Annotated in this window: 40 protein-coding genes, 1 tRNA gene and 1 rRNA gene; 24 read left to right on the forward strand and 18 right to left on the reverse strand. The window is 72.9% G+C overall.

Going from position 1 to position 49,647, the window contains the following annotated elements; genetic code table 11:
* Positions 1–93, forward strand: a 5S ribosomal RNA gene (gene rrf / locus ACFXMG_RS18175); the annotation flags it as partial.
* A gap of 5 nt (positions 94–98) precedes the next feature.
* Positions 99–171, forward strand: a tRNA-Thr gene (locus ACFXMG_RS18180).
* Between the two features lie 107 nt (positions 172–278).
* Here the strand turns inward: ACFXMG_RS18180 and ACFXMG_RS18185 are convergent.
* Positions 279–2,924 carry a SpoIIE family protein phosphatase gene (locus tag ACFXMG_RS18185; protein WP_383826085.1) on the reverse strand — a complete coding sequence of 882 codons (2,646 nt, stop codon included), beginning with the start codon at positions 2,922–2,924 and terminating at the stop codon, positions 279–281.
* A gap of 266 nt (positions 2,925–3,190) precedes the next feature.
* On the opposite strand from ACFXMG_RS18185, the gene ACFXMG_RS18190 reads away from it, so the two are divergent.
* The 10 genes from ACFXMG_RS18190 (at position 3,191) to ACFXMG_RS18235 (ending at position 18,122) form a co-directional block, all read left to right on the forward strand.
* Positions 3,191–8,707, forward strand: coding sequence for a HAMP domain-containing protein (locus tag ACFXMG_RS18190; protein ID WP_383826087.1), 5,517 nt, complete (start codon positions 3,191–3,193; stop codon positions 8,705–8,707).
* 303 nt (positions 8,708–9,010) lie between these two features.
* Complete coding sequence (locus ACFXMG_RS18195) at positions 9,011–9,685, forward strand: response regulator (protein ID WP_319008733.1); 675 nt, start codon at positions 9,011–9,013, stop codon at positions 9,683–9,685.
* A gap of 121 nt (positions 9,686–9,806) precedes the next feature.
* Complete coding sequence (locus ACFXMG_RS18200) at positions 9,807–12,653, forward strand: DNA translocase FtsK (protein ID WP_383826091.1); 2,847 nt, start codon at positions 9,807–9,809, stop codon at positions 12,651–12,653.
* Positions 12,654–12,909: 256 nt separating this feature from the next.
* Positions 12,910–13,731, forward strand: coding sequence for a helix-turn-helix domain-containing protein (locus ACFXMG_RS18205; protein ID WP_383826093.1), 822 nt, complete (start codon positions 12,910–12,912; stop codon positions 13,729–13,731).
* Between the two features lie 94 nt (positions 13,732–13,825).
* Positions 13,826–15,313 (forward strand): 30S ribosomal protein S12 methylthiotransferase RimO, encoded by a 1,488-nt coding sequence (rimO, locus tag ACFXMG_RS18210; RefSeq protein WP_383826096.1) that lies wholly within the window; start codon positions 13,826–13,828, stop codon positions 15,311–15,313.
* Positions 15,310–15,993: a CDP-diacylglycerol--glycerol-3-phosphate 3-phosphatidyltransferase gene (pgsA, locus tag ACFXMG_RS18215; protein WP_383826098.1), complete on the forward strand. Its 684-nt coding sequence runs from the start codon at positions 15,310–15,312 to the stop codon at positions 15,991–15,993. The genes rimO and pgsA overlap by 4 nt, the downstream gene beginning before the upstream one ends.
* Positions 15,990–16,514 (forward strand): CinA family protein, encoded by a 525-nt coding sequence (locus tag ACFXMG_RS18220; RefSeq protein WP_383826101.1) that lies wholly within the window; start codon positions 15,990–15,992, stop codon positions 16,512–16,514. Before pgsA ends, ACFXMG_RS18220 begins: the two co-directional genes overlap by 4 nt.
* Before the next feature lie 109 nt (positions 16,515–16,623).
* Positions 16,624–17,007 carry a helix-turn-helix domain-containing protein gene (locus tag ACFXMG_RS18225; RefSeq protein ID WP_200428463.1) on the forward strand — a complete coding sequence of 128 codons (384 nt, stop codon included), beginning with the start codon at positions 16,624–16,626 and terminating at the stop codon, positions 17,005–17,007.
* 161 nt (positions 17,008–17,168) lie between these two features.
* A complete protein-coding gene (locus ACFXMG_RS18230; protein ID WP_383826105.1) occupies positions 17,169–17,639 on the forward strand; it encodes a Dps family protein in 471 nt (156 codons plus the stop codon).
* A gap of 228 nt (positions 17,640–17,867) precedes the next feature.
* Positions 17,868–18,122, forward strand: coding sequence for a hypothetical protein (locus ACFXMG_RS18235; protein WP_383826107.1), 255 nt, complete (start codon positions 17,868–17,870; stop codon positions 18,120–18,122).
* Here ACFXMG_RS18235 and ACFXMG_RS18240 read toward each other — a convergent pair.
* The 3 genes from ACFXMG_RS18240 to ACFXMG_RS18250 form a co-directional block, all read right to left on the reverse strand.
* The gene (locus ACFXMG_RS18240) at positions 18,070–18,834 is read right to left on the reverse strand and encodes an SDR family NAD(P)-dependent oxidoreductase (RefSeq protein WP_383826110.1); all 765 of its coding nucleotides are present in this window, start codon (positions 18,832–18,834) and stop codon (positions 18,070–18,072) included. The genes ACFXMG_RS18235 and ACFXMG_RS18240 overlap by 53 nt on opposite strands.
* Positions 18,835–18,866: 32 nt before the next feature.
* Positions 18,867–19,685, reverse strand: coding sequence for a DNA-formamidopyrimidine glycosylase family protein (locus ACFXMG_RS18245; RefSeq protein ID WP_383826114.1), 819 nt, complete (start codon positions 19,683–19,685; stop codon positions 18,867–18,869).
* 98 nt (positions 19,686–19,783) lie between these two features.
* Positions 19,784–24,430: a DEAD/DEAH box helicase gene (locus tag ACFXMG_RS18250; protein ID WP_383826117.1), complete on the reverse strand. Its 4,647-nt coding sequence runs from the start codon at positions 24,428–24,430 to the stop codon at positions 19,784–19,786.
* A gap of 178 nt (positions 24,431–24,608) precedes the next feature.
* Between ACFXMG_RS18250 and ACFXMG_RS18255 the strand changes: the two genes are divergently transcribed.
* The 3 genes from ACFXMG_RS18255 to ACFXMG_RS18265 are packed head-to-tail and all read left to right on the forward strand — an operon-like array spanning position 24,609 to position 26,654.
* Positions 24,609–25,469, forward strand: a complete 861-nt coding sequence (locus ACFXMG_RS18255) for an AraC family ligand binding domain-containing protein (protein ID WP_383826119.1) — start codon at positions 24,609–24,611, stop codon at positions 25,467–25,469.
* A gap of 10 nt (positions 25,470–25,479) precedes the next feature.
* Entirely contained in the window at positions 25,480–26,331 is an 852-nt protein-coding gene (locus ACFXMG_RS18260) for an AzlC family ABC transporter permease (RefSeq protein ID WP_383826122.1), read from the forward strand.
* A gap of 5 nt (positions 26,332–26,336) precedes the next feature.
* On the forward strand, positions 26,337–26,654 hold the full coding sequence (locus tag ACFXMG_RS18265) for an AzlD domain-containing protein (protein WP_383826175.1): 318 nt from the start codon (positions 26,337–26,339) through the stop codon (positions 26,652–26,654).
* Positions 26,655–26,747: 93 nt separating this feature from the next.
* On the opposite strand, the gene ACFXMG_RS18270 is transcribed toward ACFXMG_RS18265, so the two are convergent.
* Positions 26,748–27,698: a hypothetical protein gene (locus ACFXMG_RS18270; RefSeq protein ID WP_383826125.1), complete on the reverse strand. Its 951-nt coding sequence runs from the start codon at positions 27,696–27,698 to the stop codon at positions 26,748–26,750.
* 79 nt (positions 27,699–27,777) lie between these two features.
* On the opposite strand from ACFXMG_RS18270, the gene ACFXMG_RS18275 reads away from it, so the two are divergent.
* Both ACFXMG_RS18275 and ACFXMG_RS18280 read left to right on the forward strand, forming a co-directional pair.
* Positions 27,778–27,972, forward strand: coding sequence for a DUF3046 domain-containing protein (locus tag ACFXMG_RS18275; protein WP_383826128.1), 195 nt, complete (start codon positions 27,778–27,780; stop codon positions 27,970–27,972).
* 259 nt (positions 27,973–28,231) lie between these two features.
* Positions 28,232–29,368: an AI-2E family transporter gene (locus ACFXMG_RS18280; RefSeq protein WP_383826178.1), complete on the forward strand. Its 1,137-nt coding sequence runs from the start codon at positions 28,232–28,234 to the stop codon at positions 29,366–29,368.
* Positions 29,369–29,377: 9 nt separating this feature from the next.
* On the opposite strand, the gene ACFXMG_RS18285 is transcribed toward ACFXMG_RS18280, so the two are convergent.
* The 4 genes from ACFXMG_RS18285 to ACFXMG_RS18300 form a co-directional block, all read right to left on the reverse strand.
* Complete coding sequence (locus ACFXMG_RS18285; protein ID WP_383826130.1) at positions 29,378–30,157, reverse strand: cytochrome d ubiquinol oxidase subunit II; 780 nt, start codon at positions 30,155–30,157, stop codon at positions 29,378–29,380.
* 25 nt (positions 30,158–30,182) lie between these two features.
* Positions 30,183–31,469 (reverse strand): cytochrome ubiquinol oxidase subunit I, encoded by a 1,287-nt coding sequence (locus ACFXMG_RS18290; RefSeq protein WP_383826133.1) that lies wholly within the window; start codon positions 31,467–31,469, stop codon positions 30,183–30,185.
* 176 nt (positions 31,470–31,645) lie between these two features.
* On the reverse strand, positions 31,646–32,323 hold the full coding sequence (locus ACFXMG_RS18295; RefSeq protein WP_383826135.1) for a response regulator: 678 nt from the start codon (positions 32,321–32,323) through the stop codon (positions 31,646–31,648).
* Positions 32,320–33,522, reverse strand: coding sequence for a sensor histidine kinase (locus tag ACFXMG_RS18300; protein ID WP_383826138.1), 1,203 nt, complete (start codon positions 33,520–33,522; stop codon positions 32,320–32,322). The genes ACFXMG_RS18295 and ACFXMG_RS18300 overlap by 4 nt, the downstream gene beginning before the upstream one ends.
* 109 nt (positions 33,523–33,631) lie before the next feature.
* Between ACFXMG_RS18300 and ACFXMG_RS18305 the strand changes: the two genes are divergently transcribed.
* The 4 genes from ACFXMG_RS18305 to recX all read left to right on the forward strand — a co-directional run bounded on the left by ACFXMG_RS18305 (position 33,632) and on the right by recX (position 37,108).
* Complete coding sequence (locus tag ACFXMG_RS18305; protein ID WP_383826140.1) at positions 33,632–34,453, forward strand: SGNH/GDSL hydrolase family protein; 822 nt, start codon at positions 33,632–33,634, stop codon at positions 34,451–34,453.
* Between the two features lie 149 nt (positions 34,454–34,602).
* Entirely contained in the window at positions 34,603–35,181 is a 579-nt protein-coding gene (locus ACFXMG_RS18310; protein WP_383826143.1) for a hypothetical protein, read from the forward strand.
* Between the two features lie 219 nt (positions 35,182–35,400).
* Positions 35,401–36,537 carry a recombinase RecA gene (gene recA, locus ACFXMG_RS18315; RefSeq protein ID WP_383826145.1) on the forward strand — a complete coding sequence of 379 codons (1,137 nt, stop codon included), beginning with the start codon at positions 35,401–35,403 and terminating at the stop codon, positions 36,535–36,537.
* 4 nt (positions 36,538–36,541) lie between these two features.
* Positions 36,542–37,108: a recombination regulator RecX gene (recX, locus tag ACFXMG_RS18320; RefSeq protein ID WP_383826148.1), complete on the forward strand. Its 567-nt coding sequence runs from the start codon at positions 36,542–36,544 to the stop codon at positions 37,106–37,108.
* A gap of 70 nt (positions 37,109–37,178) precedes the next feature.
* Here recX and ACFXMG_RS18325 read toward each other — a convergent pair whose 3' ends face one another.
* The 8 genes from ACFXMG_RS18325 to ACFXMG_RS18360 form a co-directional block, all read right to left on the reverse strand.
* Positions 37,179–37,592 (reverse strand): rhodanese-like domain-containing protein, encoded by a 414-nt coding sequence (locus tag ACFXMG_RS18325; RefSeq protein ID WP_383826151.1) that lies wholly within the window; start codon positions 37,590–37,592, stop codon positions 37,179–37,181.
* Entirely contained in the window at positions 37,589–38,122 is a 534-nt protein-coding gene (locus ACFXMG_RS18330) for a cysteine dioxygenase (RefSeq protein ID WP_383826181.1), read from the reverse strand. Before ACFXMG_RS18330 ends, ACFXMG_RS18325 begins: the two co-directional genes overlap by 4 nt.
* A gap of 316 nt (positions 38,123–38,438) precedes the next feature.
* Positions 38,439–38,525 (reverse strand): putative leader peptide, encoded by an 87-nt coding sequence (locus ACFXMG_RS18335; RefSeq protein ID WP_351110210.1) that lies wholly within the window; start codon positions 38,523–38,525, stop codon positions 38,439–38,441.
* 32 nt (positions 38,526–38,557) lie between these two features.
* Complete coding sequence (locus ACFXMG_RS18340) at positions 38,558–40,333, reverse strand: FAD-dependent monooxygenase (protein WP_383826153.1); 1,776 nt, start codon at positions 40,331–40,333, stop codon at positions 38,558–38,560.
* A gap of 364 nt (positions 40,334–40,697) precedes the next feature.
* Positions 40,698–41,588 (reverse strand): amino acid ABC transporter permease, encoded by an 891-nt coding sequence (locus ACFXMG_RS18345; protein ID WP_383826156.1) that lies wholly within the window; start codon positions 41,586–41,588, stop codon positions 40,698–40,700.
* Positions 41,585–42,259, reverse strand: a complete 675-nt coding sequence (locus tag ACFXMG_RS18350) for an amino acid ABC transporter permease (RefSeq protein ID WP_383826158.1) — start codon at positions 42,257–42,259, stop codon at positions 41,585–41,587. The genes ACFXMG_RS18345 and ACFXMG_RS18350 overlap by 4 nt, the downstream gene beginning before the upstream one ends.
* Before the next feature lie 165 nt (positions 42,260–42,424).
* Positions 42,425–43,246 carry a glutamate ABC transporter substrate-binding protein gene (locus ACFXMG_RS18355; RefSeq protein ID WP_383826161.1) on the reverse strand — a complete coding sequence of 274 codons (822 nt, stop codon included), beginning with the start codon at positions 43,244–43,246 and terminating at the stop codon, positions 42,425–42,427.
* Between the two features lie 54 nt (positions 43,247–43,300).
* Positions 43,301–44,086 carry an amino acid ABC transporter ATP-binding protein gene (locus ACFXMG_RS18360; RefSeq protein ID WP_383826163.1) on the reverse strand — a complete coding sequence of 262 codons (786 nt, stop codon included), beginning with the start codon at positions 44,084–44,086 and terminating at the stop codon, positions 43,301–43,303.
* 262 nt (positions 44,087–44,348) lie between these two features.
* Here ACFXMG_RS18360 and ACFXMG_RS18365 point away from each other — a divergent pair, with 262 nt between their 5' ends.
* Positions 44,349–45,071 carry a response regulator transcription factor gene (locus tag ACFXMG_RS18365; protein ID WP_383826184.1) on the forward strand — a complete coding sequence of 241 codons (723 nt, stop codon included), beginning with the start codon at positions 44,349–44,351 and terminating at the stop codon, positions 45,069–45,071.
* Positions 45,072–45,089: 18 nt separating this feature from the next.
* Positions 45,090–46,487 (forward strand): sensor histidine kinase, encoded by a 1,398-nt coding sequence (locus ACFXMG_RS18370; RefSeq protein ID WP_383826166.1) that lies wholly within the window; start codon positions 45,090–45,092, stop codon positions 46,485–46,487.
* A 106-nt stretch (positions 46,488–46,593) separates the two neighbouring features.
* Here ACFXMG_RS18370 and ACFXMG_RS18375 read toward each other — a convergent pair whose 3' ends face one another.
* Entirely contained in the window at positions 46,594–47,592 is a 999-nt protein-coding gene (locus ACFXMG_RS18375; RefSeq protein WP_383826169.1) for a TAXI family TRAP transporter solute-binding subunit, read from the reverse strand.
* Positions 47,593–48,475: 883 nt separating this feature from the next.
* Here ACFXMG_RS18375 and ACFXMG_RS18380 point away from each other — a divergent pair.
* Positions 48,476–49,647: four-carbon acid sugar kinase family protein (locus ACFXMG_RS18380; RefSeq protein ID WP_384901506.1), on the forward strand; the 1,172-nt coding region annotated here is incomplete at its 3' end.

A 49,647-nucleotide genomic window follows, 5' to 3' on the forward strand; every position in this document is an offset into this window, starting at 1 on the left:
ACGCCCGGTTACATTCCGAACCCGGAAGCTAAGCCTTTCAGCGCCGATGGTACTGCAGGGGGGACCCTGTGGGAGAGTAGGACGCCGCCGAACAACCCGCCCTTTTAGCTCAGTCGGTAGAGCGTCTCCATGGTAAGGAGAAGGTCAACGGTTCGATTCCGTTAAAGGGCTCAGAGAAAAGAAGGCCCCCGCCATCTGGCGGGGGCCTTCTTGCGTTTCCGGGATTGAATAGAGGAAAGGGCCGGCGCCTCCCCAGGGAGGCGCCGGCCGTTCTTGTGTCAGCTGGGGTCCGGTTCCCTCAGGCGCATCGTCAGGATGGCCATGTCGTCCGAGGCGGGGGCGTGGGCGAAGCGCTCGACCGCGCGGAGGATGCGGCCGCCGACCGCGCCCGCCGTCAGGCCCGTACACAGCTTGAGGGCGTCCGCGAGGCCGTCGTCGCCCAGCATGCGGGTGCCCTCGCGGCGCTCGGTGACGCCGTCCGTGACACAGAGGAGGACGTCGCCCGGGTCGAGCGTGAAGGTCTCCTCGTGCAGCTCCAGGTCCTCCATCACGCCCAGCAGCGGCTGCGGTTCGGCGGCCGGGGTGACCGTGCCGTCGGGGCGGAGGCGCAGCGGGAGCGGGTGGCCGGCGCAGACCACCTTCAGGAGCGCGGAGCCGTCCGCCTGCGGGTGGAGCTCGCCGTACAGGAGGGTCAGGAAGCGGCTGCGGGCTCCCTCGTCGAGGATGGCCGCGTTCAGGCGCTCCAGGACGGCCGGGCCGCCGAAGCCCTCGCGGGCCAGGAGGCGCAGGGCGTGCCGGGCCAGGCCCGTGACGGCCGCCGCCTCCGGGCCCGTGCCGCAGACGTCGCCGATGGCGAAGCCGTACACGTCCTCCCGGATGGGGAAGACGTCGTAGAAGTCGCCGCCGACCTCGTTGCCCTCGCCGGCCGCGCGGTAGATCACGTCCACCTCGACGCCGGGGATCTTGGGGAGGTCGGGCGGGAGGAGGCTGCGCTGGAGGGACTGGCTGATGGCGTTGCGCTCCGAGTACAGGCGCGCGTTGTCCAGGGCCAGGGCGGCCCGGCGCGAGAGGTCCTCGGCCAGCTCCAGGATCTCCTGGCGGAAGTGGTCCTCGGCCGGGCGGCCCAGGGTCAGCATGCCGATCACGCGGTTGCGGGCGACCAGGGGCAGGACGACCGTCTCGCCGGCGACCGCGCCGGCCGTGGCCAGAGCGGTGTCGATGCCGGAGGAGAGCGGGCTGCCCAGGTTGTCCAGCTCGCGGGCCGAGGCCGCCAGGGCGGCCCGGTGGGCGGCGTCGCCGGGAGCCGTCCAGAGGCGGGCGCCGGGGGACGGTACCGGGTCGGGCGGGGCGATGGAGAGCAGCAGGGCCTTGAGGCCGTCGATGCGGTCCTCGTCCTCGTGGAGCACGAACGAGAGGTACGGGTCCGAGGTCGGGTCGGCGATGGTGTAGACGGCGCACCAGGTGGCCAGGGTCGGGACCGTCATCTGGGCCATGAGGGCCAGGGTCTGGTCGCGGTCGAGGGTGCCGGCCAGCAGGTCGGACGCCTCGACGAGGAAGCTGAGGGAGCCGCGGCGGAGCCGCTCCAGCTCGCCCAGGCGGGCCGACTCGACGGCCAGGGCGATGCGGTCGGCGGCGAACTGGAGGCGGAGGGCCTCCTCGTTCGAATAGCGGTTCGCGGCCTCGGCGGCGACGCCGAGGGAGCCGGTGAGACGGCCCTCGACCTTGAGGGGGACCGTGACGACCGAGCGCATGCCGGTGCCTTCGAGGAGGGGCACGGCGCCGGGGACGGCGGCCAGGTCCTCATGGACCGCGGGCATGCGGGCGGAGCCGTAGCGGCTGGCGCCGGTCTCCACCGGGACGCGGGCGAAGCGCTGGCGGGCCGCCGGGAGGCCCGTCGTCGCCCGCACCTCCAGCTCCGTCTCGTCGTCGGTGGCCAGGAGGAGGAAGGCGGAGTCGCCGTCGAGCATGTCCCGGGCCCGCTCGACCGTCCGCTGGAGCAGGCCGTCCAGGTCGTCGGGGGCGGGGGAGCCGATGAAGACCTCGAAGGGGTCCGTGGCGCGGCTCTCGGAGCCGGGGTCGGCGGCCGGGCGCTGCGGGGTCTGGAGGACCGCGCGCTCCTCCTCGCGTACCAGCAGGCAGACCGTGGAGGGCTCGCCCTCGGCGTCACGGACGCGCAGGTGGGAGGCGTACACGGGGATGACGCGGCCGTCGGCGCAGCGGAGCCCGTAACTGCCCTCCCAGCGGGAGAGGCGGAGGGCCTCGGCGAGGCCGGTGCCGATGCCCGGGGTGTGGGGCCAGGCGGCGAGGTCGCCCAGGGGCTTGCCGGTGACCTGCTCGGGGGCGTACCCGAAGAGCTCCTCCGCGTCCTCGTTCCAGGAGGTGATCGCGTCGCCGCTGTCGATCTGGACGACGGCGACGCGGACGCGGCTGTCGGCGGCCGGGAGGAGGGCGTCGGGGAGGACCGGGCCGGCGGAGCGGGTGCCGACGGGGCGCTGGGGGAGGTCGAGGTGGAACCAGACGTGCTTGCGGGTGGGGGAGTAGTCGACGCCCCAGCGGTCGGCGAGGGCGGCGCACAGGAGCAGGCCGCGGCCGTTCTCCCGGTCCGGGCTCGTGATCGTGCGGCCGCTCTGGACGGGGATCTCGCGCTCCGGGTAGCGGTCGGCGACCTCGACGCGGACGCTGTCCTCGGAGCGGAGGCACAGGACGTCGGCGGAGGTGCCGGCGTGCACGACGGCGTTGGTCACCAGTTCGCTGGTCAGGACGACGGCGTCGTCCACGAGCTCCGGGTGGCCCCAGCCCTGGAGGGTGTCCCGGACGAAGGCCCGGGCGGCGGCGACGGACCGTCCGACGGGCTCGAAACTGGCAGTCGCCCGCGCGGTGATCACAGAACTCCTCGTACGCGTCTCGACGCCCGGCTCTGCCATGCTCGGTCTGTCCCTCCCACTGCCCGGTGGTCGTACGCGCCACACCGCCCCCGCCGGGCGGACCGGGGCGGCTGGACAGCCGGATGCCAGGTTACTTACCTTCGCCGTCCCCGCGGATGCCGGTCTCCGCTGTTTCCGCCCTCCGAGGGTGGGGACGTTGTGCGAAGCTGCCGAACTGTTATCGCCTGGTTCGGTCGCGGTGAAACACTGGGCATGCTTCGGCGGGAGCCGGAGCGGAACGGTCGACCCCTTTCGGGAGGGACACGGTGGAGTCTGGCACGGCGGCGCGACGCGGCGGCGGCAGCGGTACGCGCGCGAGGGGCGGGCGTTCTCGTGGGGGGACGGTGCAGGTGGACGCGGCGGCGCTGGAGCGGCTGCTGTCCGCTCTGGTGTCGATGCGCGACGGGAATCTGCGGAGGCGGCTGACCGTCTCCGGCGACGGGGTGATGGCGGAGATCGCGGCCGTCTTCAACGAGGTCGCGGACCGGCAGATGCACGTGACCGGCGAGCTGTCGCGGGTGCGGCGGGTGGTCGGGCGCGAGGGCAAGCTGTCCGAGCGGCTGGAGGCGGGGGCGACCGAGGGCGCCTGGGCCGCGGCGATCGAGGCGGCGAACGCGCTGGTCGACGATCTGGCGCGGCCGGTGTCCGAGGTGAGCCGGGTGCTGACGGCGGTCGCCGAGGGCGACCTCGAACAGCGGATGGACTTGCGTTCGGAGGGTTCCGACGGGACGGTGCGGCCGCTCCGTGGGGAGTTCCTCAAGGTCGCGCGTACCGTCAACCACCTCGTGGACCAGCTGTCGGTGTTCGCGTCCGAGGTGACGCGGGTGGCCGTCGAGGTGGGTACCGAGGGCATCCTGGGCGGGCAGGCGCACGTACGGGGGGTGTCCGGGTCCTGGAAGGACCTCACGGACTCCGTCAACACGATGGCGAACCAGCTGACGGCGCAGGTGCGGGACATCGCGCTGGTGACGACGGCGGTCGCCAACGGTGATCTGTCGCAGAAGGTCACGGCGAACGTGGCCGGCGAGATGCTGTCGCTGAAGAACACCGTCAACACGATGGTGGACCAGCTGTCGTCGTTCTCGTCCGAGGTGACCCGCGTCGCCCGCGAGGTGGGTACGGAGGGCGAGCTCGGCGGTCAGGCCGAGGTGGCCGGGGTCGCCGGTGTGTGGAAGGACCTGACCGATTCCGTCAACACCATGGCGGGCAACCTGACCAATCAGGTGCGGGGGATCGCGGAGGTGACGACGGCGGTCGCCAACGGCGATCTGTCGCAGAAGGTCACCGTGAGCGCGCGCGGTGAGATCGCCCAACTCGCCGACACCATCAACCAGATGACGGAGACGCTGCGGACCTTCGCCGACGAGGTGACCCGTGTGTCGGGCGAGGTCGGCGCGGAGGGTCTGCTCGGCGGGCAGGCGCAGGTGCCGGGCGCGGCGGGGACCTGGAAGGACCTGACGGACTCGGTCAACACCGTCTTCCGGAACATCACGACGCAGGTGCGGGACATCGCGCAGGTGACGACGGCGGTGGCCAACGGCGATCTGTCGCAGAAGGTCACGGTCGATGTCGCCGGCGAGATGCTGGAGCTGAAGAACACCGTCAACACGATGGTGGACCAGCTGTCCGCCTTCGGTTCCGAGGTGACCCGGGTGGCCCGGGAGGTCGGTGTCGAGGGCCGGCTGGGCGGGCAGGCGCAGGTGCAGGGCGCGGCCGGTACGTGGAAGGACCTCACCGACTCGGTGAACACGGCCTTCCACAACCTCACCGGTCAGGTGCGGGACATCGCGCAGGTGACGACGGCGGTCGCGAACGGTGATCTGTCGCAGAAGGTCACCGTGGATGTGGCCGGCGAGATGCTGGAACTGAAGAACACCGTCAACACCATGGTGTCGCAGCTGTCGTCCTTCGCCGACCAGGTGACGCGGATGGCGCGGGACGTGGGCACCGAGGGCCGTCTCGGCGGTCAGGCGCGGGTGGACGGGGTCTCCGGCCGCTGGCGCGAGCTGACCGACTCGGTGAACTTCATGGCCGGGAACCTCACGTCGCAGGTGCGGCAGATCGCGCAGGTGACGACGGCCGTGGCGCGCGGCGACCTGTCGCAGAAGATCGACGTGGACGCCCGGGGCGAGATCCTGGAGCTGAAGAACACCATCAACACGATGGTCGACCAGCTCTCCGCCTTCGCCGACCAGGTGACCCGGGTGGCCCGCGAGGTGGGTACCGAGGGCCGTCTTGGCGGTCAGGCGCAGGTGCCGGGCGTCGCCGGTGTGTGGCGGGACCTGACCGACTCGGTGAACAGCATGGCCGGGAACCTGACGGCCCAGGTGCGCAACATCGCGCAGGTCGCCACCGCGGTCGCGCGCGGCGACCTGTCGCAGACCATCGACGTGGACGCGCGCGGCGAGATCCTGGAGCTGAAGAACACCCTCAACACGATGGTGGACCAGCTGTCCTCCTTCGCCGAGCAGGTGACGCGGGTCGCCCGCGAGGTGGGTACGGAGGGGATCCTGGGCGGTCAGGCCGAGGTGCAGGGGGTCTCCGGCACCTGGAAGGACCTGACCCAGTCGGTGAACTTCATGGCGAACAACCTGACCTTCCAGGTCCGGAACATCGCCGAGGTCACCACCGCCGTCGCCCGCGGCGACCTGTCGAAGAAGATCACCGTCGACGCCAAGGGCGAGATCCTGGAGCTCGTCACCACCGTCAACACGATGGTGGACCAGCTGTCGAACTTCGCGGACGAGGTGACCCGGGTGGCCCGCGAGGTGGGCACCGAGGGCATCCTCGGCGGCCAGGCGCGGGTGCGCGGGGTCACCGGCATCTGGAAGGACCTGAGCGACAACGTCAACCTGATGGCCAACAACCTGACCAGTCAGGTGCGGAACATCGCGCGCGTCTCCTCGGCGGTCGCCAACGGCGATCTGACGAAGAAGGTCACCGTCGAGGCGCGCGGCGAGGTCGCCGAGCTCGCCGAGACCGTCAACACGATGGTGACGACCCTGTCCTCGTTCGCGGACGAGGTGACCCGGGTGGCCCGTGAGGTGGGTACGGAGGGCATCCTGGGCGGCCAGGCGCGGGTGCCGGGCGGTTCGGGCACCTGGAAGGACCTCACCGACTCGGTGAACAGCATGGCCGACAACCTCACCGGCCAGGTGCGGCAGATCGCCGCGGTCACCACCGCCATCGCCAAGGGCGACCTCACCAAGAAGATCGACATCGAGGCCCGGGGCGAGATCCAGGAGCTGAAGAACACCATCAACACGATGGTCGACCAGCTGTCGAACTTCGCCGAGGAGGTCACCCGCGTCGCCCGCGAGGTGGGCACGGACGGACAGCTCGGCGGCCAGGCGCGGGTCCGGGACGTCGAGGGCACCTGGAGCGACCTCACCCTCTCCGTGAACGAGATGGCGGGGAACCTCACTCGGCAGGTGCGGGCCATCGCGGCCGTCGCCACCGCGGTGACCCGCGGCGACCTCAACGTCAAGATCGACGGTGTGGACGCGGCGGGTGAGATCCAGGCGCTCCAGGAGAACATCAACACGATGATCGCCAACCTGCGCGACACCACCCTCGCCAACGACGAGCAGGACTGGCTCAAGTCCAACCTGGCCCGCATCTCCGGCCTCATGCAGGGCCGCCGGGACCTCGACGACGTCGCCTCGCTCATCATGAGCGAGCTGACGCCGGTCGTCTCCGCCCAGCACGGCGCCTTCTTCGTGGCGACGCCGGTCGGCTCCGCCAACCACGACACCGAACTCGTCGGCGAGGGCGACGGCTCGTACGAGCTGCGCATGCGCGGGAGTTACGGCTACTCCGCCGGCTCCATGCCGACCTCCTTCCGCCCCGGCGAGACGCTGATCGGCACGGCGGCGGAGGAGAAGCGGACCATCCAGGTCAACGTGCCGCCGGGCTACCTCAAGATCTCGTCCGGGCTCGGCGAGGCGTCGCCCGCGCACGTGATCGTGCTGCCCGTCCTCTTCGAGGGGAAGGTCCTCGGCGTCATCGAACTGGCCTCCTTCCAGCCGTTCGCCCAGATCCAGCGGGACTTCCTCAACCAGATCGCCGAACTCATCGCGACCACGGTCAACACCATCAGCGTCAACACCAAGACCGAGGTCCTGCTCCAGCAGTCGCAGGAGCTGACCGAGCAGCTCAGGGAGCGGTCGGCGGAACTGGAGAACCGGCAGAAGGAGCTCCAGAACTCCAACGCCGAACTGGAGGACAAGGCCGAGCTGCTGGCCCGCCAGAACCGCGACATCGAGGTCAAGAACACCGAGATCGAGGAGGCCCGGCAGGTCCTGGAGGAGCGCGCCGAACAGCTCGCCGTCTCCATGCGCTACAAGTCCGAGTTCCTCGCCAACATGTCGCACGAGCTGCGCACCCCGCTCAACTCGCTGCTCATCCTGGCCAAGCTGCTCGCGGACAACGCGGAGACCAACCTCACCCCGAAGCAGGTCGAGTTCGCCGAGACCATCCACGGCGCCGGCTCCGACCTGCTCCAGCTCATCAACGACATCCTCGACCTGTCGAAGGTCGAGGCGGGCAAGATGGACGTCTCCCCGACCCGGATCGCCCTCGTCCAGCTCGTCGACTACGTGGAGGCGACCTTCCGGCCGCTCACCGCGGAGAAGGGCCTGGACTTCTCGGTCCGGGTCTCGCCCGAGCTGCCCGCCACGCTCCACACCGACGAGCAGCGGCTCCTCCAGGTGCTGCGCAACCTGCTGTCCAACGCGGTGAAGTTCACCGACTCCGGCGCGGTCGAGCTGGTGATCCGGCCGGCCGGCGCGGACGTGCCGCAGTCCATCCGGGAGCAGCTCCTGGAGGCCGGTTCGCTGCGCGACGCCGACGCCGACCTGATCGCCTTCTCGGTGACCGACACCGGCATCGGCATCGCGGCGAGCAAGATGCGGGTCATCTTCGAGGCGTTCAAGCAGGCCGACGGGACGACCAGCCGGAAGTACGGCGGTACGGGCCTCGGGCTGTCGATCAGCCGGGAGATCGCGCGCCTGCTCGGCGGCGAGATCTTCGCGGTGAGCGAGCCCGGCCGCGGCTCCACCTTCACGCTTTACCTGTCGCTGAACCCGACCGAGGTGCCGCCGCACGGGTACGGGCAGGGCGAGCCGGACGACCCGCGCCAGGAGGCCGAGGACGGCCGGTCCGGGCACCCGTTCCCGCACTTCCCGCCCGCTCCCGTGCGGAGCGAGGCGCGGTCGGGGGCCGGGGCGCTCTTCCGGCACCGGCGCAAGGCCGGTGCGGCCGCCGAGGCGCCGGAGACGGCCGGAGCGGGCGAGGTCCGGGGCGCGGTGCCCGGGCAGCCGGGCCCGCAGGGGCTGCCGGACGCCTTCGGGGAGATCGCCGGGACGGAGCCGGAGGGCGGCGCGGAGCCGCGCCGTACCTTCTCCTTCGCCGGTGAGAAGGTCCTCATCGTCGACGACGACATCCGCAACGTCTTCGCCCTCACCAGCGTGCTGGAGCAGCACGGGCTCGCGGTGCTGTACGCGGAGAACGGGCGGGAGGGCATCGAGGTCCTGGAGCAGAACGACGACGTGACGGTCGTTCTGATGGACATCATGATGCCGGAGATGGACGGGTACGCGACGACGACCGCGATCCGGCGGATGCCGCAGTTCGCGGGGCTGCCGATCATCGCGCTCACCGCGAAGGCGATGAAGGGGGACCGGGAGAAGGCGATCGAGTCGGGCGCCTCCGACTACGTCACCAAGCCGGTCGACCCCGACTACCTGCTGTCCGTCATGGAGCAGTGGATGCGGGGCGCCTGAGGCCGGAGCCGGCGGGTGCCGGGCCGCCGCGCGGGGCCGGTGCCCGACGGCGTACTGTCGCCGTCGGCGTGTGAGGGCGCGGGATTCGGGGAACCTTCTCGACCCGCGCCCCGTTTCCGCACTGTGCACAGTGACATCACGGTGACAGGGTGTGGCGACGGGTGGGGTGCGGCTACGATGACCGGCACAAGGACGGACGGCGCCAGGAAGCCGTCCTCTGGGGCGGCGCCCGGTGCTTCCCCCGGTTCCGGCAGCGGTTCCGGAAGCCGGGTCGAGCCGTTGCCGGGACGAGGAGGACGGGGCATGGTGCAGAAGGCCAAGATCCTCCTGGTCGATGACCGGCCGGAGAATCTGCTGGCGCTGGAGGCCATTCTCTCCGCGCTCGATCAGACGCTGGTGCGGGCATCGTCCGGGGAGGAAGCGCTCAAGGCGCTGCTGACGGACGACTTCGCGGTCATCCTGCTCGACGTCCAGATGCCCGGCATGGACGGCTTCGAGACCGCCGCGCACATCAAGCGCCGCGAGCGGACCCGGGACATCCCGATCATCTTCCTCACCGCGATCAACCACGGCCCCCACCACACCTTCCGGGGGTACGCGGCGGGCGCGGTCGACTACATCTCGAAGCCGTTCGACCCGTGGGTGCTGCGCGCCAAGGTCTCCGTCTTCGTCGAGCTCTACATGAAGAACTGCAAGCTGCGCGAGCAGGCGGCGCTGCTGCGGCTCCAGTTGGAGGGCGGCGGCGAGGGCGGCCAGGGCAAGGAGGCCGCCGGGCTGCTCGCGGAGCTGTCCGCCCGGCTCGCCGCCGTCGAGGAGCAGGCCGAGGCGCTCTCCAAGCAGCTCGACGACGAGTCCGCCGACGCGGCGGCCGTCGCCACCGCCGCCCATCTGGAGCGCAAGCTCACGGGGCTGCGCAGGGCGCTGGACGCGCTGGAGCCGGGTACCGGCGGCGCGCCCTCGCTTCCCGCGCAGGGCTGACGCCGCGGGGCCGTGATCCGGCAGCCGGGGCGGGTGACCGGTCGTCAGCTTCGTGTCGGGGCAAGGGCGACACGTTCGGGTGAGGCGGACAGCCCGGCCGCTCACCGGTAACCTCGGCATCATGGCTTCACGTACGTCCGGCAAGGGTTCACAGGGCACCGCACCATCGCGCGCCGGCCGGACGACGGGCGCCGCGAAGAAGGCGGCGGCCAAGTCCACGGCGAAGTCCCCGGCCAAGCCGCCCGCGAAGAAGACGGCGGCGAAGAAGGCCGCGCCCGCCAAGCGCGCGCCCGCGAAGAAGACCGCGGCGAAGCGGCCCGCACCCCGGCCCGCGCCTTCCCCGACCGGGGGCGTGTACAAGGTGGCGCGCGGTGCCGCGCACGGCGTCGGCGCGATGTTCCGGGGGATAGGGCGTGGTGCCAAGGGGCTCGACCCCGCCCACCGCAAGGACGGGCTCGCCCTGCTGCTGCTCGCCGGCGCGCTGATCGTCGCCGCCGGTACCTGGTCCCATCTGAACAACCCGGTCGGCGACCTGGTGGAGATGCTGGTCACCGGCGCCTTCGGCCGGCTCGACCTGCTCGTCCCGCTGCTGCTGGGCGCCATCTCCTTCCGGCTCTTCTGCTATCCGGAGCGGCCCGAGGCCAACGGGCGGATCGTGATCGGGCTCTCCGCCCTCGTCATCGGCGTCCTCGGCCAGGTCCACATCGCCTGCGGTTCGCCCGGCCGGGACGCCGGTTCCGAGGCGATGCAGGACGCGGGCGGGCTGATCGGCTGGGCCTCGTCCCAGCCGCTGGTCTTCATGATGGGGGAGGCCCTGGCCGTCCCCCTCCTTGTGCTGCTGACCCTCTTCGGGCTGCTGGTCGTCACGGCCACCCCGGTCAACGCGATCCCGCAGCGGCTGCGGGCCCTCGGCGTCCGGCTCGGCCTCGTCGAGCCCGTGTACGAGGAGACCGCCGAGGAGTACGCGGACCACGAGCCGTACGACGAGGAGTGGCGGGAGGCGCCGCCGCGCGCCGCCCGGCCGGTCCGGCGGCGCGGTGGCGGGCCCGCCGACCCGTACGACGTGGACCGGGCCGAGGCGGAGGCGCTGAACCGGCGCGGGCGCACCGCCCGGCCCCGTACGGCCGCCGCCGACCACGACCTGGGCCTGGACCCGGTCGACGTGGCCGCCGCCGCGGCCGCCGCGCTCGACGGGGCCGTGCTGAACGGGATGCCGCCGTCGCCGCTGGTCGCCGACCTGACCCGGGACGTGACCGCCGAGCGGGCCGCGGCCCTGGGCGAGGGGGCCGGCGGGGCGACGGACGAGGCCACCGGGCCCGTACCGCCCATGCCGAAGACGCCGCCGAACGTGCCGACCGCGCGGGGCGGGGGGAAGCAGCCGGGTGGCGGGGAGAAGCGGCCCGCGGGGGCCGGCTCCGTACCCGATCTGACCAAGCCGGCGCCGGAGCCGACGGACCTGCCGGCGCGGGCCGAGCAGCTCCAGCTCGCCGGGGACATCACGTACTCGCTGCCGGCGCTCGACCTGCTGGAGCGGGGCGGGCCGGGCAAGACCCGGTCGGCGGCGAACGACGCCGTCGTGGACGCGCTGTCGAACGTCTTCACCGAGTTCAAGGTGGACGCGGCCGTCACCGGCTTCACCCGGGGTCCGACGGTCACGCGGTACGAGGTCGAGCTCGGGCCCGCCGTGAAGGTCGAGAAGATCACCGCCCTGACGAAGAACATCGCCTACGCGGTGGCCTCACCGGATGTGCGGATCATCTCGCCGATCCCCGGCAAGTCCGCGGTCGGCATCGAGATCCCGAACAGCGACCGCGAGATGGTGAACCTCGGGGACGTGCTGCGGCTCGCGGACGCGGCGGGGGACGAGCACCCGATGCTGGTCGCGCTCGGCAAGGACGTCGAGGGCGGCTACGTGATGGCCAACCTGGCGAAGATGCCGCACGTCCTCGTCGCGGGCGCCACCGGCTCCGGCAAGTCCTCGTGCATCAACTGCCTCATCACCTCGGTGATGATAAGGGCGACCCCGGAGGACGTCCGGATGGTGCTCGTCGACCCCAAGCGGGTCGAACTCACCGCCTACGAGGGCATCCCGCACCTGATCACCCCGATCATCACCAACCCCAAGCGGGCCGCCGAGGCCCTCCAGTGGGTGGTGCGCGAGATGGACCTGCGCTACGACGACCTGGCCGCCTTCGGCTTCCGGCACATCGACGACTTCAACCAGGCGATCCGCGACGGCAAGGTGCAGCTGCCGCCCGGCAGCGAGCGCGAGCTCAAGACCTACCCGTACCTCCTGGTGATCGTCGACGAGCTCGCCGACCTGATGATGGTCGCGCCCCGGGACGTCGAGGACGCCATCGTCCGCATCACCCAGCTGGCCCGCGCGGCCGGCATCCACCTGGTGCTCGCCACCCAGCGGCCCTCCGTGGACGTCGTCACCGGTCTGATCAAGGCGAACGTGCCGTCCCGGCTCGCCTTCGCCACCTCCTCGCTCGCCGACAGCCGCGTCATCCTCGACCAGCCCGGCGCCGAGAAGCTCATCGGCAAGGGCGACGGCCTGTTCCTGCCGATGGGCGCGAACAAGCCGACCCGTATGCAGGGCGCGTTCGTCACCGAGGCCGAGGTCGCGGCCGTCGTGCAGCACTGCAAGGACCAGATGACGCCGGTCTTCCGGGACGACGTCACCGTCGGGACCAAGCAGAAGAAGGAGATCGACGAGGAGATCGGCGACGACCTGGACCTGCTGTGCCAGGCGGCCGAGCTGGTCGTGTCGACCCAGTTCGGCTCCACGTCGATGCTCCAGCGGAAGCTGCGGGTGGGCTTCGCGAAGGCCGGCCGGCTGATGGACCTGATGGAGTCGCGGAACATCGTGGGCCCGAGCGAGGGCTCCAAGGCGAGGGACGTCCTCGTCAAGCCGGACGAGCTGGACGGGGTGCTCGCGGTGATCCGCGGGGAGTCGGAGGAGTGACGGGGCGGGGCGTGTGGGGCGGCGGGGGCGGGGTACCCGTTCGAGACCTGGCCGAGACTCACTCGTAAGGGAACCAAGGGCAACCGTTTCCCCTGGCCATACGTCAAGTTGGACGGAGAGGGGGCAGAAGGATGTCCCCTCTCCGTGAAGTACAACCTCATGGCGTACAAACCGCACCCGCCCGGTTGCCCCACCCTTTCGTACCACCCATAGACTGAACGTCCAGCAGGTGGTTACACGCTCGAAAGGCGCTCTCGTGTCCATCGGCAACTCCCCCGAAGACGACCGGACGTTCCCGTCAGACGACCGGGAACCGATCGGTCGCACCCTCCAGCAGGCCCGCATCGCCGCCGGCCTCAGCGTCGAAGAGGTCAGCGCCTCCACCCGTGTCCGGATCCCGATCGTGCACGGCATCGAGGAGGACGACTTCTCGCGCTGCGGCGGCGACGTCTACGCGCGCGGTCACATCCGCACGCTCGCGCGCGCCGTCGGGCTCGATCCGGCTCCGCTGATCGAGCGGTACGACGCCGAGCACGGCGGCCGTCCCGCGCCGACCCCCGCCGCCCCGCTCTTCGAGGCGGAACGGATCCGTCCCGAGCCGCGGCGGCCCAACTGGACCGCGGCCATGGTCGCGGCCATCGTCGCCGTCGTCGGCTTCGTCGGCTTCACGATGTTCAACGGCGCCGAGCAGCCGAAGGGGACCACGGCCGCCGAGGGCGGCCCGGCGCCCGCTCCGGAGAAGGCGAGCTCCTCCGCCAAGCCGAAGCCGGTCAAGCCCGCCCCCAAGCCCACCGAGAGCGCCATCGCGGCCGTCCCGGCGGACAAGGTCACCGTCCGGCTCGCCGCCGACGGCAAGAGCTGGATCTCGGCCAAGGCGTCCGACGGCAAGATGCTCTTCGACGGCTTCCTCCAGGAAGGCGACACCAAGACCTTCCAGGACGACGAGCAGGTCGACCTCGTCCTCGGCAACGCGGGCGCGATCGAGCTGTACGTGAACGGCAAGAAGGTCTCCGAGAAGTTCGAGGACGGCCAGGTGGAGCGCCTCAGCTACACCAAGGGCGACCCCGAGGCCGGCTGACCGACCACGGGACGAGGGCGTCCGGTGTGACCTCCGTCGCGCAGGTGAACCCTGAGCGACGGGGTCGCGTCCGGGACGAAGTAGTCTTGAGTCCATGCCCGAACGCCGTACCGTCGCCCTTGTCACTCTCGGCTGCGCCCGTAACGAGGTGGACTCGGAGGAGCTCGCAGGCCGCTTGGCAGCGGACGGCTGGGAGCTCGTCGAGAACGCCGAGGACGCAGACGTCGCCGTCGTCAACACCTGTGGCTTCGTCGAAGCCGCCAAGAAGGACTCCGTCGACGCCCTCCTCGAAGCCAATGATCTGAAGGACCACGGCCGCACCCAGGCCGTCGTCGCCGTCGGCTGCATGGCCGAGCGCTACGGCAAGGAGCTGGCCGAGGCCCTCCCCGAGGCCGACGGAGTGCTCGGCTTCGACGACTACTCCGACATCTCCAACCGCCTCCAGACCATCCTCAGCGGTGGCAGCGTCGAGGCCCACACCCCGCGCGACCGGCGCAAGCTCCTCCCGCTCTCCCCGGTCGACCGCCAGCAGGCCGCCGCCGACGTGGCCCTGCCGGGCCACGGAGCCGCCGAGGAGCCGCAGAACGTCCCGGGCGACCTGCCCGAGGGCCTCGCGCCCGCCTCCGGCCCCCGCGCCCCGCTCCGCCGCCGCCTCGACCGCAGCCCCGTCGCCTCCGTGAAGCTGGCCTCCGGCTGCGACCGCCGCTGCTCCTTCTGCGCCATCCCGTCCTTCCGCGGCAGCTTCGTCTCCCGCCGTCCCTCGGACGTGCTGAACGAGACGCGCTGGCTCGCCGAGCAGGGCGTGAAGGAGATCATGCTGGTCTCCGAGAACAACACCTCGTACGGCAAGGACCTCGGCGACATCCGCCTCCTGGAGGGCCTGCTGCCCGAGCTCGCCGCCGTCGACGGCATCGAGCGCGTCCGGGTCAGCTACCTCCAGCCGGCCGAGATGCGGCCCGGCCTGATCGACGTGCTGACCTCCACCGACAAGGTCGTGCCCTACTTCGACCTGTCGTTCCAGCACAGTGCCCCCGACGTGCTGCGCGCCATGCGCCGCTTCGGCGACACCGACCGCTTCCTGGACCTGCTCGCGACGATCCGCGAGAAGGCCCCGACGGCCGGCGCCCGCTCCAACTTCATCGTCGGCTTCCCCGGCGAGACCGAGGCCGACTTCGCCGAGCTGGAACGCTTCATCACCCACGCCCGGCTCGACGCCATCGGCGTCTTCGGCTACTCCGACGAGGACGGCACCGAGGCCGCCACGTACGAGCACAAGCTCGACCAGGAGGTCGTGGACGCGCGTCTGGCCCACCTCTCCCGGCTCGCCGAGGAGCTCACGGCGCAGCGCGCCGAGGAGCGGATCGGGGAGATGCTGGAGGTACTGGTGGAGTCCGAGGACGAGGAGGACGGCTGGATCGGCCGCGCCGCCCACCAGGCCCCCGAGACGGACGGGCAGGTGCTCCTCACCGACGGTGGTGGCGCGGGCCTCGACCTGGCTCCGGGCCGTATGGTCAGGGCGAAGGTCGTGGGCACCGAGGGCGTCGACCTCGTGGCGGAGTATGTCGAGGAGGTGGGCAGATGACCGGAGTCCCGGCATCCGCGACGGGCGGGACCGGAAGGCCGGCGCCGCGCGGCAAGCTGGGCTCGGCGGCCGTGAACCCCGTCAGCGTGTGGAACATCGCCAACATCCTCACCATGATCCGGCTCGTCCTCGTGCCGGGCTTCGTGCTGCTGCTCCTCCAGGACGGCGGGCACGACCCGGTCTGGCGGGCCTGGGCGTGGGCGGCGTTCGCCGTCGCCATGATCACGGACGTCTTCGACGGACATCTGGCCCGCACGTACAACCTGGTCACCGACTTCGGGAAGATCGCCGACCCGATCGCCGACAAGGCGATCATGGCCGCCGGACTGATCTGCCTCTCCGCCCTCGGCGACCTGCCCTGGTGGGTCACCGGGGTGATCCTGGCGCGCGAGCTGGGGATCACGCTGATGCGGTTTTGGGTGATCCGGCACGGGGTCATCCCGGCCAGCCGGGGCGGCAAGATGAAGACGCTCGCCCAGGGCACGGCCGTCGGCATGTACGTGCTCATGCTCACCGGCCCGCTGGCGACGCTGCGCTTCTGGGTGATGACGGTGGCGGTCGTGCTGACCGTCGTCACCGGTCTGGATTATGTGCGACAGGCGGTCATGCTGAGACGCCAGGGACTCGCGGCCGAGCGGGCCGCCGCCCGGGCAGAGGCGCCGGAGACCTCGGCGCGATGAGCGAGGCGGCCGCCCGGGTCCTCGGTCTGCTCGCGGAGCGTGGCCAGACGCTGGCCGCCGCCGAGTCGCTCACCGGGGGTCTGGTGGCCGCCGAGCTGACCGGGGTGCCCGGGGCCTCCCGGAGTTTCCGCGGCTCCGTGACCGCCTACGCGACCCCCCTCAAGCACGAGCTGCTGGGGGTGGACGCCGGCCTGCTGCGGGAGCGCGGGGCGGTGGATCCCGAGGTCGCGGTGCAGATGGCACGGGGTGTGCGCGACCGGCTGAGTGCCGACTGGGGGATGGCGACGACCGGCGTCGCGGGGCCCGATCCGCAGGACGGGCAGCCCGTCGGGACCGTCTACGTGGCGGTGGCGGGTCCCGCCACGACAGGCGCGGCGGCCGGGAAAGTGGTGTCGTTGAGATTGAACGGCGATCGCGCGGAAATCCGTAGAGAGAGTGTGCGGAGCGTGCTCGACCTGCTCCACGCGGAACTCTCGGGAAATGCGCGGGCACAGGATACGGAACAGAACGGGGGGAATTGATGTTTGCAGCCCTGAGTGAACACGACATCGCTCCCCGCACGGCCGCGGCGCGAGGCGGTACGGTGGGGCGTGAAGGATGCGGCTACGCGGTCCGAGGAGGGAGCCACCGATGATTCTGCTCCGTCGCCTGCTGGGTGACGTGCTGCGTCGGCAGCGCCAGCGCCAGGGCCGTACTCTGCGCGAAGTCTCCTCGTCCGCCCGAGTCTCGCTCGGCTATCTCTCCGAGGTGGAGCGGGGGCAGAAGGAGGCGTCCTCCGAACTGCTCTCCGCGATCTGCGACGCGCTGGACGTACGGATGTCCGAGCTCATGCGCGAAGTGAGCGACGAGCTGTCACTGGCCGAACTGGCCGAGTCGGCAGCTTCCAGCGAACCGGTGCCGTCGCCGGTCCGTCCGATGCTCAATTCGGTGTCGGTGACGTCGGTGGCCGGTGTGCCCACCGAGCGGGTGACCATCAAGGCGCCCGCGGAGGCCGTGGACGTCGTCGCCGCCTGAGAAACCGAACGGGTCGAAGCCCCGGTCGGCGCCCCCTGTGGGGGTGTCGGCCGGGGCTTCGTCGTGTCGCTCCTTGCGGTTGTGGGCGTTTTGCTTGAGATGCCGGATTCCGGACAGGCGTGCCATGGTGGGGGATACGTTCGACTGGTTGGAGATTCCGTATGTCTGTCGTGAAGAGCCCGCTGTCCGACGCCGACCTCAAGACGGTCGGCAACGCCCTCCAGGGCGCCCTGGTCGACCTCGTCGACCTGGCGCTGGTCGCCAAGCAGGTGCACTGGAACGTCGTCGGGCCGCGCTTCCGCTCCGTCCACCTCCAGCTGGACGAGGTGGTGGACACCGCCCGGCTGCACTCCGACACCGTGGCCGAGCGGGCCTCGGCGATCGGGGTCAACCCGGACGGACGGGCCACGACGGTGGCCTCCGGCAGCGCGATCGGCACCGTGCCGGAGGGCTGGATCAAGGACGCGGAAGCGGTACGGATCCTGGTGGCCTCGCTCGGCGCGGTCATCACCCGGATGCGGGAGCGCGTGGACGCCACCGGCGACCCCGACCCCGTCAGCCAGGACATCCTGATCTCCCTCACGGCCGACCTCGAGAAGCATTCGTGGATGTTCCAGGCCGAGAGCGCCTAGGCGGCCGGCATGGCGATACGCGAGGCCGGGGGCGAGAGGGGCTGTGGGGTCCGCGGGGTCCGCGGGACCCGTGGCGGTGAGCGTCGGGCCGGCGGTCCCGAGGGCGCGCGGTGCTCCGCGCGCGGGGGCGTCCGCCGGATCGTGCGCGGAGTGCGAGCCGGGGCTGACTCCGGTGCGCCCTCCCGCAGGGTGATCCTGCCGGTCTAGCGTCGAGCGCAGGAGGCGGCCATGGTACGGCGACGGGTTCCGCTGGTGACGCTCACGCTGATCGCGGTCGGACTGGTGGTCGGGGGGCTCTGGTGGTGGGCGGTGCTGCGCCTGCTGCTGGTTCCGGGTGAGTCCGGACCGGTCGAGGGGGCGGTGGCCGCGGGCGGCTGGGGGCTGAGCCTGTTGCCGGTGCACGTGGCCGCCTCCTCCCGGCCGGCGCGTCTCACCAGGGCATGGCGACGCCGCCGTTCGGGCGCAGGATCTGGCCCGTCGTGAACGAGGAGGCGTCACAGGCGAGATGGAGGACCGCGTGCGCGATGTCCTCGGGCTCGCCGACCCGCCGCAGCGGTGAGTGACGGACCATCGCGGCCTCGGCCTGCTCCTGGGCGGCGGGCTCGTGGCGGTCCGTCATGGGGGTGCGGATCCAGCCGGGGGCGACCGCGTTGACCCGGATGCCGTGCGGACCCGCTTCGACCGCGAGCGTCTTGGTGAGCTGGACGACGGCCGCCTTGGCGACGCTGTAGCAGAGCAGGCCCGGGCTCGCGGTGTCCATCGCGCCCGAGGCCATGGTGACGATCGACCCCCGGGTGCCGGAGGCGATCATCGAACGGGCCGCCTCCTGGCAGGCGTGGAGCACGCCCTTGAAGTTCACGGCGAGGACGCGGTCGAGGTCCTCCTCGCGGGTCTCCAGGACCGTGCTGGTGTGCATGATCCCGGCGACCGCCGCCATCACGTGGAGCGGGCCTGCCGCGTCGACGGCGGCGGCGAGCGCGGACCGGTCGGTCACGTCGAGGGGGTGGACGTGGGCCCGGCCGCCCTCGCGGGCGATCAGGGCGGCTGTCTCCTTCAGGCCCGGCTCGTCTCGGTCCGCCAGGTGCAGGGTCGCGCCCGCCCGGGCGAGGAGGACCGCGCTTGCGCGGCCGATGCCGCTCGCGGCGCCCGTCACGAACGCCGTGCGGCCGGTGAGGTCGTACGCCGAGAGGCTCATGGCGGGACCGTACGACCGGATCTGACGGATCGTCAATTGACGGGAGGGTGGGGATCCGTGGAATCTCCGGTGGGGCCGTGCTGGCAGCCGGGGCACCAGTACGTGACCCGGTCGCCGAGCTCCGCCTTGCGGACGGCGGCGCCGCAGCGCAGACAGGGGTGGCCCTCGCGGCCGTAGACGTGCAGCGGGGTGCCCGGACGACGGGTCGTCGTGGTGCGCCGGTCGGGACGGTTCTTGTTCGCCTCCAGGAGGCGGTGGGCGGTCGCCACCAGGCGGGGCGGGATGTCGGGGGCCAGCTCGCCGACCGGGAGCCACGGGGTGACGGCCGCCAGGAAGGCCAGCTCCGACTTGTAGACGTTCCCGATGCCGGCGAGATTGCGCTGGTCGAGCAGGGCCTCGCCGAGCGGGCGGGCCGGGTCGGCGAGGAGACGACGCACGGCCTCCTCCGGATCCCAGTCGGGACCCAGCAGATCCGGGCCGAGATGGCCCACCGCCCGGGCCTCCTCGGCGGTACGGATCAGCTCCAGGACCGGGAGGCGGTAGCCGTACGCGGTGTGCTCCTCGTTCCCGAGGACGGCGCGGATCTGGTGCTCGGGGCCGCCGCGCGGGCGCTCCCCGGTCGGGTACACCTTCCACGCCCCGTCCATCCGCAGGTGCGAGTGGAGGGTGAGCCCGCCGTCGATCCGGGTGAGGAGGTGCTTGCCGCGCGGGGTGACGTCCAGGACCGCGCGGCCGGTCAGGTCGGCGGTCGCGAAGCGGGGCACCCGCAGGTCGGCGCGGGTCAGCACCCGCCCGGCCAGTGCGGCGTGCAGCCGGTGGGCGGCCTGCCAGATCGTGTCTCCTTCGGGCATGGGCGGTCCTCCGCGAGGTCAGGTCACGTCAGGCCAGGTCAGGTCACGTCAGGTCAGGTCAGGTCAGGTCACGTCAGGCCAGGTCAAGTCAGGCCAGGTCAGGCTCTGAGGCGGAGGCCGCGGGGGGTGGCCACGAAGCCCGCCGTTTCCAGCGGGCGGGCGAGGGGGGAGGTCAGGGCTGTCGCGCCGTTGATCCGCTCGACCGTGACCGTGCCCAGCGCGCCCGCGCGCGCGGCCTCGGCCAGGGCGCCGGCTGCCGCCGTCAGCGCCGGGTCGTCCGGCTCCGTCGGCCAGGAAAGGACCGTCTTGCCGCCGCGCTCCACGTACAGGGTCAGCTCGCCGTCGACCAGGACCACCAGCGCGCCCGCCTTGCGGCCCGGCTTGTGGCCGGCGCCGGTCGGCGGCTCCGGCCACGGCAGGGCGGCCCCGTACGCGTTCGCCGGGTCGGCGGCGGCCAGCACCACCGCGCGCGGGCCCGCTGCCGCCTCGGCGCCCCGGTCCCGCGCGGTCGCCGCCGCCCGCAGCCGGTCCACCGCCCCGTCCATCGCGAACTGGGCCGCGCCCAGGCCCTCCACCACATAGCCGCGCCGGGCCTGGCCGCTGTCCTCGAAGGCGGACAGGATCCGGTAGACGACGGAGAAGCCGCCCTCGACGCCCTCGGCGGCCACGGCGCCGCGGGTCACCACGCCGTGCCGGTCCAGGAGGGTGCGGGCCAGCGCGTGCGCCCGGTGGGTCGGCTCGGGCTCGGCGGGCGGCAGCAGCGCCCAGCGGCCCGAGACCGTCGGCGGGCCCGACCTGGAGGCCGGGCGGGTGGCGCCGAGCGTGCCGAACCGGCCGCGCGGCACCGTGCGGCGGGCCCGGTGGGCGGTCGAGCCCGCGGTGCGGCCCGAGCCGAGGAGGGCGCGCAGCGGCGCCAGGGTGTCGTTGGTGAGCCGGCCCGACCAGGCCAGGTCCCACAGGGCGTCGGCGAGCTGCGGGTCGGTGGCGTCCGGGTGGGTGGTGATCCGGACCTGGTCGGCGATCTGCCGGAAGAAGAGGCCGTATCCGCCGGTCAGGGCCGTGAGGACCGACTCGTGGAGGGCGGTGAGCTCCAGCGGGTGCGGCGGGGGCAGCAGGAGCGGGGCCGCGTCCGCGAGGTAGAGGGAGATCCAGCCGTCCTTGCCGGGCAGGGAGCCCGCCCCGGCCCAGACGATCTCGCCGGTGGTGGTCAGCTCGTCGAGCATCGCCGGGGAGTAGTCCCGGACGCGGGACGGCAGGACCAGCTTCTCCAGCGCTGACGCCGGCACGGGCGCGCCCTGGAGCTGCTCCACCGCGCGGGCCAGGCCGTCGATCCCGCGCAGGCTGCTGCCGCCCAGGTGCTGCCACTGGGGCAGGAAGGTGGCCAGGGCCGCCGGGGGCACCGGCTCCAGCTCGTGCCGCAGGGCCGCCAGGGAGCGGCGGCGCAGCCGGCGCAGGACGGCCGCGTCGCACCACTCCTGGCCGATGCCCGAGGGGTGGAACTCGCCCTGGACGACCCGGCCGGCCGCGGCGAGCCGCTGGAGGGCGCCGTCCGTGACGGCCGCGCCCAGACCGAAGCGGGCGGCGGCCTGGGAGGAGGTGAAGGGGCCGTGGGTGCGCGCGTACCGGGCGAGGAGGTCGCCGAGCGGGTCCTTGACGGGTTCGGTGAACGCCTCGGGGACGCCCACCGGCAGCGCCGTGCCGAGCGCGTCCCGCAGCCGGCCCGCGTCCTCGATCGCCGCCCAGTGCTCGGTGCCCGCGATCCGTACCGCGATGGCGCGGCGGGACCGGGCCAGCTCGCGCGCCCAGTCCGCCTCGGCGCCGCGCGCGGCCAGCTCCGCGTCGGTGAGCGGGCCGAGGACCCGCAGCAGGTCCGCGACGCCCTCGGAGTCCTTGATCCGCCGGTCCTCGGTGAGCCACTGGAGCTCCCGCTCCAGCTCGGTCAGCACCTCGGGGTCGAGCAGTTCGCGCAGCTCCGCCTGGCCCAGCAGCTCGGCGAGGAGCCGGGAGTCCAGGGAGAGCGCGGCGGCCCGGCGCTCGGCGAGCGGGGAGTCGCCCTCGTACAGGAACTGCGCCACGTAGCCGAAGAGCAGGGAGCGGGCGAAGGGGGACGGCTCGGCGGTGGTGACCTCGACGAGGCGGACCCGGCGGGCCTCGATGTCGCCCATCAGCTCGGTCAGGCCGGGGACGTCGAAGACGTCCTGGAGGCACTCGCGGACGGCCTCCAGGACGATCGGGAACGAGCCGAACTCGCTCGCCACCTGGAGCAGTTGGGCGGCCCGCTGGCGCTGCTGCCAGAGCGGGGTCCGCTTCCCCGGGTTCCGCTTCGGCAGCAGCAGGGCGCGGGCGGCGCACTCGCGGAAGCGGGAGGCGAACAGCGCGGAGCCGCCCACCTGGTCGGTGACGATCTGGGCGACTTCGCCCTTGTCGAAGAGCGTGTCCGCCGCGCCCACCGGAGCCTGGTCGGCGTCGAACACCGTGTCCTGGTGGCGGCCCGGGCCGACCGGCTCGTGGTCCAGCAGGTCGAGCCCCATGTCGAGGCCCATCAGGTCGGCGTCGGGCAGCCGCAGCACGATGCCGTCGTCCGCGTGCATCACCTGCGCGTCCATGCCGTACCGCTCGGCGAGCCGGGCACCCAGCGCCAGCGCCCACGGCGCGTGCACCTGCGCCCCGAACGGGGAGTGGACGACGACCCGCCAGTCGCCCAGCTCGTCGCGGAACCGCTCCACCAGGATCGTGCGGTCGTCCGGCACGTGGCCGCACGCCTCGCGCTGCTCCTTCAGATACGCCAGGACGTTGTCGGCCGCCCAGGAGTCCAGGCCCGCCGCGATCAGCCGCAGCCGGGCGTCCTCCTCGGCGAGCGCGCCCAGCTCGCGCAGGAACGCGCCGACCGCGCGGCCCAGTTCGAGCGGGCGGCCCAGCTGGTCGCCCTTCCAGAACGGCAGCCGGCCCGGCACGCCGGGCGCCGGTGACACCAGGACCCGGTCGCGGGTGATGTCCTCGATCCGCCAGGAGGTGGTGCCCAGCGTGAAGACGTCGCCGACCCGCGACTCGTACACCATCTCCTCGTCGAGCTCGCCGACCCGCCCGCCGCCCTTCTTCGGGTCCGATCCGGCGAGGAACACGCCGAACAGGCCCCGGTCCGGGATCGTGCCGCCGGAGGTGACCGCGAGCCGCTGCGCGCCCGGGCGGCCGGTGACCGTGCCCGCGACCCGGTCCCACACCACGCGCGGGCGCAGCTCGGCGAAGGCGTCCGAGGGGTAGCGGCCCGCGAGCATGTCGAGCACGCCCGTGAAGGCCGAGTCGGGCAGGGAGGCGAAGGGGGCGGCCCGGCGCACCAGCGCCAGCAGGTCGTCCACCTGCCAGGTGTCGAGGGCGACGATCGCGACCAACTGCTGGGCGAGCACGTCCAGCGGGTTGGCGGGGATCCGCAGCGACTCGATGGACCCCGAGCGCATCCGCTCGGTGACCACGGCCGCCTGCACCAGGTCGCCGCGGTACTTGGGGAAGACCACGCCCGTGGAGACCGCGCCGACCTGGTGGCCCGCGCGGCCCACGCGCTGGAGGCCGGAGGCCACCGAAGGCGGCGACTCGACCTGGACGACCAGGTCGACGGCGCCCATGTCGATGCCGAGCTCCAGGCTGGAGGTGGCGACGACGGCGGGCAGCCGGCCCGCCTTGAGGTCCTCCTCGACCTGGGCGCGCTGCTCCTTGGACACCGAGCCGTGGTGGGCGCGGGCGAGCAGCGGCGGCGCGCCCTTGGCCGCGCCCGACTGGGCCATGATCTCGGCGGGCGGGGTCCCCTCGGGGGCGGGCTCCCCGGTCGCCCGCTCGTAGGCGATCTCGTTCAGCCGGTTGCAGAGGCGCTCGGCGAGGCGCCGGGAGTTGGCGAAGACGATGGTGGAGCGGTGGGCCTGGACGAGGTCGGCGATCCGCTCCTCCACGTGCGGCCAGATCGACGGCTTGTCGCCGCCGTCCTTGCCCTCGGAGGCGGGGGAGCCCCCCAGCTCGCCCATGTCCTCGACGGGCACGACGACCGAGAGGTCGAACTCCTTGCCCGACGGGGGCTGCACGATCTCCACCTGGCGGCCGGGGGAGAGGAAGCGGGCGACCTCGTCGACCGGCCGGACCGTGGCCGACAGGCCGATCCGGCGCGCGGGGCGGGGCAGCAGTTCGTCGAGCCGCTCCAGGGTGAGGGCCAGGTGCGCGCCGCGCTTGGTGCCGGCGACCGCGTGGACCTCGTCCAGGATGACCGTCTCCACCCCGGCCAGCGCCTCCCGGGTGGCCGAGGTCAGCATGAGGAAGAGCGACTCGGGGGTGGTGATCAGGATGTCCGGCGGCTTGGTGGCGAGCGCGCGGCGCTCGGCGGGCGGGGTGTCGCCGGAGCGGATGCCGACCCGTACGTCGGGCTCGGGCAGCCCGAGGCGTACGGCCTCCTGGCGGATGCCGATGAGGGGGGAGCGGAGATTCCGCTCCACGTCGACGGCGAGCGCCTTCAGTGGGGAGACGTAGAGCACCCGGCAGCGCTTCTTCGGCTCGGCCGGGGCGGGGACGGACGCCAGCCGGTCCAGGGAGGCGAGGAAGGCGGCGAGGGTCTTGCCCGAGCCGGTCGGTGCCACGACGAGCACGTCCGAGCCCGCGCCGATGGCCCGCCAGGCGCCCTCCTGGGCGGCCGTGGGCGCGGTGAACGCCCCGGTGAACCACCCGCGGGTGGCCGGGGAGAAGTCTTCGAGCGCGGACGTGACCATGTCCCCCATCGTGCACCCGCCCACTGACAACCGCCGGGACCTGTGGAAAACCGTGTCCGTACCCCGGGCCGCCGGCGCCCGCGCCTGTGGACATCGGTGCCCGGATCCGGGGCCGCCGGCGCCCGGACCTGGGGCGATCGGGTCGTCGGCACGGCCGGGGCGGGCGCAGAATGGAGGAATGGCGAGGGGCGAGCGGGCTCGGTATTGGCAGTACGCCGAGCTGCCCGGGGTCGATCTGCTGCACGCCCACTACATAGAGAAGGCGTTCTCCCGCCACACCCACGAGAGCTTCGTCTACGCGGCGATCACCGAGGGCGTCGAGGCGTTCCACTACCGCAACGAGCTGGTCCACGCCGGACCGGGGCAGATCGCCCTGGTGAACCCGGACACCCCGCACACCGGGCACGCCGGCGTCCCCGAGGGCTGGACCTACCGCACGATCTACCCGGACGCGGAGCTCATCCGGTCCATCGCCGCCGACGTCCTCGCCGTCCGTGGCCCGGTCGGCTTCACCCAGCCCGTCGTCGACGACCCGTACGCCGCCCAGCTCGTCATCGGCGTGCACCGGGCCGCCGAGGAGGGCAACGCGCTGGCCGCCGACAGCCTGCTGCGCCTGGTCACCGCACGGATGCTGCGCAGTCACGGCGGGAGTCTGCGCGCGCTCACGCCCCGCACGGCGGGGGCCCGGGACGCGGCACGCGCGCGTGCCGTCCTGGAGGAGCGGATGGCGGAGCCTCCCACTCTGGAGCGGCTCGCCGCCGACCTCGACACCAGTCCGTTCGCCCTGCTGCGGGCCTTCCGTGCCGAGTACGGCATGCCGCCGCACACCTGGCTCACGGACGCGCGCGTGCGGCGGGCCCGGCGGCTCCTGGACGCCGGGACGCCACCGGCCGAGGCGGCCGTCGCCGTCGGCTTCACGGACCAGCCGCACCTGAACCGGCACTTCACCCGCAGCGTCGGCGTTCCGCCCGGGGCCTACCAGCGCGCCCGTGGACTGCCGCGCAAGAACGTACAAGACCCGCCGCCGGCCGCTCCGTAACCTCGGGGACGTGGCAGAACAGACAGCACACCCCGCCACGCGGGACATACGCGACGACCCACCCTCGGGCACGACCTCAGGCATGGCCGCCGGCACTTCAGGCACGGCCTCAGGCGTGGCCTCTGGCACCGCCGGGAGGGGAACGGCGGGCGGCGGCGACCGGAAGACCGGTTCGGCCGTGGTCCGGGACGCGCTCGGAGTCGGCGTCGCCGTCGGACTCTCCGGCTTCGCCTTCGGCGTCACCTCGGCGGGCGCCGGGCTCACCCTCCTCCAGACCTGCGTGCTCAGCCTGCTCGTCTTCACGGGCGCCTCGCAGTTCGCCCTCGTCGGCGCCCTCGCGGGTGGCGGGAACCCGTTCACGGCCGCCGCCGGAGCCTTCTTCCTCGGCACCCGCAACGCCTTCTACGGGCTGCGCCTCTCCCAGCTCCTCGCGCTGCCGAGGGCCGTGAAGCCGTTCGCCGCGCAGTGGGTCATCGACGAGACCGCCGCCGTCGCCCTCGCCCAGCCGGACCGCAGGTCCGCCCGGCTCGGCTTCACCGTCACCGGGCTCACCCTCTACGTCCTGTGGAACCTCACCACGCTGCTCGGGGCGCTCGGCGCCGAGGCCATCGGCGACACCGCCGCCTGGGGCCTGGACGCCGCCGGGCCGGCCGTCTTCCTGGCGCTCCTCGCCCCGATGCTGAGGACCGCGACCGAGCGGGCCACCGCCGGGATCGCCGTCGTCCTGGGCCTGGGCCTGCTGCCCGTGCTCCCGGCCGGCGTCCCCGTGCTCGTCTCGGCGCTCGCCGCCCCGGCCGTCCTCTGGTTCCAGGGCCGCCGGGCGCAGAAGCAGCGCGAGCCGGACCAGGAGGCCACCGGATGAACGCCATGAACAGCACCCACGTCTGGCTCGCGATCGGCCTCACCGTCGCCGGCTGCTACCTGGTCAAGCTGGTCGGCCTGCTCGTCCCGGCCCAGACCCTGGAGCGGCCGCTCGTGCAGCGGCTCGCCGCCCTCCTTCCCGTCGCCCTGCTCGCCGCGCTCACCGCCCAGCAGACCTTCGCCACGGGCACGGCCCTCACCCTGGACGCACGGGCCGCCGGCGTCGCCGCCGCCGCGCTCGCGCTCGTCCTGCGCGCGCCCTTCCTGGTCGTCGTGGGCGCCGCCGTCGCGGTGACCGCGGGGGTACGGGCCCTGGGCGGCTGAACCGCACGCGTACCGCTGAAGCGCACGCGTACCGCCGCACCGGCACCCGTACCGATCCCGGCTTCCCGGCTCCACGCGCGCGTGGAGCCGGGATCAGGCGTCCAGGGGGCGCCCGTAGGCGCGCAGGGTGCGCAGGGCCTCGATCGTGACGATCGGCCGCCACTCCAGGGCCGAGCCCGGCGCCCAGGCCCGCCAACGGATCGGCCAGCCCCCGTCCTCGGCCTGCTCCGCCGCGAGGACGTCCAGCGAGCGGGACAGCTCCTCGTCGGTGAACCAGCCGCGGGCGAGCGAGTCCGGCACGCGCGCGTAGTCGTGCGGATAGTGGTACTCGCCGGGCGCGTACCCGTCGGCCACCGGGAAGTCCTCCGGCCGGTCCGGGTCCAGCACGGCGAGCCGCTGATCGCGCACCAGCCGGCCGAGCCGGTCGGCCGCCGCCTCGGCCCGCGGCCGGTCCGGCGCCGAGTCGAGGAAGGCCACCGCCGCCTGCACCTCGTACGGATGGGACTTCTCCAACGACTCCACCGCCGCCCAGCAGAACTCGGTCGCCCGGAACAGCCACGCGTGCCAGACCTGGTTGCGGTGGAGCGTGCCGACCACCGGGCCGGTCGAGAGCAGCTCCCCGGGCGGGTCGTCGACGACCGGCACGAACGGCGCCGACGGGTAGTCCCGCTGGGAGGGGTGGATTGCCGGCAGCGCCCCCTCGTGGGTGGAGACCGCCGTCAGATAGCGGCAGATCCGCTCCACCCGCAGTCCGCCGCAGCGCCCGATGGAGTCCAGGACCCGCAGCGCGTGCGCGGTGTGCAGCGGCTGGCTGACCGGGCCCCGCAGGTCCGGTTCGAGCCCGTGCCCGTAACCGCCGTCCTCGTCGAGGTACGCGGTCAGGGCGGCCTCCACGTGGTCCGCGCCGCCGCGCAGGAAGTGGTAGGCGAAACGGCGCTGTTCGAGCACCCGTGCCGTCAGCCAGACGAACCGCTCGGCACGGGCCAGCGGCGACCCGGGGGCCGCCGGAGGAGGGGGCGGGGAGGAGAGGGGTTTTTCGGCCATGTTCCGACCGTAGGGCGGAACCGCGCGGTGACAAGCCCCGGCGGCCCGGCTGCACTCTTGGGAGCGGGATACTGGGGTCATGCGGTTGACGATTTTCTGGGAGCGGATGGCCGACCACTTCGGCACCGGGTACGCGGACTCCTTCGCGCGGGACCACGTCCTGTCCGAACTGGGCGGCCGGACCGTCCACGAGGCGCTGGACGCCGGCTGGGAGGCGAAGGACGTGTGGCGGGTGGTCTGCGGCGCCATGGACGTCCCGGCCGAGAAGCGCTGAGGGCGGTCCCCGGACGATCCGCGGGGACCCCGGACCGATTGTCCGCCGGGTGCGCGAGACTTGCGGGGTGGCCCCGACTGACGACACCGAGAAGACCGCCCGGCAGACACCCGTGACGCCCGCCGTCGCCCGGAGCGGGACGCCCGACGCGAGCGCGTCGCCCGGCGTCCCCGCAGCCTCGGGAGGGCAGGCCCCCTCCGGCGCCCCCGCCCCCGCCACGACCACCACGGAGGCCGGTCCGGTGCCCGGCCCCGCGCGCATGCCCCGCTGGCTGCCCCGCGCGATGGTCCTCGGCCTCGCCCTGTACGCCTGCTTCCAGCTCGGCGACTGGGCCTTCCACCAGCTCGTCGGCCTGCTCGTCAACGTCCTGCTCGCCTTCTTCCTCGCGCTCGCCATCGAACCGGCCGTCGGCCGCATGGCGGCGCGCGGGATGCGCCGGGGACTCGCCACCTTCCTCGTCTTCTTCGGCGTCCTCGCCTTCGGCATCGGCTTCGTCGTGCTGCTCGGCTCGATGCTCGCCGGCCAGATCGTCGACATGGTCGAGAACTTCCCCAAGTACCTCGACTCGCTCATCAACTGGATCAACCAGACCTTCCACACCGAGCTCTCGCGCGTCGAGGTCCAGGACAGCGTGCTCAACTCGGACTGGCTCCAGAAGTACGTGCAGAACAGCGCCACCGGTGTCCTCGACGTCTCGGCGACCGTCCTCGGCGGGCTCTTCCGGCTGCTGACGATCTTCCTCTTCGCCTTCTACTTCGCCGCCGACGGACCCCGCCTCCGCCGCGCGCTCTGCTCCGTCCTGCCGCCCGCCCGACAGGCCGAGGTGCTGCGCGCCTGGGAGATCGCGGTCGACAAGACCGGCGGCTACCTCTACTCGCGCGGCCTGATGGCCCTCATCTCCGGCGTCTCGCACTTCGTGCTCTTCGAGATCCTGGACGTGCCCTACGCCCCCGCCCTCGCGGTCTGGGTCGGCCTGGTCTCGCAGTTCATCCCCACCATCGGCACCTATCTCGCCGGTGCGCTGCCGATGCTGATCGCCTTCACCGTGAACCCCTGGTACGCGCTGTGGGTGCTCGGCTTCGTCGTGATCTACCAGCAGTTCGAGAACTACGTCCTCCAGCCGAAGCTCACCTCCAAGACGGTCGACATCCACCCGGCGGTGGCCTTCGGCTCGGTGATCGCCGGTACGGCCCTGCTCGGCGCGGTCGGCGCGCTGATCGCCATCCCGGCCGTGGCCACCCTCCAGGCGTTCCTCGGGGCGTACGTGAAGCGGTACGACGTCACGGACGACCCGAGAGTGCACGGCCACCGGCGGTACGGCGAGGCCGTCGTCGCGCGGCTCCAGAAGGCCCTCCAGCATAAGAAGGAGGGTCAGGGCGGCGCCGAGGAGGCGTGACGGGGCGGCTCACAGGTACGACGGGCCGGTGACGCGGCCCCGGAACGTGTACCAGACCCACGCCTGGACGGTGACGAGCAGCGGGGTGACGAGGGCCAGCGCCGGGACGAGCAGGGCCAGCGTCCCGGGCGCCGCCGCCCGCTCGGCCAGCGGCAGCGCCGTCCCCGCCCAGAGCGGCAGCCCGCCCAGCAGGACGGCGGTGAGGGCGAGCGGATGCCAGGGCCGTCCGGCCCGCCCGACCAGCCGCCGGGCCCGCTGGTACGGGGCGCCGGTGAGCCGCAGCGAGGCGAAGCCGAGGCCGTGCGCCGCGAACAGGGCGGCGACGGCCGCCGCGGCCACGACGGCGACGGGCCCGCCCGCGGGCTCGTACGGTCTGCCGGTGAGCAGGGCGGCGAGCAGCAGGCCCCAGGAGAGCGCGACCGCCCAGCTGCCGGCCGTCACGGCGGTGTCGCAGGCGGCCCGCCAGCGGGGCCCCGGGCCCCGGCCCCGCGACCACAGGCCCGTGTCCCGCACGATCCACCCGGCCAGGAGTGCCACGACGACCGGTGCCTGACCGCTCAGCAGCTCGCCCTCCAGCGCGGGGAAGCAGCCGACGAGGACGCCGGCGGTGGCCACCAGCCACACCTCGTTCCCCAGGAAGAAGGGGGCGAAGGAGGCGAGGACGAGTCTGCGCTCGGCGTCGGAGCGGCCGAGCCAGGGCAGCAGCATGCCGCTGCCGATGTCCGTGCCGGCGAGCACGAACCAGCCGGTGGTACAGCAGGCGAGCAGGACGACGGCCAGGGTTTCCACGGTTCTCCTCGGGCCTGGGACGGGGTCAGTAACGGGGCGGGTGCGCGGCCGGGACCGGCGGGGACTCCTCCTGGACGCGCTCGTCCCGGCCGAGGCCGGGCTCGGCGGGGCCGCGGCGGGCGTGCCGGGCGATCAGCCAGCCGTTGAGGACGGCGAGGAGCAGGAAGAGCGTGGCGAACACGGCGAGCGAGAGGCGCATCGTGCCGGGGGAGAGGTCCGAGACGGCGTCCTCGGTCCTCAGCAGGCCGTACACCACCCAGGGCTGGCGGCCCGACTCGCGGAAGACCCAGCCGCCGATCATGGCGAGGTACGGCAGCGGCACGGAGGCCATCAGGACCACGTGCCAGAGCCGGAACCGCAGGACGGCCTTGCGGAACGCGGCCAGGATCACCCCGCCGAAGCAGAGGTACATCATCAGGCCGAAGGCGATCAGCATCACCAGACCGCCGCCCCGGGTCCAGCCCTCCGGCGGTATGTAGTCGCCGGGGCCGAAGCGGGCCGCCAACTCGGCCTGCACCCGGGCGATCTCGGCCTCCTGTCCGCCGAAGACCGCCGACTTCATCGGCTGGAAGGAGGCGAGGGAGGCGAACTGGATCCCGCCGCTGACCGCCGCCGCCATCAGGGCCGGCGCCGCGACGTAGACCCCGGTCCGCAGGCTCCGCCGGAAGAAGTCCGCCTCCGCCGTCCGCCGGAAGAGGTGGTAGGCGCTGACCCCCGCCATGAGGAACCCCGCGGTGAGCAGGGCCCCCGCGAGTATGTGGGCGAGCGGGAGGAGCGCGGCCGGGTTGGTGAGGACCGCGGCCGGGTCGGTCAGGACGAGCTCGCCGCCCTCGGAGCCGTACCCCACCGGATGGTTGAGGAAGCCGTTGGAGACGAGGATCCAGTACGCGGAGAGGTAGGCGGTGAGGACGACGATCCAGATCGTCGCCAGGTGCGCCCAGCGGCCGAGCCGGTGCCAGCCGAAGATCCACAGGCCGAGGAAGGTGGACTCGACGAAGAACGCGACGAGCGTCTCCACGGCCAGGGACGCGCCGAGTATGTTGCCCGCCTCGTGGGTGAGGCCGCTCCAGGCCATGCCGAACTGGAACTCCATGACGAGGCCGGTGACGATGCCGACCGCGTAGTTGATCACGTACAACTGGCCCCAGAAGCGGACCTGGCGGGCGTCCTCCGGGCGCCGGGTGACGGTGGCGCGGGTCTGGAGGACGGCCACGATCGTGCCGAGGCCCAGCGTGAGGGCGACGAAGAGGAAGTGGCCTGCGGCGGTGAGGCCGAACTGTAGCCGCGCGAGATCGAGTACGTCCTGATGCACTCCGCCAGCATGCTCGGGCGGACCCCCGCACCACATCTGACCAGGGGTGACAATCGCGGACCGGCTCCGTACGACCCCGGGTTGACGGCAGCTCCCCGACGTACCACGAAAGTTGATCGGGGCGGCCCCCGACCCTTAGGGGGCGACCCCGGTGCGAGCCGTCCGGGGCGGCTCCCTCAGGCCAGCCAGCCGGGGGTGATCATCCCTGACTCGTAGGCCAGGACGACGAGTTGCGCCCGGTCGCGGACCCCCAGTTTGGTCATGATCCGGCTGACGTGGGTCTTGGCGGTGGCGGGGGAGAGGACGAGCCGGCCCGCGATCTCGTCGTTCGACAGACCGGCCCCGACCAGGCCCAGGACCTCCCGCTCGCGGTCGGTGAGGGCGTCCAGGCGCGCGGCCGGGTCCGGCCGGCGGTCGGACGGGTCGGCGCGGCCCGCGAACTCGGCGATCAGCCGGCGGGTCACCGCCGGGGCGATGAGGGCGTCGCCGCGGGCCACGACCCGCACCGCGTGCAGCAGTTCCATCGGCTCGGTGTCCTTGACGAGGAAGCCGGACGCGCCGGCGCGCAGCGCCCCGTACACGTGCTCGTCCTCGTCGAAGGTGGTGAGGATGACGACCTTCACGCCGTCGAGCCGGGAGTCGGCGGTGATGCGGCGGGTGGCCTCCAGGCCGTCGAGCACGGGCATCCGGATGTCCATGAGGACGACGTCCGGGCGGAGCGAGGCGGCGAGCGCGACGGCCTGCGCGCCGTCCCCGGCCTCGCCGGCGACCTCGATGTCCTCCTCGTCGGAGAGGATCGACCGGAATCCGGCCCGGACGAGGGTCTGGTCGTCGGCGAGCACGACGCGGATCATCGCTGCGTCCCTTCCTGAGGGGTGAGGGTCGTGGGGAGGCGGGCGTCGACGACGAAGCCGCCGTCGGCCGGTCCGGCGGTGAGCGTGCCGCCGAGGGCGCGGGCCCGCTCGGTCATGCCCCGGACGCCGGTCCCGCCCGGGGCGCCCGGGGTCGCCGGGCCGGGCGCACCGCCGTCGTCCGCGATCCGGATCCGTACCGTGCCGGTCCCCGCCTCCCAGGCCAGGGTGACGGTGACCGTCCCGGCGGCCGAGTGGCGGGTCACGTTCGTGAGCGACTCCTGCACGATCCGGTACGCGGCGAGGTCCACGGGCGGCGGCAGCGGGACGGGCGTGCCGGTGACCCGGGTGCGCACGTCGAGGCCGACGGCGCGGGCCCGGGCCGTCAGGTCGCCGAGGAGGGCCAGGCCGGAGGCGGGCGGGGCGGTCGGCGCCGCCTCGTCGGCGCCGCGCAGCACCCCGAGGGTGGCCCGGAGCTCCCGCAGGGCGTCCTTGCTGGTGGTGCGGACCGCGGTCAGGGCCTCGGTGGCGGTGGCGAGCGCGCTCTCGGGGGCGGGGCGCTTGGCGAGCCGGTGCAGGGCGGCGCCGGACTGCACGTTGATCAGGGAGACGGTGTGGCCGAGGACGTCGTGGAGCTCGCGGGCGATCCGCAGCCGCTCCTCGGTGGCGCTCTGCCGGGCGCGGGCCTCCTGCTCGCGCTCGGCGGCGAGGGCCCGCTGCTCCACCTCGTGGAGGTAGGCGATCCGGGTCCGCTGGGCGCGGCCGACCGCGACCAGGCTGACCAGCCAGCCGGCGAGCATCGCGAGCGCGGTCTCGTCGATCTGGCGGTGGCCCGGCTCCTGGCGGGACTCGCCGAGGCCGACCGCGAGCAGAGTGACCGCGGCCAGCGCGACGGCGGCGGCGAAGCGGCCCTCCGCGGCCGTGGTGTAGAGCGCGAGGGCGAAGGCGATCATGAGCGGCCCGTCCTGCGAGGAGAGCGGGTAGTAGGCCACGCACGCGAGGAGGGTGACGACGGCGACGGCGACGGGCCACGCGCGCCGGAGGGCGAGGACGCCGCAGCCGACGAGCACGAGGGCCCAGCCGAGCGCGGCACGCGGGGCGGACTCGTGCGTCTGCCACCCCGAGATCAGCGTCCAGACCGTCACCAGGAGGAGGACGAGGCCGGCGATCACGGCGTCGGCGGTCCGGGGCGGGAGGCGCATGGGTCGAAGGATAGGCGGGGCGGAGGCCGGCGGCCGCCCGCTCCCTCTATACTAAAAAAGTTGAATAGGTGGTGGGTGGGGTACGGATCCACGGGAAGGCGACCCACGGATGAGCACGCACGGATACCGGCGGTACGTGGCCCTCGGCGACAGCCAGACCGAGGGCGTCGGGGACGGGGACGACCTCACCGGGCTGCGCGGCTGGGCCGACCGGCTCGCGGAGCACCTCGCCAGGACCGGACCGAAGGTCCGGTACGCCAACCTCGCGGTACGGGGCCGCCTGGCCGGCGGGGTGCGGGCGGAACAGCTCCCGGCGGCCCTCGCGCTCCGGCCCGACCTCGCCACCGTCGTCGCCGGCGTGAACGACGTGCTCCGGCCGGGCTTCGACGCCGACGAGACCGCGGACCACCTGGAGGCCGTCTTCGCGGCGCTGACCGGCCAGGGCGCCCGGGTGGTCACCCTCACGTTTCCCGACGTCGGCCGCATCGTCCCGCTGGCCCGCCCCCTCGCGCCCCGCGTCCACGCCCTCAACGACCGGATCCGGGAGGCCGCCCGCAGGCACGGCGTGACCGTCGCGGAGACCGCCCACCACGACGTGGTCACCGACCCCCGGCTGTGGAGCGCGGACCGGCTGCACGCCTCCCCGCTCGGCCACGCGCGCATCGCCGCAGCCGTCGCCGACGCGCTCGCCCTGCCGGGCAGCGACGACGGCTGGACCAGGCCGCTGCCGCCCCGCCCGGCCCCCACGCGCCTGCGTGCCGCCGCCGGTGAACTCGCCTGGGCCGGATCCTTCCTCGGACCCTGGCTCGCGCGCCGTGTCCGGGGCCGGTCCTCCGGCGACGGCCGGGCCGCCAAGCGCCCGGACCTCCTGCCTGTGGGACCTGTGGGACCCGTGGGGTCCGCCGATCGGGGCCCGGCCCGTACTCCTTGAGCTCCTTCAGCCAGGCGTTCCGGTGGTCAACGTGCCGGGGCCGGTTCAGTCGTCTGAAGGTCGTTTCCGGTGATCCGCCGGAAGCCGTCCGATGAGCCTCCTACCGTACGGACTGACCGCGCCGACGCGGTCCTACGAGGAGGAAGCCTGTGTCATCGCCCTGCGACCCCCGCTACGCCCCCGTCGGTGATGTGGACGGGGCGCTCATGGTGATCGACTCCCGTCTCAAGGCCATCCACGACGGCCAGTCCGGGACCGACCCCGAACAGCAGAAGCTGCTCGACCAGCTCACCGCGTCCATGGACCTGGACGGGGTCCACGAACTCCTGGACGGCGCCTGCACGCTCGTCTTCATCTTCATGAAGTGGCTGCGCCACGTCCACGAGGAGCACGACCGGGACGTCATCGAGTACGTCGTCCCCAGCCTCGTCGCCACGCTGCGCATGATGTCCCGGAGCGTCAGCCCCGAGGCGATCCCCACCATGGCCGGACTCGCGATCGCGGCGGGCACCGGCCTGAGCCCCAGCCTCTGGCGCGGGCAGTACGGGGACTGGACCAAGGAGGAGATGACCGCCCTGGAGGCCACCGCCCTCCTGCTGGCCGAGCACATCAACCGGATCACGGGCGACCGCGACTTCGCCACCCGCATGGTCGGCGAGACGCTGTCCCGCGCCGACCGGGAGGCGGAGTCCGGCGTCGACCCGGGATGGGACGAGGACGGGGGCTGAGGGGGCCGGGACCGGGGAGTGGGCGGTTGTCCACAGGGAGCGCGTGGCGCGCTTGACACGAAAATCGAACATCTATTCTTATGAAGGTTCCGGCCCTTGGAATCGCGGGCATCTCGGCGAGTTGTCCACAGGTCGGAGAGACGCGAGGGCTCATTGTCAGTGGCAGGGGTTAGCGTCTTTCACATGAAGCGATCGACTCAAGCAAACCGGGTGGAACCCATGGCAGGAACCGACCGCGAGAAGGCGCTCGACGCCGCGCTCGCACAGATTGAACGCCAATTCGGCAAGGGCGCCGTGATGCGCATGGGTGACCGTGTCCAGGAGCCGATCGAGGTGATCTCCACCGGATCGACCGCCCTCGACATCGCCCTCGGCGTCGGCGGCCTGCCCCGCGGCCGTGTCGTGGAGGTCTACGGACCGGAGTCCTCCGGTAAGACGACCCTGACCCTGCACGCCGTGGCCAACGCCCAGAAGGCCGGCGGCCAGGTCGCCTTCGTGGACGCCGAGCACGCCCTCGACCCCGAGTACGCCAAGAAGCTCGGCGTCGACATCGACAACCTCATCCTGTCCCAGCCGGACAACGGCGAGCAGGCCCTCGAGATCGTCGACATGCTGGTCCGCTCCGGCGCCCTCGACCTGATCGTCATCGACTCCGTCGCCGCGCTCGTCCCGCGTGCGGAGATCGAGGGCGAGATGGGCGACTCCCACGTCGGCCTCCAGGCCCGTCTGATGAGCCAGGCGCTCCGGAAGATCACCAGCGCGCTCAACCAGTCCAAGACCACCGCGATCTTCATCAACCAGCTCCGCGAGAAGATCGGCGTGATGTTCGGCTCGCCGGAGACCACGACCGGTGGCCGCGCCCTGAAGTTCTACGCCTCGGTGCGCCTCGACATCCGCCGTATCGAGACCCTCAAGGACGGCACGGACGCGGTCGGCAACCGCACCCGCGTCAAGGTCGTCAAGAACAAGGTCGCGCCCCCGTTCAAGCAGGCCGAGTTCGACATCCTCTACGGCCAGGGCATCAGCCGCGAGGGCGGCCTGATCGACATGGGCGTGGAGCACGGCTTCGTGCGCAAGGCCGGCGCCTGGTACACGTACGAGGGCGACCAGCTCGGCCAGGGCAAGGAGAACGCCCGTAACTTCCTGAAGGACAACCCCGACCTCGCCGACGAGATCGAGAAGAAGATCAAGGAGAAGCTGGGCGTCGGCGTCCGCCCCGACGCCGCGAAGACCGAGCAGCCGGCCGCCGACACGGCGGACGCGGCGGACCCGGCCGGCGCGGACGACGCCAAGGCCGCCCCGGCCGCCGCGGCCAAGACCGCCAAGGCGACCAAGGCCACCGCGGCCAAGAGCTGAACCGGTGACCGGTCGCACCGAATGGCCGGGTGACAGCCCCGACTCGTCGAGGGCCGAGAAGGAGCTGTCACCCCAGGATCCGGCTGAGCGGGCGCGGGCGATCTGCCTGCGCCTGCTCACCGGACCCCCCCGCACGCGCAAGCAGCTGGCCGATGCCCTGCGCAAGCGGGAGATCCCCGACGACGTCGCCGAGGAGGTCCTCGCCCGCTTCGAGGACGTGGGCCTCATCGACGACGCCGCCTTCGCGGACGCCTGGGTGGAGTCCCGCCACCACGGGCGGGGCCTCGCCCGCCGCGCCCTCGCCCGCGAGCTGCGGACCAAGGGCATCGACCCCGGCCTCGTGCAGGAGGCCGTGGGTCAACTGGACTCCGAGCAGGAGGAGGAGACCGCGCGCGAGCTGGTGGCGCGCAAGCTGCGCTCCACCCGCGGTCTCGAACGCGACCGCCGGCTCAGACGCCTCGCCGGCATGCTCGCCCGCAAGGGCTACCCGGAAGGCATGGCCCTGCGGGTGGTCCGCCAGGCACTGGAGGAGGAGGGCGAGTCCACCGACGGCCTGGAGGAGGGCTACTGAGCCCCGACGCCAAGGCTGACGCCGGGGGCGGACGTCGGGGCAGGTCGGCAGGCTGACGCCGGGGCGGGTGTCAGGGTGTGGTTCTGCCGGCCGGGAGGAGGACCGGGAGGCCCGCGGCCTTCCATGCCTGGAAGCCGCCGATCAGGTCGGTCGCGCGGTGGAGGCCCAGACGGTGGAGGGACTCCGCGGCGAGGGAGGAGGCGTAACCCTCGTTGCAGAAGACCACCACCCGCAGGTCGTGGCCGGTCGCGCGTGGGGAGCGGTGGCTGCCCAGGGGGTCGAGACGCCACTCCAGCTCATTGCGTTCCACGACCAGCGCGCCCGGGATCAGACCGTCCCGCTCGCGCAGGGCCGCGTAGCGGGTGTCGACCAGGAGCGCCCCGCCCGACTCGTACTCCTCGTACGCGGTGCGGGCGTCGACCCGGTCGAAGCCGGACCGGACCCGTTCCAGAAGTTCGTCGATGCCGACGTGGTCGCCGCTCACTGCCAGTCCTCCGGTCGCTCGACCTGCTCCAGGCGCAGGACCGCGCCCGTCCGGCTGAAGCGCCGGATCAGCGGGAGCGGCGGGTAGTAGGCGTGCACGGAGATCGCGTGCGCGTCGGGGGAGGCGTTCAGCACCTCGTGGACGTGGTCGCGGCCGAAGGCGCGGCCGTCGCCCGCGTCGAGCCGGCGGGAGCGGTCGAGCCCCTCGGCCAGCTCCAGGGTCTTCCAGCCGCCCGCCGGGAGGCGGACGGCGAGCGCGTGCTCGGTCAGGCTGCCGCGAGCGGTCGCGAAGGCGCCGAAGGACTCGGCATGATCGTGCCAGCCCGTTCCGGTGCCGGGCGGCCACCCGATGAGCCATGCCTCGCTGCCGCCGGGGCCGTCCAGACGTACCCAGGTACGGCCCTCGGGGTCGAGCGGCAGGGAGTCGACGAGGGCCTGGTCGGCGGCGGTACGGCGGGCGAAGGCGAGCAGTTCGGCCGCCGTCGGCCGACCGGCGGTCGCGCGGGCGGGGGCGGTGGGGGCCGCGGGGATTGCAGGGGCTGCTGGGGCTGCTGGGGCTCCGGGGGAGGCGGGCGCTTCGGGGGAAGCGGGGACGGCGGGGATGGCTGAAGGGGTGACAGAAGACGCGGGCACGGGTGACCGTCCTGGAGTCGCTGGGGTGCGCGCCGCGGGGGAGACCGGCGGGAATCCCGGAGGACCAGGAAGCCCGGAGGACCGGGGAGCCCGGAGGGACATGGTGGTCCGGAGGGACCGGGTCGTCCGGAGGGTCGCCGAGGAGAGTGCCGACGGCGCGACGGACGGGTGTCCGGGGCGGGTCGGGCGGGCGCGCGGGGGAAGGGAAGCGAGTTCAGCAGGACGGGCGACACACGCAGCCCGCATAGCGGATCAGGTCCATATGGACCCTCCGCCACAGGCGCACATCGGTGTCGGTCACGTTCCGGAGTACACCATGCGCGCCCGCGCGAATCAATGGACGTCCACGGTCCGGTCGTGTCCCCGCGACGCCTCGGCCGGTGCCGGGACCTCCACGGGGACACCCCTGGAGACGTCCACCGTGGCCTCCACGGGGTTCTTCACCGGGCCCGCACCCGCCGCATCCGCCGCATCCGCCGCGGCGGACGGCTCGGCGGGCTCCTGCGGGGCGCTGCCGCGCGCGGCTTCCGCCGCCGCGTGGAGTTCCTCGGGGCGTACGCCCGCGAAGGCGGCGACCAGGTGGCCGTCGGGGCGGACGAGCAGGACGGCATGGGCGGGGGCGCCCGGGTAGGCGTCGGTCACCAGGACCTCGGAGGACACCGGAAGCGCCTCGGCGGCCTCCTCCAGACGGGGCATCAGGCCGGCGGTCCGCCAGTGCCGGCGCTCCCACACCCCGGAGCCGGGGGCGACGAGCAGGACCAGGAACCTGGCCCGCCCCAGCCGGTCCCGGAGCCGTACCGTCGTGTCGTCGGGGGCGGTCACCAGGACGTCCTCGACGGGCGCGCCCAGCGGTGTGCCCACCGGGATCATGCCCTCGCTGAACGGCGCGGCGAGCGGCGAGTGCGGATGGGCGGGGGAGGCGCCCAGCGGGCCCCGGCCCAGGTGTCCGTCGGTCAGCAGGGCGTCGTGGCCGCGCATCACGCCCGGCAGGTAGCTGCGCAGCCCTCCGCCGCCGCGCAGCGCCGGCAGGGCTTGGTCGGCGGCGCGCAGCCGTGCGGCGACGGCCGTGCGGCGCTCGCTCTGGTAGCTGTCGAGCAGCGCGTCCGGGGCGGCGCGGTGCCAGATGAGGGCGAGCTTCCAGGCGAGGTTGTCGACGTCCCGCAGGCCCTCGTCGAGGCCCTGGGTGCCGATTGCGCCCAGCAGATGGGCCGCTTCCCCGGCGAGCAGCACCCGGTCGACGCGCCAGCGGCGGGCGAGCCGGTGGTGCAGGGTGTGGACGCCGGTGTCCAGGAGTTCGTACGGGGGCGTGGTCCCCTCGCACCAGCCGGCCAGGGTCTCGCGGATCCGGGCCACCAGGGCGTCCGGGGTGACGAGTTCGCCGCGCGGCGGCAGGAGCCAGTCGATCCGCCACACCCCGTCGGGCAGCGGGCGGGCGGTGATCTCCTCGCCGACCCCGCGCCACGGCGGCTGCCGGTGCAGCAGGGACTCGCCGGGCCAGGGGAGTTCGGTGCGCAGGGCGGCGACGGCGTGCCGCTCGACCGCGGTGCGGCCGGGGAAGCGGACGCCGAGCAGCTTGCGGACGGTCGAGCGGGCGCCGTCGCAGCCGACGAGGTGGCTGCCGCGCCACCAGGTGCCGTCCGGGCCGCGGGTGTGCGCGATCACCCCCTGGCGGTCCTGCTCGATGGTGTCCAGGCGGGAGTCGGTGACGAGCCGGACGAGCGGTTCGCGGGCGATGGCGTCGCGCAGACCGCGGGCGAGGGCGTGCTGGGGGATGTGCAGGGGCGCGGCCGGCGCGGCGGGGGAGTCCGGGTCCTCGGACCACTCCTCGGTGCCGCCCAGGCCCAGGTCGAAGGCGACCTGGCGGGACGGCCGGCGCCGGTGCATGCCGCGCCAGCCGACCCAGCGCAGGCCCTCGTCACGGACGGTGGCGCAGCCCAGCCGCTCGACCAGGGCGGCCATGTCGGCGCGCAGCACGACGGTCCGCGCGGGGCGTGGCTCCTCCTTGCCGGAGGTCTCGTCGAGGACGACGCTGGGCACGCCCTGCGCGGCGAGCGCGAGGGAGAGCGCGAGGCCGACCGGCCCCGCGCCCACGATGATCACCGGGTCCACGGCGCGGCTCCTGACGGCCGGACGGACAGAGGGGCAGCACAGCAGAGTGTGGCACGAGCCCGGTGCTTGATCACAGACCGTATGCAACCCACTCAGGGTGTTTTGCGTCAAGTGACGCGGTGGGTGTGGTGCCGCTGACGCCCGGTCAGGACCCCTTATGGCCCCCTCGGTTGCCCCAGGAGCCCCTCGGACCCCACCGGGAACGACAGCGACGTCGCCGGCCCCCGGAGTCTCGGACTCCGGGGACCGGCGACGGGGCCGGAAACGAACGGGCCTGCCCTGCCCCGAACGGGCTCGTATCAAGACCGAACAGGCTCGTATCAGGTCCGTATCAAGTCCGAACAGGCCCGGCCCGTTCAGAACCTCAGGCGCCCGCGCTGCTGACCGAGCCCGCCTCGACGTTCGGGACCGGGGCGACGTCCTTGACGGCCGCCCCCTTGCGGCCCTGCCGCAGGCGCCGTTCCAGGCGGGCGGCGAGGTGGGTGATGATCGCGTTGAGCACGAAGTAGATCAGCGCGATGACCGTGAAGGTGGCGATCGTGTTGGCGCCGTAGTTGGCGGTGATCTGCCGGTTCTGGCTCAGCAGCTCGCCGAAGCCGAGCATCGCGCCGCCGAGCGCCGTGTCCTTCACGATGACGACGAGCTGGCTGACCAGGGCCGGCAGCATGACCGTGACGGCCTGCGGCAGCAGCACGTACAGCATGGTCTGGCCCTTGCGCATGCCGAGCGCCATGGCCGCGTCGCCCTGGCCCCGGGGGAGCGAGAGGACACCGGCGCGGACGACCTCGGCGATGACGGAGGCGTTGTAGAGCACCAGGCCGGTGACGACCGCGTACAGGGGGCGGAAGTCGGAGCTGACCGGGGTGTACGCCGCGTAGACCGCGCTGGCGAACATCATCAGGAGCAGCACGGGGATGGCCCGGAAGAACTCCACCACCGCGCCGACGGGCACGCGGACCCATCGGTGGTCGGAGAGCCGGCCGATGCCGAGGGCCGCGCCGAGCGGCAGGGCGATGAGGATGGAGAGAGCGGCGGCCTTCAGGGTCTCGGTCAGACCGGGGATCAGGTACGTCGTCCAGACCTGTGAGTCCGTGACGAACGGGCTCCACTTCTCGGCGGTCAGCTGCTCCTTGTCCGCCATGGCGGAGAGCACCCAGTAGGCCACCAGGCCCATGACCGCGAGGAAGACGATCGTGTAGAGGACGTTGCGCCGCTTGGCCTTGGGGCCGGGGACGTCGTAGAGGACGGAGCTCATCGCTTCACCGCCAGTCGCTTGGCCGCCCAGCCGAGGATCAGGCCGGTGGGAAGAGTGAGGACTATGAAGCCGAACGCGAAGACCGCGAAGACCGCGAAGAGGGCGTCCGCTTCATTCTCGATCATCTCCTTCATCAGGAGCGCCGCCTCGGCGGCGCTGATGGCGGCCGCGACCGTGGTGTTCTTGGTGAGGGCGATGAGGACGTTGGCGAGCGGGGTGATCGCGGCGCGGAATGCCTGTGGCAGCACGATCACCGTCAGGACCTGCGTGAAGCTCATGCCGAGTGCGCGTGCCGCTTCGGCCTGTCCTGACGGGACGGTGTTGATGCCCGAACGCAGCGCTTCGCAGACGAACGTGCCGGTGTACGCGACCAGGCCGAGAATGGCCAAGCGGAACCCGATGGAATCCGACGCCTCGGCCCCGAGCGTGATGCCCAGAGTCTGATCGAGAGCCAGGGAGCACGCGACGATCACGACGGTCAGCGGCGTGTTCCGCACGAGGTTGACGTATGCGGTGCCGAATGACCGCATGAGGGGGACCGGGCTGACACGCATGGCGGCCAGGGCCGTGCCCCAGACGAGCGAACCGATCGCTGAGTAGAAGGTGAGCTGCGCCGTCACCCAGAAGGCGCCGAGCAGGTCGTACTGCCCGGAATCAAGAAAGTCGAACACGATGCCCCGCGCTCTCCCTGGTGGTCGGTGGGTCGGACGGCCGGCCGTCCGACGGGCGGCCGGCGGGCGGACGGCCGCCACCGTACGGAGGCGGGGCGGCCGTCACGGCCGGGTCGCGAGCGGGGTGGGTTGGGGCTCCACCGGTCTGCTCGCGCGCGGGATGGATCAGTTCTGGATCTTCGGAGCGGGCTCGCTCTTGTAGCCGGACGGGCCGAAGTGCTCCTTGACGAGCTTGTCCCAGGTGCCGTCGGACACCATCTTCTCCAGGGCCTTGTTGATCTTGCCCTTGAGGTCGGAGTCGCCCTTCTTGAGGCCGATGCCGTAGTTCTCGTCGCTCATGGAGAGGCCGGCGAGCTTGAACTTGCCCTGGTGCTCCTTCTGGGCCGCGTAACCGGCGAGAATGGAGGCGTCGGTGGTCAGGGCGTCGACGCGCTTGTTCTCGAGGCCGGTCAGGCACTCGGAGTAGCCGCCGAGCTGGCGGAGGTCGGCCTTCGGGGCCAGCTTCTCCTTGACGTTCTGCGCGGAGGTCGAGCCGGTGACCGAGCAGAGCTTCTTGGAGTTGAGGTCCTCGACCTTGGTGATCGAGTTGTCGTCGGCGCGGACCAGCAGGTCCTGGTGGGTCAGGAAGTACGGACCCGCGAAGTCGACCTCCTTGAGGCGCTTCTCGTTGATCGAGTAGGTCGCGACGATGAACTTCACGTCGCCGTTCTTGATGAGGTTCTCGCGCTCGGCGGAGGGCGCCTGCTTCCAGGTGATCTTGCCCTCGTCGTAGCCCAGCTCCTTGGCGACGTACTTGGCGACGTCGACGTCGAAGCCCGCGTACGAGCCGTCCGGGGTCTTCAGGCCGAGACCCGGCTGGTCGAACTTGATGCCGATGGTGATCTTGTCACCGTTGCTGCCCGAGTCCGAGCCGGTGCCACAGGCGGTGGCGGTCAGGGCGAGGACGACGGCGGCCGCGGCGGCCGCGGAGGCGTTGCGAAGCTTCATGGGTGAACGTCCCTTGGGTAGCGTTGAGTTGCGAAGACTAGGTCGTCGACTCGCTCAGTGGTGCAGGATTTTGGAGAGGAAGTCCTTCGCCCGGTCGCTGCGCGGGTTGCTGAAGAACTCCTCGGGGGTGGCCTGTTCGACGATCCTGCCGTCGGCCATGAAGACGACCCGGTCGGCCGCCGAGCGGGCGAAGCCCATCTCGTGCGTGACGACCACCATCGTCATGCCCTCCCGGGCCAGCTGCTGCATGACCTCGAGGACCTCGTTGATCATCTCGGGGTCCAGGGCCGAGGTCGGCTCGTCGAAGAGCATCACCTTCGGTCCCATGGCGAGCGCGCGGGCGATCGCCACGCGCTGCTGCTGCCCGCCGGAGAGCTGCGCCGGGTACTTCTCGGCCTGCGCGGCCACGCCCACCCGCTCCAGCAGGGTGCGCGCCTTCGCCTCCGCCTCGCCCTTCGCGGTGCCGCGGACCTTGATCTGACCCAGCATCACGTTCTCGAGCACGCTCTTGTGCGCGAAGAGATTGAAGGACTGGAAGACCATGCCGACGTCCGACCGCAGCCGGGCCAGCTCCCGGCCCTCCGCGGGCAGCGGCTTCCCGTCGATCGTGATCGTTCCCGCGTCGATGGTCTCCAGGCGGTTGATCGTGCGGCACAGCGTCGACTTGCCGGATCCCGACGGCCCGATGACGACGACGACTTCACCGCGGCCGATCGTGAGGTCGATGTCCTGCAACACGTGCAGCGCGCCGAAGTGCTTGTTCACCCCGGACAGGACGACCAGGTCCTCCTGGGCCCGCGGGGAGTCCTCGTGGTCCTTGGACACTGCCACTCCGCTCATCGGCCTCTTGCTCCGTCCTCCTCGGTTGGGAGGACACTAGAGACACGTTCGGATGACCGTCATCACATCTGAGCGGAAATTGAGGATAACGATAAGGCCACAGCCGGACACACTGTGTGAAGCTGACCAGCGGGGCCGTACCGGGTGGATAACGGAAGCGGGCGGTCCGCGGGGGCCCACTTGACTGCGACCTCGCCGATCGGCGTTCATGGGCGTTCATGCCCCGGTCCGGGGGCGTCCCGGCGAAGGAGAGGTGAAGACCATGCGACTGCTGCTCGTCGAGGACGACGACCACGTCGCCGCGGCCCTCTCCGCGATCCTGGCCAAGCACGGCTTCGCCGTCACCCACGCCCGCAACGGCGAGGAGGCCCTCCAGGCCGTCCTCCCCACCGCACAGGGCGACCGGCCCTCGTACGGCGTGATCCTGCTCGACCTCGGCCTCCCCGACCTCGACGGCTACCAGGTCTGCGCCCGCATCCGGAAGCTCACCACCACCCCGGTGATCATGGTGACCGCCCGCAGTGACGTGCGCTCCCGGATCCACGGCCTCAATCTCGGCGCCGACGACTACGTCGTCAAGCCCTACGACACCGGCGAACTGCTCGCCCGCATCCACGCCGTCTCCCGGCGCACCGCCGGCCCCGTGCCCGACGAGACCGCCGGCGGTACGGGCTCCGCCGCCGACGCCGGCGTGCTCCACCTCGGCGCCGTCGCCGTCGAGCTGCCCACCCGGCGCGTCAGCGTCGGCGGCGAACCCGTCGCCCTCACCCGCAAGGAGTTCGACCTGCTCGCCCTCCTCGCCCAGCGGCCCGGCGTCGTCTTCCGCCGCGAGCAGATCATCTCCGAGGTCTGGCAGACCAGTTGGGAAGGGACAGGACGTACCCTGGAGGTGCACGTCGCCTCGCTCCGCTCCAAGCTGCGCATGCCCGCCCTGATCGAGACCGTGCGGGGCGTCGGCTACCGCCTGGTCGCGCCGGCCGCGTAACCCCCGGCCGCCCCGCCCGTGCGCACCCGACTCCTCCCCCTGCTCATCATCCTGATGGCCGGGGTCCTCCTCGCCCTCGGCTTCCCGCTCGCGGCCAGCCTCGCCGCCGCCCAGCAGCAGCGGGTCGTCGTCGACCGCCTCGACGACGCCGCCCGCTTCGCCGCCCTCGCCCAGTTCGTCGAGGACCCCGCGACCGGCAGCGACGAGCGCCGTACCACCCTCAGCGGCGAGCTCGCCAGCTACCACGACGTGTACGGGATCCGGACCGGCATCTTCTACCGCAACAACCGCTCCATGGCCGCCGCCCCCGAGGACTGGGTCGTCCCGTACGAGGGGGAGAGCCGCCGCGCCTTCAACGAGGCCCTGCTCGGCCGCCGCAGCCACGACCCGCCGCAGGTCTGGCCCTGGCAGCCGCACGCCCGCCTCTCCATCGCCTCCCCGGTCGTCCGGGACGGGGACGTCATCGCCGTCGTCGTCACCGACTCGCCCACCGGCGCGCTCCGCGCCCGCATCCTGCGCGGCTGGCTGGTGATCTTCGTCGGCGAGGCCGCCGCCATGCTGCTCGCCGTCGGCGCCGCCGTACGCCTCACCGGCTGGGTCCTGCGCCCGGTGCGGGTCCTGGACGGCGTCACCCACGACATCGCCACCGGGCGGATGAACTCCCGGGTCGCCGAGGCCGGCGGCCCGCCCGAACTGCGCCGACTCGCCCGCTCGTTCAACGAGATGGCCGACCACGTCGAGGAATCCCTCGAACAGCAGCGGGCGTTCGTCGCCGACGCCTCGCACCAGCTGCGCAACCCGCTCGCCGCGCTGCTGCTCCGCATCGAACTGCTCGCCCTCGAACTCCCCGAGGACAACGAGGAGATCGCCTCCGTGCGCACCGAGGGCAAGCGGCTCGCGCGGGTCCTCGACGACCTCCTCGACCTGGCCCTCGCCGAGCACGCCGCCGCCGACCTGCGCCTCACCGACGTCGGTGCCCTCACCGCCGAGCGGATCGCCTCCTGGCGGCCGGTCGCCGACGACAAGGGCGTCCGGCTGGTGGGGGAGTGCGGGGCGGCCACCGGCTGGGCGGACCCGGTGGCCCTGTCCAGCGCCCTGGACGCGGTCGTCGACAACGCGCTGAAGTTCACGCCGGAGGGCGAGCAGGTCACCGTACGGGTCCTCCCCGGGAAGGACCTGGTGGAGGTCGTCGTCGCCGACCTCGGCCCCGGCCTCACCGAGGAGGAGCTGAGCCGCGTCGGCGACCGCTTCTGGCGCTCCGGACGCCACCAGAACGTCAAGGGCTCGGGCCTCGGCCTCTCCATCGCCCGCGTCCTGCTGACCGCCACCGGCGGCGGCATCGCCTTCGCCCCGAACGAGCCCCACGGCCTGCGGGTCACGGTCACGGTGCCACGGTACGAGCCTGCGGATCGGTGAGGGGCGGGCCGGCGGAGCGCGTACGGCTCAGGGCTTCGGGGTACGGCTCAGAGCGTGAGGGTACGGCTCCGGGCTCGGCGTACGAGTCACAGCGGGAGCGTACGGCTCAGGGCTTGACCGAGCGGTAGTAGCGGCGGGCGCCGTCGTGGAGGGGGAGCGGCTCCGTGTAGACGGCCGTCCGCAGGTCCACCAGCTGGGCCGGGTGTACCAGCTTGCCGATGCCGTCCCGGCTGTCGATCACCGACCGGGTGAAACCCTCCACCAGGTCCGGATCGGCCTCGGCCGTCGTCACCATCAGGTTCGCCACCGCCAGCGTCTTCACCGGCTGTCCGTCCTGCGCCTTCGCGTACGCGTCGGCCGGGATCACGGCCGAGCGGTAGTGCCGCGTCGACTCGCCCACGTCCCGCAGCGCCTCCACGAGGGGCGCGTCCATCGGGATCAGCCGGACCGGGGACCGCTGCGCCAGCGACTGCACGGCCGAGGTCGGCAGCCCGCCGGACCAGAAGAAGGCGTCCAGGGCGCCGCTCTCCAGCATCCCGGGCATCGAGTCGATGCCCACCGGCACCGCGGTCACGTCCCGGGACGGGGTGAGCCCGGCCGCCGCGAGGACCCGGTCCGCTATCAGCCGCACGCCCGAGCCGTCCTGCCCGACGCCGACCTTCAGCCCGCGCAGGTCGGAGACGCTCTGGATCGACGAGCCCTTGCGCACGACGAGCTGCACGTAGTCGTCGTAGAGCCGGGCGCAGCCGCGCAGCCGCTCGAAGCCGGGCCGGCGGTCGCGGATGTAATGCGCCACGGCGTCGGCGGTCGCGACGGTGAAGTCGGCCTCGCCGGAGGCGACCCTCGCCAGGTTCTGCTGGGAGCCCTCGCTGTCCTTGAGGGTGATCGAGACCTCGGGGAGCTCCTTGGCCATGGCCTGCTTCAGCAGCACGCCGTAGCGCTCGTAGACGCCGGTGGGGACGCCGGTGCTGAAGGTGATCGAGCCGCGCGGCGTCGAGCCCCCGAACGGCGCCAGCCACCACAGCAGCACCCCGCACACCGCGAGCAGCGCGGCCGCGAGCGCGAGGACGCGGCGGCGTGCGGCACGGGTGAGCGAGGGGAACATGCCTGCGATCCTGCCAGGTGGCCGGCGCCTCTGGCCAGGGCGACCGCGCGGCGACGGCTGTGATGTCCACTGCGCCGTGGCTCCCGGTGGTGGAGGGACCGCAGGGAGCCACGGAGGGGGGTGATCGGTGCGGGGTGCGGGGTGCGGGGTGCGAGGTGAGGGGTGCAGGGAGTGAGGGGTGGGAGAGCGGGGAGCGGAGCGTAGGGGCACACGTGCGGTCCGTGGGGAAGCGGCCGTCCGGTCGACCCTCGTCAGGCGGGCGACCGTTCGGGGCGGCGGGGAGAGAGGGGGCGTACGCGTCGCTCGGCGCGCCCTCGTCGCCCCTGGCTCTCTTCGCCTGCCCCGCCGGGCTCCTGCCGCCTCGCGGTTCGGCCGCCCGCCGAACGGCGGTGCCCGCCGGGGTGAGATCGCCCGCCGGACAGGGCGGCCGCGCCCGCCCCCGTACACCGGAAGCTCTACGGGCCGATGGCGCCGCCGCCGGCCCGGGACCGCACGTCGCCGGGCCCCGGTCCCGTCCGGGGCCGCGCCGCGCCGGGCTCCCCGGCCCGTCCCGTACGCGCTCCGCCGAAGTGGTGAGCGGCTTCCGGGAGGAACGCCGTGCCGTGTGTCCTGCCGTGGCGCCGGGGCCTGGCCGGTTAGCGTCGGCAGCGGTTCGGTGATCTTGAGGGCAGTCCCCTCTGCCCGCCCCTGGCCCCTGCCGAGCCACCAACTCACCCCTGTCCCAAGGGAGTTTCCGTATGCCCGCGATGTTCGTGATGTCTGTGATGCCTTTGGCTATGGAGCCCGCGTGCCGCTGGACCGATCGGGCCGCGCGGGTGAGGGTGGGGCGACAACGCGCGCCGACCGCGCCCGTACGACCCGAGGAAGTCCGAGGAAGCCGCCGATGCACTCCGCCCCGTCCGTCGCCCCGCCCCGCGTCGCCGTCCTCGCCGACGATCTGACCAGCGCGGGGGACGGGGCGGCGCCTTTCCGCAGGGGCGGCCATCAGGCCCGGGTCCTGCTCTCCGGCGCGCCGCTCGTCGGTCACGACCTGCCGGGTGGGGTTCTCGCCGTCGACCTCGGTACCCGGCTTCTGGGCGAGGGTGAGGCCGAGGCCCGTACCCGGGAGGCGGCCTCCGCCCTAGCCGGCTCCGGGCTGCTCCTCAAGACCGTCGACTCGACGCTCCGGGGGCATGTGGCCGCCGAGATCCGGGCCGCGTGGGAAGGGTCCGGGCGGCGGGCGGTCGTGGTCGCCCCCGCCTTCCCGGCCGAGGGCCGGACCACGCGCGACGGCGTGCAGTACGTACGCGAAGTGCGCGTCGACGAAAGCGAGTTCGCCCACGACCCCGTCCACCCCGTCCGTACGGCCGACCTGGCCCGTCTCCTCCCGGTGGCCGTACCCATCGACGCGCGGCAGCCGGAGCGCCTGTCCGAACTCCTCCCGGGCGGCGGGCTGTTCGTCTGTTCCGCCGTCACCGACGCGGATCTGGACCGGATCGTCGCCGCCGTTCCCGACCACCGGGGCGTCCTCTGGGTCGGCTCCCCGGGCCTGGCCGCCGCCCTCGCCCGCCACCACGCGCTGCCCGGCGCCGACGCCGTCCCGGGTCGATTGCCTTCAGCCGCACGCCCGTTGGTCGCCGTCGGCAGCGCCAACCCCGCCACCCGGCGGCAGCTCGCCCTGCTGGCCGCCGAGCCGGGGGCGGTCAGCGCGGTCGCCGCCGGCCCGCTGCGGGCCGCCGACACTCCCGTACGCATCCTCCACACGCCCCACGAACGCCGGGCCGATCCGGCCGACCCGTCCGGGCCGACCCGGGTCCTCGCCGCATCCGTGGCGGACCTGGCCGCGCGCGCCCCCTTCGACGGGCTAGTGGTCACCGGCGGGGAGACCGCCGAGGCCGTCCTGCGCGCGCTCGGCGCCCACGGCATCGACCTCCACGACGAGCCCGAACCCGGCATCGCCCGTGGCATCCTGGCGGGCCCGGCCGGCGTGCCGCGGGTCCCCGTCGTCATCAAGGCGGGCGGCTTCGGCGACGACCGCACGCTCCTCCGCCTCCACGCCCTCCTGACGGCGAGGCC

It is taken from the genome of Streptomyces sp. NPDC059201 (genome assembly GCF_042754585.1).
Lineage (GTDB): Bacteria > Actinomycetota > Actinomycetes > Streptomycetales > Streptomycetaceae > Streptomyces.

Coding starts and splice junctions, on each gene's coding strand:
- ACFXMG_RS18185 (WP_383826085.1), bottom strand. CDS start 2,924: ATGGCAGAGCCGGGCGTCGAGACGCGTACGAGGAGTTCTGTGATCACC.
- ACFXMG_RS18195 (WP_319008733.1), top strand. CDS start 9,011: ATGGTGCAGAAGGCCAAGATCCTCCTGGTCGATGACCGGCCGGAGAAT.
- ACFXMG_RS18200 (WP_383826091.1), top strand. CDS start 9,807: ATGGCTTCACGTACGTCCGGCAAGGGTTCACAGGGCACCGCACCATCG.
- rimO (WP_383826096.1), top strand. CDS start 13,826: ATGCCCGAACGCCGTACCGTCGCCCTTGTCACTCTCGGCTGCGCCCGT.
- pgsA (WP_383826098.1), top strand. CDS start 15,310: ATGACCGGAGTCCCGGCATCCGCGACGGGCGGGACCGGAAGGCCGGCG.
- ACFXMG_RS18220 (WP_383826101.1), top strand. CDS start 15,990: ATGAGCGAGGCGGCCGCCCGGGTCCTCGGTCTGCTCGCGGAGCGTGGC.
- ACFXMG_RS18225 (WP_200428463.1), top strand. CDS start 16,624: ATGATTCTGCTCCGTCGCCTGCTGGGTGACGTGCTGCGTCGGCAGCGC.
- ACFXMG_RS18230 (WP_383826105.1), top strand. CDS start 17,169: ATGTCTGTCGTGAAGAGCCCGCTGTCCGACGCCGACCTCAAGACGGTC.
- ACFXMG_RS18235 (WP_383826107.1), top strand. CDS start 17,868: ATGGTACGGCGACGGGTTCCGCTGGTGACGCTCACGCTGATCGCGGTC.
- ACFXMG_RS18240 (WP_383826110.1), bottom strand. CDS start 18,834: ATGAGCCTCTCGGCGTACGACCTCACCGGCCGCACGGCGTTCGTGACG.
- ACFXMG_RS18245 (WP_383826114.1), bottom strand. CDS start 19,685: ATGCCCGAAGGAGACACGATCTGGCAGGCCGCCCACCGGCTGCACGCC.
- ACFXMG_RS18250 (WP_383826117.1), bottom strand. CDS start 24,430: ATGGTCACGTCCGCGCTCGAAGACTTCTCCCCGGCCACCCGCGGGTGG.
- ACFXMG_RS18255 (WP_383826119.1), top strand. CDS start 24,609: ATGGCGAGGGGCGAGCGGGCTCGGTATTGGCAGTACGCCGAGCTGCCC.
- ACFXMG_RS18265 (WP_383826175.1), top strand. CDS start 26,337: ATGAACAGCACCCACGTCTGGCTCGCGATCGGCCTCACCGTCGCCGGC.
- ACFXMG_RS18270 (WP_383826125.1), bottom strand. CDS start 27,698: ATGGCCGAAAAACCCCTCTCCTCCCCGCCCCCTCCTCCGGCGGCCCCC.
- ACFXMG_RS18275 (WP_383826128.1), top strand. CDS start 27,778: ATGCGGTTGACGATTTTCTGGGAGCGGATGGCCGACCACTTCGGCACC.
- ACFXMG_RS18280 (WP_383826178.1), top strand. CDS start 28,232: ATGCCCCGCTGGCTGCCCCGCGCGATGGTCCTCGGCCTCGCCCTGTAC.
- ACFXMG_RS18295 (WP_383826135.1), bottom strand. CDS start 32,323: ATGATCCGCGTCGTGCTCGCCGACGACCAGACCCTCGTCCGGGCCGGA.
- ACFXMG_RS18300 (WP_383826138.1), bottom strand. CDS start 33,522: ATGCGCCTCCCGCCCCGGACCGCCGACGCCGTGATCGCCGGCCTCGTC.
- ACFXMG_RS18305 (WP_383826140.1), top strand. CDS start 33,632: ATGAGCACGCACGGATACCGGCGGTACGTGGCCCTCGGCGACAGCCAG.
- recA (WP_383826145.1), top strand. CDS start 35,401: ATGGCAGGAACCGACCGCGAGAAGGCGCTCGACGCCGCGCTCGCACAG.
- ACFXMG_RS18345 (WP_383826156.1), bottom strand. CDS start 41,588: ATGAGCTCCGTCCTCTACGACGTCCCCGGCCCCAAGGCCAAGCGGCGC.
- ACFXMG_RS18355 (WP_383826161.1), bottom strand. CDS start 43,246: ATGAAGCTTCGCAACGCCTCCGCGGCCGCCGCGGCCGCCGTCGTCCTC.
- ACFXMG_RS18360 (WP_383826163.1), bottom strand. CDS start 44,086: ATGAGCGGAGTGGCAGTGTCCAAGGACCACGAGGACTCCCCGCGGGCC.
- ACFXMG_RS18365 (WP_383826184.1), top strand. CDS start 44,349: ATGCGACTGCTGCTCGTCGAGGACGACGACCACGTCGCCGCGGCCCTC.
- ACFXMG_RS18375 (WP_383826169.1), bottom strand. CDS start 47,592: ATGTTCCCCTCGCTCACCCGTGCCGCACGCCGCCGCGTCCTCGCGCTC.